The sequence below is a fragment of the Streptomyces sp. NPDC002619 genome, from assembly GCF_042889305.1.
Classification (GTDB): Bacteria; Actinomycetota; Actinomycetes; order Streptomycetales; family Streptomycetaceae; genus Streptomyces.
In genome coordinates this window covers 115,344-169,443 of sequence record NZ_JBIAQV010000017.1, presented here as the reverse complement: position 1 = coordinate 169,443, position 54,100 = coordinate 115,344, and the positions used below count along the sequence as shown (strand labels likewise).

General features: G+C 69.6%; 59 protein-coding genes, 3 tRNA genes and 1 riboswitch (2 of these 63 only partly in view). Of the genes, 22 read left to right on the top strand and 40 right to left on the bottom strand.

What is annotated here, in order from left to right:
- From ACFYXB_RS25675 to ACFYXB_RS25665, 3 genes are all read left to right on the top strand, one after another.
- A protein-coding gene (locus tag ACFYXB_RS25675) for a helix-turn-helix domain-containing protein (protein ID WP_389586352.1) crosses the window boundary here: on the top strand, positions 1-178 show its 3' end. Its footprint begins 668 nt before the window's first position; 178 of the gene's 846 nt are visible here — the last part of the coding sequence; its start codon lies off the left edge, out of view; the stop codon is at positions 176-178.
- On the top strand, positions 178-378 hold the full coding sequence (locus tag ACFYXB_RS25670) for a DUF397 domain-containing protein (RefSeq protein ID WP_389586350.1): 201 nt from the start codon (positions 178-180) through the stop codon (positions 376-378). Before ACFYXB_RS25675 ends, ACFYXB_RS25670 begins: the two co-directional genes overlap by 1 nt.
- Positions 379-736: 358 nt before the next feature.
- On the top strand, positions 737-1,279 hold the full coding sequence (locus tag ACFYXB_RS25665) for an MOSC domain-containing protein (protein ID WP_389586348.1): 543 nt from the start codon (positions 737-739) through the stop codon (positions 1,277-1,279).
- Positions 1,280-1,388: 109 nt separating this feature from the next.
- Here ACFYXB_RS25665 and ACFYXB_RS25660 read toward each other — a convergent pair whose 3' ends face one another.
- Both ACFYXB_RS25660 and ACFYXB_RS25655 read right to left on the bottom strand, forming a co-directional pair.
- Positions 1,389-1,745: an ATP-binding protein gene (locus tag ACFYXB_RS25660; protein ID WP_389586346.1), complete on the bottom strand. Its 357-nt coding sequence runs from the start codon at positions 1,743-1,745 to the stop codon at positions 1,389-1,391.
- Entirely contained in the window at positions 1,703-2,527 is an 825-nt protein-coding gene (locus ACFYXB_RS25655; protein ID WP_389586344.1) for an inositol monophosphatase family protein, read from the bottom strand. Before ACFYXB_RS25655 ends, ACFYXB_RS25660 begins: the two co-directional genes overlap by 43 nt.
- A 148-nt stretch (positions 2,528-2,675) precedes the next feature.
- On the opposite strand from ACFYXB_RS25655, the gene ACFYXB_RS25650 reads away from it, so the two are divergent.
- The gene (locus ACFYXB_RS25650) at positions 2,676-2,978 is read left to right on the top strand and encodes a hypothetical protein (protein ID WP_389586342.1); all 303 of its coding nucleotides are present in this window, start codon (positions 2,676-2,678) and stop codon (positions 2,976-2,978) included.
- Between the two features lie 35 nt (positions 2,979-3,013).
- Here the strand turns inward: ACFYXB_RS25650 and ACFYXB_RS25645 are convergent, their stop codons facing one another.
- A complete protein-coding gene (locus ACFYXB_RS25645; RefSeq protein WP_389586340.1) occupies positions 3,014-4,327 on the bottom strand; it encodes a DUF445 domain-containing protein in 1,314 nt (437 codons plus the stop codon).
- A 248-nt stretch (positions 4,328-4,575) separates the two neighbouring features.
- Here ACFYXB_RS25645 and ACFYXB_RS25640 point away from each other — a divergent pair, with 248 nt between their 5' ends.
- Positions 4,576-5,910, top strand: a complete 1,335-nt coding sequence (locus ACFYXB_RS25640) for an SGNH/GDSL hydrolase family protein (protein WP_389586339.1) — start codon at positions 4,576-4,578, stop codon at positions 5,908-5,910.
- 13 nt (positions 5,911-5,923) lie between these two features.
- On the opposite strand, the gene ACFYXB_RS25635 is transcribed toward ACFYXB_RS25640, so the two are convergent.
- From ACFYXB_RS25635 to ACFYXB_RS25620, 4 genes are read right to left on the bottom strand one after another with little or no spacing between them, the layout of a single operon-like run.
- Positions 5,924-6,679 carry a DUF1707 domain-containing protein gene (locus ACFYXB_RS25635; protein ID WP_389586337.1) on the bottom strand — a complete coding sequence of 252 codons (756 nt, stop codon included), beginning with the start codon at positions 6,677-6,679 and terminating at the stop codon, positions 5,924-5,926.
- 58 nt (positions 6,680-6,737) lie between these two features.
- Positions 6,738-7,718, bottom strand: coding sequence for an ATP-binding cassette domain-containing protein (locus tag ACFYXB_RS25630; protein WP_389586335.1), 981 nt, complete (start codon positions 7,716-7,718; stop codon positions 6,738-6,740).
- 2 nt (positions 7,719-7,720) lie between these two features.
- A complete protein-coding gene (locus tag ACFYXB_RS25625; protein WP_351355042.1) occupies positions 7,721-8,497 on the bottom strand; it encodes an ABC transporter permease in 777 nt (258 codons plus the stop codon).
- Between the two features lie 37 nt (positions 8,498-8,534).
- A complete protein-coding gene (locus tag ACFYXB_RS25620; protein WP_389586333.1) occupies positions 8,535-9,335 on the bottom strand; it encodes an ABC transporter permease in 801 nt (266 codons plus the stop codon).
- 203 nt (positions 9,336-9,538) lie between these two features.
- Here ACFYXB_RS25620 and ACFYXB_RS25615 point away from each other — a divergent pair, with 203 nt between their 5' ends.
- Positions 9,539-11,917, top strand: coding sequence for a transglycosylase domain-containing protein (locus tag ACFYXB_RS25615; protein WP_389586331.1), 2,379 nt, complete (start codon positions 9,539-9,541; stop codon positions 11,915-11,917).
- Positions 11,918-11,921: 4 nt separating this feature from the next.
- Here ACFYXB_RS25615 and ACFYXB_RS25610 read toward each other — a convergent pair whose 3' ends face one another.
- The 3 genes from ACFYXB_RS25610 to ACFYXB_RS25600 form a co-directional block, all read right to left on the bottom strand.
- Positions 11,922-12,242 carry a DMT family transporter gene (locus ACFYXB_RS25610; RefSeq protein ID WP_389586329.1) on the bottom strand — a complete coding sequence of 107 codons (321 nt, stop codon included), beginning with the start codon at positions 12,240-12,242 and terminating at the stop codon, positions 11,922-11,924.
- 33 nt (positions 12,243-12,275) lie between these two features.
- Positions 12,276-12,348: riboswitch (guanidine-III (ykkC-III) riboswitch) on the bottom strand.
- A gap of 57 nt (positions 12,349-12,405) precedes the next feature.
- Positions 12,406-12,708 (bottom strand): co-chaperone GroES, encoded by a 303-nt coding sequence (locus tag ACFYXB_RS25605; protein WP_125517739.1) that lies wholly within the window; start codon positions 12,706-12,708, stop codon positions 12,406-12,408.
- Between the two features lie 106 nt (positions 12,709-12,814).
- Positions 12,815-13,144, bottom strand: a complete 330-nt coding sequence (locus tag ACFYXB_RS25600) for a DUF3618 domain-containing protein (RefSeq protein WP_389586327.1) — start codon at positions 13,142-13,144, stop codon at positions 12,815-12,817.
- Positions 13,145-13,237: 93 nt separating this feature from the next.
- Between ACFYXB_RS25600 and bcp the strand changes: the two genes are divergently transcribed.
- The 4 genes from bcp (at position 13,238) to ACFYXB_RS25580 (ending at position 15,414) form a co-directional block, all read left to right on the top strand.
- Entirely contained in the window at positions 13,238-13,705 is a 468-nt protein-coding gene (bcp, locus tag ACFYXB_RS25595; RefSeq protein WP_389586325.1) for a thioredoxin-dependent thiol peroxidase, read from the top strand.
- A gap of 139 nt (positions 13,706-13,844) precedes the next feature.
- Entirely contained in the window at positions 13,845-14,465 is a 621-nt protein-coding gene (locus ACFYXB_RS25590) for an HNH endonuclease (RefSeq protein WP_389586323.1), read from the top strand.
- Positions 14,462-15,328, top strand: coding sequence for an HNH endonuclease (locus tag ACFYXB_RS25585; protein WP_389586321.1), 867 nt, complete (start codon positions 14,462-14,464; stop codon positions 15,326-15,328). The genes ACFYXB_RS25590 and ACFYXB_RS25585 overlap by 4 nt, the downstream gene beginning before the upstream one ends.
- 9 nt (positions 15,329-15,337) lie before the next feature.
- Positions 15,338-15,414 (top strand) — tRNA-Leu (locus tag ACFYXB_RS25580).
- A gap of 60 nt (positions 15,415-15,474) precedes the next feature.
- On the opposite strand, the gene rdgB is transcribed toward ACFYXB_RS25580, so the two are convergent.
- The 4 genes from rdgB to ACFYXB_RS25560 all read right to left on the bottom strand — a co-directional run bounded on the left by rdgB (position 15,475) and on the right by ACFYXB_RS25560 (position 17,726).
- A complete protein-coding gene (rdgB, locus tag ACFYXB_RS25575) occupies positions 15,475-16,077 on the bottom strand; it encodes an RdgB/HAM1 family non-canonical purine NTP pyrophosphatase (protein ID WP_389586319.1) in 603 nt (200 codons plus the stop codon).
- A gap of 33 nt (positions 16,078-16,110) precedes the next feature.
- Positions 16,111-16,518, bottom strand: coding sequence for a hypothetical protein (locus tag ACFYXB_RS25570; protein ID WP_389586317.1), 408 nt, complete (start codon positions 16,516-16,518; stop codon positions 16,111-16,113).
- Between the two features lie 159 nt (positions 16,519-16,677).
- On the bottom strand, positions 16,678-17,415 hold the full coding sequence (rph, locus tag ACFYXB_RS25565; RefSeq protein ID WP_351355006.1) for a ribonuclease PH: 738 nt from the start codon (positions 17,413-17,415) through the stop codon (positions 16,678-16,680).
- Between the two features lie 77 nt (positions 17,416-17,492).
- Positions 17,493-17,726: a glucose PTS transporter subunit EIIB gene (locus ACFYXB_RS25560; RefSeq protein WP_189311754.1), complete on the bottom strand. Its 234-nt coding sequence runs from the start codon at positions 17,724-17,726 to the stop codon at positions 17,493-17,495.
- A 185-nt stretch (positions 17,727-17,911) separates the two neighbouring features.
- Here ACFYXB_RS25560 and ACFYXB_RS25555 point away from each other — a divergent pair, with 185 nt between their 5' ends.
- Positions 17,912-19,201 carry a PTS transporter subunit EIIC gene (locus tag ACFYXB_RS25555; protein WP_389586314.1) on the top strand — a complete coding sequence of 430 codons (1,290 nt, stop codon included), beginning with the start codon at positions 17,912-17,914 and terminating at the stop codon, positions 19,199-19,201.
- A 140-nt stretch (positions 19,202-19,341) separates the two neighbouring features.
- Positions 19,342-20,595, top strand: coding sequence for a PTS transporter subunit EIIC (locus ACFYXB_RS25550; RefSeq protein ID WP_389586312.1), 1,254 nt, complete (start codon positions 19,342-19,344; stop codon positions 20,593-20,595).
- A 91-nt stretch (positions 20,596-20,686) separates the two neighbouring features.
- On the opposite strand, the gene ACFYXB_RS25545 is transcribed toward ACFYXB_RS25550, so the two are convergent.
- A complete protein-coding gene (locus tag ACFYXB_RS25545; protein ID WP_389586310.1) occupies positions 20,687-21,439 on the bottom strand; it encodes an MBL fold metallo-hydrolase in 753 nt (250 codons plus the stop codon).
- 213 nt (positions 21,440-21,652) lie between these two features.
- Between ACFYXB_RS25545 and ACFYXB_RS25540 the strand changes: the two genes are divergently transcribed.
- On the top strand, positions 21,653-22,111 hold the full coding sequence (locus tag ACFYXB_RS25540; RefSeq protein ID WP_351354995.1) for a type II toxin-antitoxin system PemK/MazF family toxin: 459 nt from the start codon (positions 21,653-21,655) through the stop codon (positions 22,109-22,111).
- 30 nt (positions 22,112-22,141) lie between these two features.
- On the opposite strand, the gene ACFYXB_RS25535 is transcribed toward ACFYXB_RS25540, so the two are convergent.
- The 9 genes from ACFYXB_RS25535 to clpS form a co-directional block, all read right to left on the bottom strand.
- A complete protein-coding gene (locus ACFYXB_RS25535; RefSeq protein WP_389586308.1) occupies positions 22,142-22,621 on the bottom strand; it encodes a hypothetical protein in 480 nt (159 codons plus the stop codon).
- Between the two features lie 121 nt (positions 22,622-22,742).
- Positions 22,743-24,812 carry a putative Ig domain-containing protein gene (locus tag ACFYXB_RS25530; protein WP_388497058.1) on the bottom strand — a complete coding sequence of 690 codons (2,070 nt, stop codon included), beginning with the start codon at positions 24,810-24,812 and terminating at the stop codon, positions 22,743-22,745.
- A 271-nt stretch (positions 24,813-25,083) separates the two neighbouring features.
- On the bottom strand, positions 25,084-26,034 hold the full coding sequence (locus ACFYXB_RS25525) for a PLP-dependent cysteine synthase family protein (protein WP_389586305.1): 951 nt from the start codon (positions 26,032-26,034) through the stop codon (positions 25,084-25,086).
- Positions 26,035-26,039: 5 nt separating this feature from the next.
- Complete coding sequence (locus ACFYXB_RS25520; RefSeq protein ID WP_351354983.1) at positions 26,040-26,318, bottom strand: MoaD/ThiS family protein; 279 nt, start codon at positions 26,316-26,318, stop codon at positions 26,040-26,042.
- A gap of 85 nt (positions 26,319-26,403) precedes the next feature.
- Positions 26,404-26,499 (bottom strand): putative leader peptide, encoded by a 96-nt coding sequence (locus tag ACFYXB_RS25515; RefSeq protein ID WP_351354981.1) that lies wholly within the window; start codon positions 26,497-26,499, stop codon positions 26,404-26,406.
- Positions 26,500-26,578: 79 nt separating this feature from the next.
- Positions 26,579-27,001 (bottom strand): Mov34/MPN/PAD-1 family protein, encoded by a 423-nt coding sequence (locus ACFYXB_RS25510; protein WP_389586303.1) that lies wholly within the window; start codon positions 26,999-27,001, stop codon positions 26,579-26,581.
- 209 nt (positions 27,002-27,210) lie between these two features.
- Positions 27,211-28,629, bottom strand: coding sequence for an amino acid permease (locus ACFYXB_RS25505; RefSeq protein WP_389586301.1), 1,419 nt, complete (start codon positions 28,627-28,629; stop codon positions 27,211-27,213).
- A gap of 320 nt (positions 28,630-28,949) precedes the next feature.
- On the bottom strand, positions 28,950-29,555 hold the full coding sequence (locus tag ACFYXB_RS25500; protein ID WP_389586299.1) for a DUF2017 domain-containing protein: 606 nt from the start codon (positions 29,553-29,555) through the stop codon (positions 28,950-28,952).
- An 11-nt stretch (positions 29,556-29,566) separates the two neighbouring features.
- On the bottom strand, positions 29,567-29,884 hold the full coding sequence (gene clpS, locus ACFYXB_RS25495; RefSeq protein WP_189311766.1) for an ATP-dependent Clp protease adapter ClpS: 318 nt from the start codon (positions 29,882-29,884) through the stop codon (positions 29,567-29,569).
- Positions 29,885-29,941: 57 nt separating this feature from the next.
- Between clpS and ACFYXB_RS25490 the strand changes: the two genes are divergently transcribed.
- Positions 29,942-31,288: a nicotinate phosphoribosyltransferase gene (locus ACFYXB_RS25490; RefSeq protein WP_389586296.1), complete on the top strand. Its 1,347-nt coding sequence runs from the start codon at positions 29,942-29,944 to the stop codon at positions 31,286-31,288.
- An 84-nt stretch (positions 31,289-31,372) separates the two neighbouring features.
- Entirely contained in the window at positions 31,373-31,960 is a 588-nt protein-coding gene (locus ACFYXB_RS25485) for an isochorismatase family protein (RefSeq protein WP_389586293.1), read from the top strand.
- A 19-nt stretch (positions 31,961-31,979) separates the two neighbouring features.
- On the opposite strand, the gene ACFYXB_RS25480 is transcribed toward ACFYXB_RS25485, so the two are convergent.
- On the bottom strand, positions 31,980-32,321 hold the full coding sequence (locus ACFYXB_RS25480) for a hypothetical protein (RefSeq protein ID WP_351354963.1): 342 nt from the start codon (positions 32,319-32,321) through the stop codon (positions 31,980-31,982).
- A 121-nt stretch (positions 32,322-32,442) separates the two neighbouring features.
- A complete protein-coding gene (locus tag ACFYXB_RS25475) occupies positions 32,443-34,779 on the bottom strand; it encodes an immune inhibitor A domain-containing protein (protein WP_389586291.1) in 2,337 nt (778 codons plus the stop codon).
- A 434-nt stretch (positions 34,780-35,213) separates the two neighbouring features.
- On the opposite strand from ACFYXB_RS25475, the gene ACFYXB_RS25470 reads away from it, so the two are divergent.
- On the top strand, positions 35,214-35,495 hold the full coding sequence (locus ACFYXB_RS25470) for a hypothetical protein (protein ID WP_351354957.1): 282 nt from the start codon (positions 35,214-35,216) through the stop codon (positions 35,493-35,495).
- A gap of 78 nt (positions 35,496-35,573) precedes the next feature.
- Here the strand turns inward: ACFYXB_RS25470 and ACFYXB_RS25465 are convergent, their stop codons facing one another.
- Positions 35,574-36,269 carry an RDD family protein gene (locus ACFYXB_RS25465; RefSeq protein ID WP_389586287.1) on the bottom strand — a complete coding sequence of 232 codons (696 nt, stop codon included), beginning with the start codon at positions 36,267-36,269 and terminating at the stop codon, positions 35,574-35,576.
- 122 nt (positions 36,270-36,391) lie between these two features.
- Entirely contained in the window at positions 36,392-37,981 is a 1,590-nt protein-coding gene (locus ACFYXB_RS25460) for an RDD family protein (RefSeq protein ID WP_389586284.1), read from the bottom strand.
- A 245-nt stretch (positions 37,982-38,226) separates the two neighbouring features.
- Between ACFYXB_RS25460 and ACFYXB_RS25455 the strand changes: the two genes are divergently transcribed.
- Positions 38,227-38,640, top strand: coding sequence for an SsgA family sporulation/cell division regulator (locus ACFYXB_RS25455; protein WP_388507295.1), 414 nt, complete (start codon positions 38,227-38,229; stop codon positions 38,638-38,640).
- A gap of 25 nt (positions 38,641-38,665) precedes the next feature.
- Here the strand turns inward: ACFYXB_RS25455 and ACFYXB_RS25450 are convergent, their stop codons facing one another.
- The gene (locus tag ACFYXB_RS25450; protein WP_389586280.1) at positions 38,666-40,081 is read right to left on the bottom strand and encodes an FAD-binding oxidoreductase; all 1,416 of its coding nucleotides are present in this window, start codon (positions 40,079-40,081) and stop codon (positions 38,666-38,668) included.
- A gap of 93 nt (positions 40,082-40,174) precedes the next feature.
- Here ACFYXB_RS25450 and ACFYXB_RS25445 point away from each other — a divergent pair, with 93 nt between their 5' ends.
- Positions 40,175-41,626, top strand: coding sequence for a tetratricopeptide repeat protein (locus ACFYXB_RS25445; RefSeq protein WP_389586277.1), 1,452 nt, complete (start codon positions 40,175-40,177; stop codon positions 41,624-41,626).
- A 10-nt stretch (positions 41,627-41,636) separates the two neighbouring features.
- Here the strand turns inward: ACFYXB_RS25445 and nthA are convergent, their stop codons facing one another.
- Genes nthA through hppD form a run of 4 tightly spaced genes read right to left on the bottom strand, consistent with a single transcriptional unit; the run spans position 41,637 to position 43,935 of the window.
- The gene (gene nthA, locus ACFYXB_RS25440; RefSeq protein ID WP_389586274.1) at positions 41,637-42,218 is read right to left on the bottom strand and encodes a nitrile hydratase subunit alpha; all 582 of its coding nucleotides are present in this window, start codon (positions 42,216-42,218) and stop codon (positions 41,637-41,639) included.
- A complete protein-coding gene (locus tag ACFYXB_RS25435; protein ID WP_189311778.1) occupies positions 42,208-42,495 on the bottom strand; it encodes an SH3-like domain-containing protein in 288 nt (95 codons plus the stop codon). Before ACFYXB_RS25435 ends, nthA begins: the two co-directional genes overlap by 11 nt.
- Positions 42,488-42,769 (bottom strand): hypothetical protein, encoded by a 282-nt coding sequence (locus ACFYXB_RS25430; RefSeq protein ID WP_351354935.1) that lies wholly within the window; start codon positions 42,767-42,769, stop codon positions 42,488-42,490. The genes ACFYXB_RS25435 and ACFYXB_RS25430 overlap by 8 nt, the downstream gene beginning before the upstream one ends.
- A 20-nt stretch (positions 42,770-42,789) precedes the next feature.
- A complete protein-coding gene (gene hppD, locus ACFYXB_RS25425; protein ID WP_388507288.1) occupies positions 42,790-43,935 on the bottom strand; it encodes a 4-hydroxyphenylpyruvate dioxygenase in 1,146 nt (381 codons plus the stop codon).
- Positions 43,936-44,057: 122 nt separating this feature from the next.
- On the opposite strand from hppD, the gene ACFYXB_RS25420 reads away from it, so the two are divergent.
- The gene (locus tag ACFYXB_RS25420) at positions 44,058-44,531 is read left to right on the top strand and encodes an Lrp/AsnC family transcriptional regulator (RefSeq protein WP_351354929.1); all 474 of its coding nucleotides are present in this window, start codon (positions 44,058-44,060) and stop codon (positions 44,529-44,531) included.
- 208 nt (positions 44,532-44,739) lie between these two features.
- On the opposite strand, the gene ACFYXB_RS25415 is transcribed toward ACFYXB_RS25420, so the two are convergent.
- From ACFYXB_RS25415 to ACFYXB_RS25390, 6 genes are all read right to left on the bottom strand, one after another.
- Complete coding sequence (locus tag ACFYXB_RS25415) at positions 44,740-45,531, bottom strand: S16 family serine protease (protein WP_389586269.1); 792 nt, start codon at positions 45,529-45,531, stop codon at positions 44,740-44,742.
- A 320-nt stretch (positions 45,532-45,851) separates the two neighbouring features.
- Positions 45,852-46,493 (bottom strand): helix-turn-helix domain-containing protein, encoded by a 642-nt coding sequence (locus ACFYXB_RS25410; protein WP_351354923.1) that lies wholly within the window; start codon positions 46,491-46,493, stop codon positions 45,852-45,854.
- A gap of 340 nt (positions 46,494-46,833) precedes the next feature.
- Positions 46,834-48,627, bottom strand: a complete 1,794-nt coding sequence (locus ACFYXB_RS25405; RefSeq protein WP_351354920.1) for a DEAD/DEAH box helicase — start codon at positions 48,625-48,627, stop codon at positions 46,834-46,836.
- Positions 48,628-48,794: 167 nt separating this feature from the next.
- The gene (locus tag ACFYXB_RS25400; protein ID WP_389586264.1) at positions 48,795-49,163 is read right to left on the bottom strand and encodes a type II toxin-antitoxin system death-on-curing family toxin; all 369 of its coding nucleotides are present in this window, start codon (positions 49,161-49,163) and stop codon (positions 48,795-48,797) included.
- Entirely contained in the window at positions 49,163-49,360 is a 198-nt protein-coding gene (locus tag ACFYXB_RS25395) for a hypothetical protein (RefSeq protein WP_389586262.1), read from the bottom strand. Before ACFYXB_RS25395 ends, ACFYXB_RS25400 begins: the two co-directional genes overlap by 1 nt.
- A 32-nt stretch (positions 49,361-49,392) precedes the next feature.
- Positions 49,393-50,829: an MFS transporter gene (locus tag ACFYXB_RS25390; RefSeq protein WP_389586259.1), complete on the bottom strand. Its 1,437-nt coding sequence runs from the start codon at positions 50,827-50,829 to the stop codon at positions 49,393-49,395.
- Between the two features lie 207 nt (positions 50,830-51,036).
- On the opposite strand from ACFYXB_RS25390, the gene ACFYXB_RS25385 reads away from it, so the two are divergent.
- The 3 genes from ACFYXB_RS25385 (at position 51,037) to ACFYXB_RS25375 (ending at position 52,825) form a co-directional block, all read left to right on the top strand.
- Positions 51,037-51,134, top strand: a tRNA-OTHER gene (locus ACFYXB_RS25385).
- A 21-nt stretch (positions 51,135-51,155) separates the two neighbouring features.
- Positions 51,156-51,227 (top strand) — tRNA-Cys (locus ACFYXB_RS25380).
- Between the two features lie 557 nt (positions 51,228-51,784).
- Positions 51,785-52,825 carry a hypothetical protein gene (locus ACFYXB_RS25375; RefSeq protein ID WP_389586258.1) on the top strand — a complete coding sequence of 347 codons (1,041 nt, stop codon included), beginning with the start codon at positions 51,785-51,787 and terminating at the stop codon, positions 52,823-52,825.
- A gap of 493 nt (positions 52,826-53,318) precedes the next feature.
- Here the strand turns inward: ACFYXB_RS25375 and ACFYXB_RS25370 are convergent, their stop codons facing one another.
- Positions 53,319-54,100, bottom strand: the final stretch of a protein-coding gene (locus ACFYXB_RS25370) for a S8 family serine peptidase (protein ID WP_389586256.1). The gene runs 3,142 nt beyond the window's last position; only the last 782 of its 3,924 coding nucleotides appear in the window; its start codon lies beyond the right edge, outside the window; its stop codon occupies positions 53,319-53,321.

The window sequence follows — 54,100 nt, the reverse complement described above, 5'->3', positions numbered from 1 at the left end:
CCGAGGTCCGGCCCCCGAGCTGGACGTTGTGTACATGGATCTCCTCGGCGGTGGCCTCTTCATGGAGAAGCAACCCGAGTTGGCGCGTTATAGGTTGGCGTTCGAATACCTCAGCGCCCAGGCCCTCGATCTCGAGTCCTCGGCAGAGCTTGTCGACCGCATAAGCAGGGAGTTGTGATGACCGCGCCCTCTACGCTCCAGTGGTTCAAGTCCTCCTACAGCGGCGGAAGTGGGACTGAGTGCGTGGAGTGTGCGCATGCCATCGGTGATGTCTTGCTGCGCGACTCGAAGACGCCTAGAGGCCCCGTGGTCGCCGTCTGCGGTTCTGCCTGGCATGCGTTCACGTGGGCCGTGCGGAGGGGCGAACTGGAGGACTGAGGAGCCCATGGCCGCACACTCGCGGGCTGCTGCTCGCCAAGAGCAGGGATTGGCGGATTTGGGCTAGCTCCGACGGCGGTGACTTCGCCATGGAGAGGTCGCTACTGGCCCAGAGCCGCCAGATCTGTGACGGCTCCACGCCAACTGGGCGGTCGTAGCAATGAATACCTCCGCAGGAGGTTCGCCCTGGATGCGGTCTTCGCCAACCACGAAGTTCTGCTCACCGGTCGAATCGCGCTGCGCGATGCCTGATGTACCGCTGTACAGCGCTGTCCAGCCGTCAGCCAGTTGTGGGGTGAGCCTGCGTCGAGCGGGTCGGACAGGCGTTAGGGTCTCGGTGACACGAGGGGGTTGCCGTATGCAGGGGACAGTCATGGCTGTCAGCAGTAATGGGGTGTACTCGTTCACCAAGCCCAACCGGGAGAGCATCACCCTGCTCGCGGGGCTCGGTGTCGAGGGGGACGTTCACGCCGGCGTGACGGTCAAGCATCGGGGGCGGGTTGCGCAGGATCCGACTCAGCCGAATCTTCGGCAGGTTCATCTCATCCACGAGGAGCTCTTCGAGGAGGTCGGCGGGGCGGGGTTCCAGGTGGCGCCCGGCGAGCTCGGGGAGAACATCACCACCCGGGGTATCGATCTGCTCGGGCTACCTGTGGGGGCGCTGTTGCGGGTCGGGGACGAGGCCGTGGTCGAGGTGACCGGGCTGCGGAATCCGTGTCTGCAGATCGACAACTTCCAGCAGGGGTTGCTGAAGCAGGTCGTCGGTCGCAACGACGCCGGGAACCTCGTACTCAAGGCCGGAATCATGGGCATCGTGAAGGGAGGCGGCGTGGTGCGCCCGGGCGACACCATCAAGGTGGAACTCCCGGATGGGCTGCATCGGCCGCTCGAGCGGGTCTGAATACCGGGTCCTGACGCCGGGTCTGAACGCCGGGTCTGCCGGGGCGCGATATGAAGACGTGCCCAAAGCGCTTCCCGCGCGAGCCGGTGTAGCTCAGACCAGGGCTCGGTCAGACCCGGGCTCGCTCAGCACCGCGCGCAGGGATAGATGCGCGCAGTCGTGCCCCCGCCCCCACGTCCCTCGGGATCACCCGAAGCGTGCCGTCGTGCGCGTGGGCGATGTCTCGGGCGATCGGAAGGCCCAGACCTGAACCGCCCGTGTCGCGGGTGCGGGCGTGGTCGAGGCGGGTGAAGCGGTCGAAGACGGTGTCGTGGTGTTCCGGGGGGATGCCGGGGCCGTCGTCCGTGATGTCGAGTACGGCGTGGCCGGCGTCGGCGGTGAGGGTGACCTGAAGACCGCCTGCCCGCCGAAGCCGGCCGTCCGCTAGCCGGGTTCGGGTGCGTCCGGCCGGCGGATCGCGTGCCACAGTTCCGCCACCTCGTCCGCCACGCCGGGCGCCGCCAGGAGCAACGGCTTGTCGTACGACGGGAGTTCGGGCAGGGCCACGGCGCCCGCCTCCGTCGCGATGAGGTATGCCGGGAGGCCATCCACCGCATGGAACTCGCCGATCGCGGCCGCTGCGGCCCGGCCTGCGGCGACCTGGGCCAGGGAGAGGGCCGTGGAGCCCATGACGCGGGCCGTGCAGTGGCGGGCGGCAAGGGCGGTGAGGAGGGCGTCCAGGCCGGGCCAGTGGGCGTGGGCGGCCCATTCCGTGAGGAAGACGTGGCCGGTGAGGGTGGTGTGGTCGGCCGCGTGGATCGGGGAGCCGTTCAGATGGGCGCCGCGGCCCCGGACGGCCGTGAACACCTCCGATCGCCAGGGGTCGGCCACCAGGCCCAGGAGCGGGGTGCCGTCCGGGGCCACCAGGCCCAGGGAGAAGGAGCACCAGCCGAGGCCGTGGGCGTAGTTCGTGGTGCCGTCCACGGGGTCCACCACCCAGCGTGGGGCGTTCGGGGTGGCCGGCTCGACGGTGCCGTATTCCTCGCCCTCGATGCCGTGGGCCGGGAAGGCCGCCCGCAGGACCGAGCGGACCTGGGTCTCGATCGCCTCGTCCGTCTCCGTGACGATGTCGGCGGGGCCCGCCTTCTCCCGTGCCTCCGCCTCGCCGCGTGGGCGGCGGATCGCCTCCGACGCCCACACGGCCAGGTCCGTCGCCACGGACAGGGCCTCGTCGAGGTCCACTTCGAGGTGTGGGGCGCGGTTGTTCACGGATCTTCTCCGGCGGTGGACTGAAAACGGTCTTCGGGCAGACTGCCACGGCCCTCCGCCTCACGGCATAGGAGCCGGCCACGCCTACCCGACCAGATCGTCCTTCGGCCCCCGCGTTAGCCTCGAAGTCCTGACAAAGGAGGCACACATGGCCAAGGTTCCCAGTTCGGTGATCGCCGCGGGTGGGCTCGTCGGTGGGTACGGCGTTGCCCGCTGGACCAAGAAGCGGCCGCTCGGCGGGGCCGTACTGGCCGTCGCCGGTGCGGTCGCCGCCCAGCAGTGGCGAAAGGATGCCGGCAACGCGGCCGCCGGTGCGCTGTCCGCCGCCTACCTCGTCGCCTTCGCCGGATCCCATCCGCTGGCCAAGAAGGTCGGCGCCTGGCCGTCCGTGTTCGGGGTCGCCGGAGCCGTCGCCCTGGCCTCCTGGGCCGTCGCCGACCGGCGGGCCTGACCCCGGTTACCGGGGGCCCGGCAACCGGGGGCCCTTCAGCCCCCCAACCCCCGCGAGACCGTAAAGATCAGCAACCCCGCCAGCGACCCCACCACCGTGCCGTTGATCCGGATGAACTGCAGGTCGCGGCCGATGTGGGCCTCGATCTTGCGGGTCGTGTGCTCGGCGTCCCAGCCCGCCACCGTGTCGGTGATCAGGGACGTGATCTCCTTGCGGTACGTCGTCACGACGTGGACCGCCGCGCCCTCGACCCAGCTGTCGACCTTCTCCTGGACCTTCGGCTCGGTGGCCATCCGGGCGCCCAGGGACAGCAGCGCGGCCCGCACGCGCAGGCGCAGCTCGCTGCGTTCGTCCTCGGCCGCCGCGACGATCATGGAGCGTACGGCCGTCCAGGCGGACGCGATCAGGTCCTGGACCTCGCCGCGGCCCAGCACGTCGCCCTTCAGCCGCTCCACCCGCGCCCGGGTGTCGGTGTCGGACTGGAGGTCCGAGGCGAAATCGGTGAGGAAGCGGTCCAGGGCGGCACGCGCCGGGTGCGACGGCATGTCCCGCATCTCCGTGACGAAGCGGAGCAGCTCCCGGTAGACGCGCTCGCCGACCTTCTTGTCGACGAAGCGCGGGGTCCAGCCGGGGGCGCCGCCCTGGACCGCGTCCATGACCTGTTCGTCGTGCAGGACGAGCCAGTCGTGGGCACGGGCCACCACGAGGTCGACGACCCGTTTGTGACCGCCGTCGGCGACGACCTTCTCCAGCATCTTCCCTATGCCGGGCGCTATCTCCTGGGCGTTGGCCCGGCGGGTGATCGCCTCGCCGACCACAGCCTGGACGTCCGAGTCGCGCAGGACGGCGAGAGCGCCCCTCAGGGCCGTCGCCAGCTCCGCCGTCACCCGGTCCGCGTGCTCCGGTTCCGCTAGCCAGGCGCCAAGTCTGCTGCCGATGCCGACGGCGCGCAGCCGCTGCCGTACGACGTCCTGGGAGAGGAAGTTCTCGCCTACGAACTCGCCCAGGGAGACGCCGAGCTGGTCCTTCTTGGTGGGGATGATCGCGGTGTGCGGGATGGGCAGGCCGAGGGGGTGGCGGAAGAGGGCGGTGACCGCGAACCAGTCGGCGAGCGCGCCGACCATGCCGGCCTCGGCGGCCGCCGCGACGTACGCCGTCCAGGCGCCCGCGCCCTCGCTCGAGGCCCATTTGGCGAGGATGTACACCACGGCCACGCACAGCAGCAGTCCTGTCGCCGTCAGCTTCATGCGCCGTACGCCGCGCTGCCGCTCCTCGTCGGCGGGCGTGAACGCGGTCATGGTGCGGTGCGTCTGGGCGCCGGCCCCTGGTGCCGTATCCGTACGTTCCATCAGCTCCACCCGTTCACCCGCTCGGTGATCCCTCACACATTGTCCCTTCCTGACCGACTCCTGGAACGGAACAAGAGTTCCCGACGTCTGTCCGGAGGGGAGTTCTGGGCATGCTCTTGACGGGGGCCCCGACCGATCTCCGCAGCTCATGGCGCATCATGGGCTGATCAAGATCAGGAAGTCCGGGACGGTCCGGGGTGGTCCGGGACGGTCCGGGACTTCCGTCGTCCAGGGGGAACAACACAAGCATGACCAGGCGTCACGGGTACAGCGTGCTCAGTGCGCTCGTCGCGCTGATCGTGGCGCTGTCCGCGGCCATCTACTTCGGCGTCGCGGCCGGCGACGGCAGCCCCCTCGGGACGGTCACCGACGGCCGCGGCCATCGCGACTCCACGGCTGCCCCCGTCTCCACAGGCACCTGGGTCGGCGCCTGGTCCGCCTCCCCGACGGGCGCCGAGCCCGGCACGGAGACGACGGGGCTGGCGGGCCGCTCCGTGCGCAACGTCGTGCACGCGAGCGTGGGCGGTACGAGCGCCCGGATCACGCTGTCCAACCTCTACGGCCAGTCGCCGCTGACCGTCACGCACGCCACCCTCGCGGTCGCCGCTGGTGACGACAGAGCCCGGGCCGCGGCCGGGACGATGCGCCGGCTCACGTTCGGCGGTGGCGTCGGCGTCGTCATACCCGCCGGTGGGCAGGTGCTCAGCGACGCCGTGCGCATCGCGATCCCGCACGACACGGACGTGCTGGTCACCACCTACTCCCCCACCGCGTCCGGTCCGGTCACGTATCACCCGCACGCGCGGCAGGTGTCGTACGTCGCGCAGGGCGACCGCACCGAGGACGCGACCGGCGTGCCGTACACCGAACAGTCGCCGAACTGGCGCTATCTGACCGCCCTCGACGTACTCAGCAACGAGTCCGACGGCACGGTGGTCGTCCTGGGCGACTCGCTCACCGACGGGATCACCTCCACCGTGGGCGCCAACCACCGCTGGACGGACGCCCTTTCGGAGCGGCTGCGCGCGGCGCTGGCCGGCGGCGCGGACCTGCCCCGCTACAGCGTCGTCAATCAGGGCATCAGCGGGAACCAGGTCCTGACGGACGGTCTCGGCCGGCCCGCCGACAATCCGAGCGGCCTCAGCCGCTTCGGGCGGGACGTCCTGTCCCGGACCAACGTCAAGGTCGTCGTCATCGACCTCGGCGTCAACGACATCCTGCGCAACCCCGCCCTCGCCGACCCGGACCGGATCACCGACGGGCTGCGCACCCTCGTCCGCCAGGCCCATGCCCGCGGCCTCAAGGTCGTCGGCGCCACCCTGATGCCCTTCGGGGGCCACCTCGGCTACACGCCGGCCCGGGAGAACGTGCGGCAGCAGGTCAACGCGCGGATCCGGGCCGGGCTCGTCTACGACGCCGTGGTCGACTTCGACAAGGCCCTGCGCGACCCGTACGACCCGCGCAGGCTTCGCTCCGACTACGACTCCGGCGACCATCTCCACCCCAGCGACAGGGGCTACGAGAGGATGGCGGACGCCTTCGACCTGCGGGAACTCGAAGGGGCGGGACAGGCCGAGCTGTAGCGCACGCCGACCGTCAGTGCTCCCAGTGGCCCCGCTGCTCCCGCTCGTCCCACCGGGGGGAGGAGTCCCGGTCCCGGTCCGTCAGCTGGCGGCGCTCGTTCCTGCGGTCCAGGCGTTGCTGCCGGCGCTCCTCCCTGAGGCGCTGCCGTTCCGCGCGCGTGACCTTGCGTTCCACGCCGACGCCGCCCCAGAAGGCGAACCCGGTCACGATCACCCGCGGGGCGCCGGGGTCGCCCAGCACGCCCGCCTCACGTTGGTCGAAGCCGCCCATGAGACCGAAGCCGCGCACGTCGACCTCGACCCCCGGCGGCACGATCACCTGCATGCCGCCCATGATCGCGATGCAGTTGATCTCGACCTCGCGGTCGGCGAAGTTCGCCTCGCGCAGGTCGAGCTCTCCGCCGCCCCAGAAGGCGAAGCAGGTGAAGCGGCGCGGGACCGTCCAGCGGCCCTTGCGCTGGAACCCCGACATGACGGCGACGGCCCAGGACGACGAACCCGCCCCGCCGACGATCCGGCTCGCCCAACTCCCGCTCTCCACCGGGTCCTTGTGCAGTGACACCGGTGGTGGGGCCACCGTGCCCGCGCCCGGCAGGTCCCGGGTGATCGGGGTCAGCTCGCCGTACGTCCGCGCCTTGTACGTCGCCTCCAGCCGTTCCTCGAACTCCTCCATGTCGAGCCGCCCTTCCGCGAGGGCGTCCCGCAGGACCTCGGCGACTCGTTCGCGATCGGCGTCGGACGCGCGCAGCTCCGGGGCATCGTCGGTCATACGAGCAGCCTACGAGTTCCCCCGGCCCAGGGCTACGAGACTTCGCCCCGGCCCGGGACTAAGGGACCGCTTTCTCCGTCTCCCCCGCGTACATCCTGGCGATCACCGCCTCGATGTCCGGCTCCCGCACCGAGAGGTCCACCAGTGGGTACTCCGCCGCGATCCGCGCCACCAGCGGCGCCGCCGACGCGGACGCCGGGAACGCCAGCCACTGCCGCGGGCCCTCCACCCGCACCACCCGCGCCTCGGGCACCTCGATCGGCGGCAGCTCCCGCTCCAGGTCCACCACCAGCGTCCGCTCGCTCTCCCCCGCCTCGTGCAGCCCGGTGAGCGGGCCGTCGTACATCATGCGACCGTGGTCGATGACCATCACCCGTGAGCACAGCTGCTCGATGTCCTGCAGGTCGTGCGTGGTCAGCAGGACCGTCGTGCCGCGCTCGGCGTTCAACTCCCGTAGGAATCCTCGGACCTTCGCCTTCGACACGACGTCCAGACCGATCGTCGGCTCGTCCAGGTACAGCACCTCGGGGTCGTGCAGCAGCGCCGCCGCGATGTCGCCACGCATCCGCTGACCGAGCGAGAGTTGACGGACCGGCACGTCCAACAGGTCGGCCAGTTCGAGGAGTTCGACGCAGCGGTCGAGGTTCTCGCGGTAACGGGCATCCGGGATGCGGTACATACGGTGCGCCAGGCGGTAGGAGTCGATCAGCGGCAGGTCCCACCACAGCGTCGTACGCTGCCCGAACACCACGCCGATGCGGTGCGCGAGGCGCATGCGCTCGCGGGACGGGTCGATACCGGCCACCCGCAGCCGGCCGCCGCTCGGGGTGAGAATGCCGGTCAGCATCTTGATCGTGGTCGACTTGCCGGCGCCGTTCGGACCGATGTAGCCGACCATCTCGCCGCGCGCCACGGTGAAGGAGATCGAGTCGACCGCCCGCACCTGCCGCCGCTCGCGCTTCAGGAATCCGGTCTTCTTGCGTACGTCGAAGACCTTCTCGACACGGTCGAGTTCGATGAAGGCACTGTCACTGTCCACGGCTAACTCCCCGTACTCCGATACGACCGAAGGCCCGCCCGCCACGCCACGCCGGCCAGCGCGCAGCACCCCACCGCCACCAGCGGCGACATGAACGCCGTCCACACGGGCAGACCCAGCGGATACGGCCGCCCCAACACATAGGTGGCGGGCAGCCAGTTGACGAAGGCGAGCGGCAGCACGAAGGTCACCCCGCGCACCAGCTCCTTCGCGAACACGGTGGGCGGGTACTGCAGCAGCGTCGTGCCGCCGTACGTGAACGCGTTCTGCACCTCGGACGCGTCCTGCGCCAGGAACTGGAACGCCGCCCCCGCCACGAACACCGCGCAGAAGATCGCCGCACCGCTGACCAGCATCACCGGCATCAGCAACAGCTTCACCGGCGTCCAGTCGACGGGCACCGTGGCCAGCGCCCAGCCGAGGACCAGCGCGCCCTGGGTGACCCGGCCGAGGCGGCGCAACGCGAAACGGTCGGCGGCGATCTGTGCCAGCACCGGCACCGGACGCACCAGCAGCGTGTCCAGCGTGCCGTCGCGCACCCGGCGACCCAGCCGGTCCATCGAGCCGATCGCGAGGTCGGCGAGGCCGAACGAGACGCCGGAGAGGCCGTACAGGAAGGCCACCTCGGACAGCGAGTAGCCGCCCAGCGCGTCGACCTGGGAAAACATCAGGGCGATGGTGACGAAGTCGAGGAACGTCATCGCGAAGTTGCCCAGCGTGGTCATGACGAAGGAGGCCCGGTAGGCCATCGTGGAGCGGATCCACATCCCGGCGATCATCCAGTAGGCCCGCAGCCCGTCGCGCACCTGGCCGACTTCAGCCACCCTGCACCACCACCCTCCGCACCGCCACCGACTGCACCAGCCGCCCGGCCGCGAGCAGCACCACCGCCCACGCACCCTGGAAGGCATACGTGGCCAGCGGATCCGCGTGGCCCAGCAGCACGTCGGCCGGTGCCTGGAGCAGCGACGCCCACGGCAGCGCCCGTACGACCTCGCCGAGCGCACCCGGGAACACATTCAGAGGCAGCAGCATCCCCGAGCAGAAGATCCCGACGAGCCACGCCATCTGCGCGGTACCCGCGCCGTCGAGGAGCCAGAACGCGCTCAGCGCCACCAGGTACCTGATGCCGAAGCCGACCAGCATCGCCAGCACGATGGCACCGAAGAACGCGGCCCAGGTCACGGCGGACGTGGGCAGCGCCACCGGGAAGATCAGCGCCCCGAACACGAACGGCAACACGCCCCGGCCCAGGAGCTGGAAGAACGCCCGCCCCAAGTCGGCCGCCAGCCACCACAGTTGGAGATCGGCCGGTCGGTAGAGGTCGATCGCGACGTCCCCTGTGCGGATGCGCTCCATCAGCTCTTCCTCGACCCCGCCGCCGCCGAGCGCGAGCGTGGACAGCAACGCCTGCCCCAGCCACACGAACGTCACCGCCTGCGCCTGGTCGTACCCGCCGAGGTGCGGCTTGACGTCCCACAGCGCCAGATACGTGTACACGAGGATCAGACCGAACACGGTGTTGGTGAAGACCCCGGCCGCCGTGGCCGCCCGATACGTCGCGTATCGTCTGAATCCGCCCACGGTGACGGCCGCGTACAACCGTCCCGAGCCCACACCGACCACCCTCCTCGCCCGCCAGACACCGAAGCGCAGGAGCTTAGCCCGCCGCCGAGCAGGCCTGCCACGCATTTTCCGGGCGCGACGCGTGCCGGAAGCCGGGAACGGAACGCTTGGTACGAGAGTCTTCATCGGGGGGCGCAAAACGCGTACGAGGACGTACGGGAACGTACGAGGCGAAACAGGAGTCCGTGCACGACATGAGCGACGAGCCGCAGCCACAGCCGCAGCAGCCGACGAAGCCGGTCAGGCCCCGGCGAACGGGCTGGCGGCGGCTGATCCCGACCTGGCGGATGGTGCTCGGCGGCCTGTTCACCCTCGGACTCCTGGTGATCGGAGGGTTCTTCCTCGGCTACTCCCTGGTGCAGATCCCCCCGGCCAACGCGCTCGCCGTCAAGCAGAACAACGTCTACCTCTACGCCGATGGCACCCAACTCGCCCGCGACGGCCAGGTCAACCGCGAGAACGTCGACCTCGCACACGTCGCCAAGGACGCCCAGCACGCCGTGCTGGCCGCCGAGGACCGGGACTTCTACACCGAGTCCGCCATCGACCCCAAGGGGATGGTCCGTGCCGCCTGGAACACGGCCACCGGCAAGGGCAAGCAGTCCGGCTCCACCATCACCCAGCAGTACGTGAAGAACTACTACCTGGGCCAGGAACAGACCGTCACCCGCAAGGTGAAGGAGTTCTTCATCGCGATCAAGCTGGACCGCAACGAGTCCAAGGAGCAGATCCTCGAGGGCTACCTCAACACCAGCTACTTCGGCCGCAACGCCTACGGCATCCAGGCCGCAGCCCAGGCCTACTACGGCAAGGACGCGCGCGACCTCGACCCGGCCCGCGCCGCCTACCTCGCCGCGCTGGTCAACGCGCCCAGCGAGTACGACGTCGTCGCACACCCCGAGAACAAGCCGGCGGCCGTGGCCCGCTGGAACTACGTCCTGGACGGCATGGTCAAACAGCACTGGCTCAGCCCGACCGAGCGGGCCGGCCTCAAGTTCCCGATGCCGAAGCAGCAGACGGTCTCCACCGGCCTGTCCGGGCAGCGCGGTTACGTCGTCGAGGCGGTCAAGCACTACCTCACCACGAACGACATCGTCGACGCGGACGAACTCGATGCCGGCGGCTACCGCATCACCACGACCCTGGAGAAGAACAAGCAGGACGCCTTCGTCAAGGCCGTCGACGACCAGCTGATGTCCCAACTCGACAAGAAGAACCGCAAGGTCGACACCTACGTCCGCGCGGGCGGCGCCTCCATCGACCCCCAGACCGGCAAGGTCGTCGCGATGTACGGCGGCATCGACTACGTGAAGCAGTACACGAACGGCGCGACCCGCGGCGACTTCCAGGTCGGCTCCACCTTCAAGCCGTTCGTGTTCGCCTCGGCGGTGGAGAACGGCTCGACGACCCAGGACGGCTGGCCCATCACGCCCAACACGTACTACGACGGCACCAGCAATCGGCCCGTGCAGGGCTGGAGCGGCGGTCAATACGCCCCCGAGAACGAGGACTCCAAGTCGTACGGCGACATCACCGTCCGCCAAGCCACCGACCTCTCGGTGAACGCGGTGTACGCGCAGATGGCCGTCGACGTCGGCTCGGCCAGGGTCAAGCAGACGGCGATCGACCTGGGCATCCCGGCCGACACCAAGGATCTCACCGCCTCCCCGTCCATCGCGCTCGGCACCGCCACCGCCAGCGTCCTGGACATGGCGGAGGCCTACGCCACGCTCGCCAACCACGGCAGGCACGGCGCGTACACGATGGTCCAGAAGGTCACCAAGGACGGCACCGAGGACGTCCAGCTGCCCGCACAGAACGCCCGGCAGGCCGTCAGCCGCGAGGCCGCCGACACCACGACGGCCATACTGCGCAGCGTCGTCGACAACGGCACCGCCACCGCGGCCCTGGCCGCGGGCCGTCCCGCGGCCGCCAAGACCGGTACCGCCGAGAAGGACACCGCGGCCTGGTTCGCGGGCTACACCCCCGACCTCGCCACGGTCGTCGCGGTGATGGGCCAGGACCCGGTGACGGCCAAGCACGAACCGCTGTACGGCGCGCTGGGCCTGGCCCGCATCAACGGCGGCGGCCCGCCGGGCCAGATCTGGGCCCAGTACACGAAGGATGCGCTGCAGGGCGAGCCGGTAGCGGAGTTCAGCCTCCAACTGCAGTCAGGCGCCGAGGAGTTCGAGCCCCCGACCTTCGAACCCCCGACCGAACCCGGCTACGGCGGCCAGGACAACGGCGGCACCTACGGCGGCGGCGACTACGAGGGCCAGTCCCAGGGCCAGACCGGGGGCCAGGACTACGGCGGCACGACGGACGGGGGCGGCACGACGGACGGAGGCTCGACGGACGCGGGCTCGACCGGCGTCGGGTTCATCGACGGCGGAACGACCGACGGAGGCACGTCGACCGACGGCGGGACCACGCACGGCGGGACGACGGGCGGCACGACCGACGGCGGAACCACGGACGGAGGCACGGCGGGCGGCACGGGCGGGACCACCGACGGCGGCACGACGGGCACGACGGTCGGACCGGGCGGCCCGCTCCCCACCCGCAGACCATGACGGGTCAGTGACCCGAGGTCGCCTTCAGCCCCACGACGGCGACCAGCAGCAGCACCACGAAGAAGATCCGCGCGACGGTGACCGGCTCCCCCAGCACCACCATCCCGAGCACCGCCGCGCCGGCCGCCCCGATGCCCACCCACACGCCGTAGGCGGTGCCGATGGGCAGGGATCGGGCGGCGTACGACAGCAGCAACATGCTGGCGACGATGCCGGACCCGGTGAGCACACTGGGGACGGGGCGGGTGAATCCATCGGTGTACTTCATCCCGATCGACCAGCCCACCTCGAGCAGACCGGCGACGACGAGCAGAACCCAGGCCATGACGGGCACCTCCGAGACGGACGACATTCGGTCGGTGCGTCGTCTTTGCGTCCATCCCGGTACGGCGCGTCTCGTCGGGTGCCCTCAAAGCTAGCAAAGGAACGGCAAAAGGGGCCGGTGACGATGGTCACCGGCCCCTTTCGGACCCTGGATCTCACGCTGCTTACAAGTACAGCCCGGTGGAGTCCTCCGACCCCTCGAAGCGGTCCGCGGCCACGGCGTGCAGGTCGCGTTCGCGCATGAGCACGTACGCCACGCCCCGCACCTCGACCTCGGCGCGGTCCTCCGGGTCGTACAGGACCCGGTCGCCCGGCTCCACGGTCCGTACGTTCTGCCCCACCGCGACGACCTCCGCCCACGCCAGCCGACGGCCCACGGCCGCCGTGGCGGGAATCAGGATGCCGCCGCCCGAACGCCGCTCACCCTCGGAGGTGTCCTGCCGCACGAGGACGCGGTCGTGCAGCATCCTGATGGGGAGCTTGTCGTGCTGAGGGGTGCTGTTTCTGTTGGCGCTCACGCCTTTGAACCTACCTGCCTTTGACGTGACCGTGCGCTGCCGGGTGGGCGCCTGCTCAGCGCCTGCGACGCCGGGCGCCCAGGACGAGCAGGCCCACGACACCGGCGGCGACGAGGGCGACGGGCACGACACGCTCGAGACGCGGCGCGCCCTCGTCGTCCACGAACTGTGCCTTGACGTCGCTCACGACCCGGTTGACCTGGACGTAGGCCTGGCCCAACGTGTGATCGATGTTGGCGACGACCTTGGCCTTGGCGTCCCCGACGATGGTCTTGGGATGGACCCGAACCCCTATTTCGTCGAGCGTCTCGGCCAGCACTTCACGGCGGTGCTTGATGTCCGCCTCGATCTGCGCCGGGGTTCTGGTGTCCGACGTGTCCGCCACCGTACGGCCTCCGAAGTCTGCTGATGCTGTTCCGGACAGTCTGTCAGTTCTCGGGGCGGCCGCACTGTCAGGACCCCCCGTTACGCTAGACCGATGAGCGAGCGACTCCAGCCCGGGGACGTAGCCCCCGCCTTCACCCTCCCCGACGCCGACGGCAACGACGTGTCCTTGTCGGACCACAAGGGCCGCAAGGTCATCGTCTACTTCTACCCGGCGGCCCTGACCCCCGGCTGCACGAAGCAGGCCTGCGACTTCACGGACAACCTGGACCTCCTGGCCGGCGCCGGGTACGACGTGATCGGCATCTCCCCCGACAAGCCGGAGAAGCTGGCCAAGTTCCGCGAGAAAGAGTCCCTGAAGGTCACGCTGCTGGCCGACCCGGACAAGACGGTGACCGAGGCGTACGGCGCGTTCGGCGAGAAGAAGAACTACGGCAAGACGTACATGGGCGTCATCCGCTCCACGGTGATCGTGGACGAACAGGGCAAGGTCGAACGGGCCCTGTACAACGTCCGTGCGACGGGCCACGTGGCCAAGATCATCAAGGACCTGGGGATCTGAGGTCGCGTTTCTGCTGGCCGATCGGCCCGCACCGGGGTGACCTGGTACGGGCCGCTTTGCATTTCGGGCGTGACTGTCCGATAAACGGTTCGTTACTCCGTACGAGGCCACGAACGCGTGTCCGGAACGGAGGGGAACCATGGGGGTCAGGTACACCCGTGAGCTACTCGAAGAGGCAGCGCGGGAGACAACGAACTGGGACGACGCCGTGCGGTGGTGCGGAGGGACGCCGACACCGGGCAGCAGGCGCTATCTGCGTCACAAGATGGCCGCGGCGGGCGTAGACGCCTCACATTTTCCGACGCAGTGGGCGCGCCACACCGAGGAGACACTCCGAGAGGTCGTGGCCGCGTCGGCCAGCATCAAGGAGGTGGTTCGCCGCCTGGGCATCAATCCGGTCGGCGGCAACCACACGCACATCAGCCGCCGTATCGCGGCACTGGGCATCGACGCGTCCCACTTCGCCGCGCAACCGCGCGGGTCGAAGGGCACGCACGGCGATCTGCTGGGCCTCCGGTCGCCACAGGCCGGCAGAGTCCCGGGTAGCCGGCTGCTACGACACTTGCTCCGGGCCGGGGTTCCGGAGCGCTGTGCAATGTGCGGCACTGGACCCAGGTGGAACGGCAAACCCCTCCGGTTGGAGGTCGACCACGTCAACGGCGAGTGGTGGGACAACCGCCCGGAGAACCTTCAGCTTCTGTGCCCCAACTGCCATGCCGTAACGGACACATACCGTGGCCGCAAGCGCAGGACCGCATGAGCGGGCCAAAGTACACGCGCGACCTGCTGGCTCGCACCGCCGCCAAGGCCACCAGTCTGGTCGACCTCATGCGCATGCTCGGAGCACCGATGGGGGGCGGCCCTCGCCGCTATCTCGGCGAGCGGCTACAGCACTACGGCATCGACACCTCGCACTTCCTCGAGGAGGCGCTGCCAGAACGCGAACGGCGCAGCTATCCGGAAGAACTCCTCAGGGAAGCCGCCGCTCACGCGAACAGCATCAAGGAGATGCTGGAGTACATGGGGTTCCCTCCACAGGACAGCCCCTACGGCCACATCAGGAAGAAGTTGGACAAGTTCGGGATCGACACCTCGCATTTCACCAGCGGACGCCGATACGGTCCTGGCCTTCTCCCTCGAGCCGAACTGGCGGCAGCGGTGGAGGGCGCCACGAGCGTGGCCGGAGTCCTCTCTGCCCTTGGCCGAAGCAACAGCGGTGCGGCTCGGGCAGTTGTGAAGCGCAGTATCGAAGCGCACGGCCTGTCAACCGTCCACTTCACGGGCCAGGGCCACTATCGCGGCACTCGCTCCCCGAACCGCAAGACGGCGGCCGAGATCTTGGTGCGGCTCGCTCCCGGGTGCCCCCGCACGAAGACGGTCCTGCTGCGGCGGGCCCTCGACGACATCGGCGTATCGCGTGTCTGCGATGCGTGCGGCATCGAGGGCACCTGGCAGGGCAGACGACTCGTACTGGAGATCGATCACATCAATGGAGACCGTCTGGACAACCGCCAGGAGAACCTGCGTTACCTGTGCCCGTCCTGCCACAGCCAGACGAGCACGTTCTCCCGTCGACCGCGCGGCTGTCCCATCCCGCCGCAACGGCTCACCGAGTACCAGTAAGCTGTACGTGGGGCCGTAGCCCAATTTCGGCAGGAGGCACCACTTTTAGGTAGTGGACAGTGCGAGTTCGAGTCTCGTCGGCCCCACCTTCAGGGCGCGGCTCCCAGCTGGGAGCCGCGCCCTTCCAGGTTCTGGTTTGCCCGACCTCAGCCCAGCAACTCCCGAACCACCGGTACCAGCGCCCGGAACGCCTTGCCGCGGTGGCTGATCGCATTCTTTTCGGTCGGGGTCAGTTCGGCGCAGGTCTGGGTGTAGCCGTTCGGCTGGAGGATCGGGTCGTAGCCGAAGCCGTTCGTGCCCACCGGGGTGTGGCGGAGTACGCCCCGCAGTTGGCCCTCCACCACTCGTTCCCGCCCGTCCGGGAGGGCGAGTGCTGCTGCGCAGGCGAAGTGGGCGCCTCGATGCGCGTCGTCGATGTCAGCGAGTTGCGCCAGGAGCAGTTCCAGGTTGGCCCTGTCGTCGCCGTGTTTGCCGGACCAGCGGGCCGAGAAGATGCCCGGCGCGCCGCCCAGGACATCGACGCAGAGGCCGGAGTCGTCGGCGACCGCCGGGAGGCCCGTCGCCCGGGCCAGGGCGTGGGCCTTCAGCAGTGCGTTCTCGGCGAACGTGACGCCGGTTTCCTTGACGTCGGGGACGTCGGGGTAGGCGTCGGCCCCGACGAGTTCGTGGGGCAGGCCCGCGTCGGCGAGGATCGAGTGGAGTTCGGTGATCTTTCCGGCGTTGCGGGTGGCGAGGATCAGGCGGGTCATGGGGGTCAGTATCTCCCGGCCGGCCGCGACGCCCTACGGGGTGCAGACCTTTGTCAGTTCGCCTGCCGCGTCCGTGACCGGGGTGATGTCCGGGGCGTTGTCGCCGTCCTTGATGGCCGTACGGACGTTGTCCACCGCCTTGCTCAGGTTGTCGACCGCCTTGTTGACGTCGGCGTTGTCCGTCCTGTCGCCGATCTTGTTCAGGTCCTTCTCGATGGAGGCGAGCGACTCGTCGGCCTGTGTCGGGTCGTTCGCCGCGTTCTCGACCGCCTGCTGGAGGTCGGTGACGCTGTCGGCGATGGAGTCGGCGGTCTGAACGCAGTCCAGGGCCTTGTTGACGGCGTCGCAGCCGGTGGTGAGTCCGGCGGTGAGTGCGACGGCCGCCGCGGCGGCGGCAACGGCGGTGATGCGGGCTCGGCGTCGGTGTCGGCTCGCGGCCATGGGTGGGTCCCTCCCCTGATACGGCCTGGGATTCGGCCTGGAACGGCTGGCCGGGCGCGCGGTGGTGGGGCCGCGCGCCCGTATCCGTAGGGACGCCGGGAGGACCGGTCGGGTTGCCCCGCCACGCTGCTGCTTTTGGGCCGCCCTTTACCTTCAGGGCTACTTCTCGAGCGTGGCTTCCAGAGCCGTGCGCTGGATCGCGGCGAGCTCGGTGCAGCCGGCCACGGCGAGGTCGAGGAGTGCGTTGAGCTCCTCGCGGGCGAAGGGCTCGGCCTCGGCGGTGCCCTGGACCTCGACGAAGCGGCCGTCGCCGGTGCAGACGACGTTCATGTCGGTCTCGGCGCGTACGTCCTCCTCGTAGCAGAGGTCGAGGAGGGGGACGCCGCCGACGATGCCGACGGAGACCGCGGAGACCGTGCCGGTGAGCGGCTGGCGGCCGGCGCGGATGAGCTTCTTGCCCTGGGCCCAGGTGACTGCGTCGGCGAGGGCGACGTACGCGCCGGTGATGGCGGCCGTGCGCGTGCCGCCGTCGGCCTGGAGGACGTCGCAGTCGAGGACGATGGTGTTCTCGCCGAGGGCCTTGTAGTCGATGACGGCGCGCAGGGAGCGGCCGATGAGGCGGGAGATCTCGTGCGTACGGCCGCCGATGCGGCCCTTGACGGACTCGCGGTCGCCGCGGGTGTTGGTGGCGCGGGGCAGCATGGCGTACTCGGCCGTGACCCAGCCCTCGCCGCTGCCCTTGCGCCAGCGGGGGACGCCTTCGGTGACGGAGGCCGTGCAGAAGACCTTGGTGTCGCCGAAGGAGACGAGGACGGAGCCCTCGGCGTGCTTGCTCCAGCCGCGTTCGATGGTGACCGGGCGGAGCTGTTCGGGCGTGCGGCCGTCGATTCGAGACATGGCGTCGAGCCTAGCCGTACACGCGGCAGGGGCTCCTCCCGCGTCGGGATGAGCCCCTTCAGGGTGAACCGCGGGGTTCACATCATGTCTTCGATCTCCCCGGCGATGGGGTCGGCGTCGGTGCCGATGACGACCTGGATCGCGGTGCCCATCTTGACGACTCCGTGGGCGCCGGCGGCCTTCAGGGCGGCTTCGTCGACCAGCGAGGGGTCGGCGACCTCGGTGCGCAGGCGCGTGATGCAGCCCTCGATCTCCTCGATGTTGTCGATGCCGCCGAGCCCGGCGACGATCTTCTCAGCCTTGCTGGCCATGTTCCTTCTCCCTGATCCGAACCGCTTTGTCGCAGTAACCCACAGTTGGCCCAGCTTCGCGAGCGGCCATGTCGCACATATCGAATGATGGCGATCACGACAGCGAAGCCGTCTGCCAACTGGTCTACACCAGCTGTGGTTCGGTCGCCAAACCCGCTTCTGAGCCGAGCGGTCCGAGGAGGCCCATGAGCGCCGACAGCATGGCCGGTCCCGCGCGCGTGCGTTGGCACAGGGTGTTCCAGGGGCTGCAGAAGATGGGGCGCAGTCTGCAGTTGCCGATCGCGGTGCTGCCGGCGGCGGGGCTGCTGATCGGGCTCGGTCAACCGGGGGTGGTGGGGGCCGAGGGGCTCGGCTGGACGACGGTCTCGAAGGTGATGCTGGGTGCGGGCGGTGCGCTGCTCGACGGGTCGCTCGGGCTGCCGCTGCTGTTCTGTGTGGGTGTCGCGATCGGGATGGCGAAGAAGTCGGACGGTTCGACGGCGCTAGCGGCGGTGGCGGGGTTTCTCGTCTACTACGGGGTGCTGCACCAGTTCCCGCAGGACTGTCCGGTCGGGTCGAAGGCGATCGCGAACATCGGCTGCCAGGTCCGGGAGGGGTCGGTGACGGCGTTCACCTTTCAGAACCCGGGTGTCTTCGGCGGGATCGTGATGGGGCTGCTGGCGGCGTTCTTCTGGGCGCGGTTCCATCGCACGAAGCTGGTGGACTGGCTGGGCTTCTTCAACGGGCGTCGGCTCGTCCCGATCATCATGGCGTTCGTCGCGATCCTGTTCGCGGCGCTGTGTCTGTGGATCTGGCCGCCGATCGGGGGCGGGCTGGAGAGTTTCAGCCGGTGGCTGCGGGACGCGGGGGCGTGGGGTGCGGGTGTCTTCGGGGTCGCGAACCGTGCGCTGCTGGTCGTCGGACTGCATCAGTTCCTGAACGTGCCCATCTGGTTCCAGTTCGGCAGCTACACCAAGCCGGACGGTCAGGTGGTGCACGGTGACATCAACATGTTCCTGGCGGGCGACCCGAACGCGGGGCAGTTCACGTCGGGCTTCTACCCGATCATGATGTTCGCGCTCCCGGCGGCGGCGCTGGCGATCACGCACTGCGCGAAGCCACATCGCCGCAAGGAGGTGGGCGGTCTGATGCTGTCGGTGGCGCTGACGTCGTTCGTGACGGGCATCACCGAGCCGATCGAGTACTCGTTCCTCTTCATCGCGCCGTTGCTGTACGCGGTCCATGCGCTGCTGACGGGTGTCTCGATGGCGGTGACGTGGGCGCTGGGGGTGCACGACGGGTTCAGCTTCTCGGCGGGCCTGATCGACTACGTCATCAACTGGAACCTGGCGACGAAACCCTGGGCGATCATCCCGATCGGCCTGTGCTTCGCCGCCGTCTATTACGTGGTGTTCCGCTTCGCGATCACGAGGTTCGATCTGAAGACTCCGGGGCGGGAGCCGGAGGAGGAGGTGGAGGACGTGACGAAGGTCTGAGGAGGGGTCCGCGGGGGCCTGAACGGAGTACGGCGCGTAGCGCTCCGGTTGCTGAATTAGCGGGTTCCATACACCGCCTTCATCTGCTAAAACAGGTCTACACCACTGAGTGGTGTAGACCACCACCCGATGGAGGAAGTATGAGCACCGCGACCGCCACGCCTGCGGCGGCTCCCGCGAAGAAGCGGGGATCCGGGCTGTTCCAGGGCCTGCAGAAGGTAGGCCGCAGTCTTCAGCTGCCCATCGCCGTGCTGCCGGCGGCTGGTCTGCTGCTCCGATTCGGGCAGCAGGACATTCATGACAAGCTGAACCTGCCGGACAAGGTTACAGCTGTGTTCGCCACGGCCGGCGGCGCGATCTTCGACAACCTGCCGCTGCTGTTCTGCATCGGTGTCGCGATCGGCTTCGCGAAGAAGTCGGACGGCTCCACCGCACTGGCCGCCCTGGTCGGCTTCCTGGTCTACAGCAACGTCCTCAAAGCGTTCCCGGTCACCGAGGCGAAGGTCCAGGCGGGTGCGGACGTGGCCGCGACCTACAACAATCCCGGTGTCCTCGGCGGCATCGTGATGGGTCTGCTGGGCGCCGTGGTGTGGCGGCGGTTCCACCGCACCAAGCTCGTGGACTGGCTCGGCTTCTTCAACGGCCGCCGCCTGGTGCCGATCATCATGGCCTTCGTCGGCACGGTCATGGGTGTCTTCTTCGGCCTGGTCTGGGAGCCCATCGGTGAGGTCATCTCCAACTTCGGCGAGTGGATGACCGGTCTGGGCGCCTTGGGCGCGGGTCTGTTCGGCCTCATCAACCGCGCGCTGATCCCGGTCGGCATGCACCAGTTCGTGAACACCGTCTCCTGGTTCCAGATCGGCGACTTCAAGAACGCGGCCGGCGAGATGGTCCACGGTGACCTCAACCGCTTCTTCGCCCATGACCCGACCGCGGGCCAGTTCATGTCCGGCTTCTTCCCGATCATGATGTTCGGTCTGCCGGCAGCCGCCCTGGCCATCGCGCACTCGGCCCGCCCCGAGCGCCGCAAGGCCGTGTTGGGCATGATGCTCTCGCTCGCCCTGACGTCCTTCGTCACCGGCGTCACCGAGCCCATCGAGTTCTCGTTCATGTTCGTCGCCCCGGTGCTGTACGCGATTCACGCGGTCCTGACGGCCCTGTCCATGGCGATCACCTGGGCGCTCGGCGTGCACGCGGGCTTCACATTCTCCGCGGGCTTCATCGACTACGCGCTCAACTGGAACCTGGCGACCAAGCCCTGGCTGATCATCCCGATCGGCCTGGTGTTCGCGGTGATCTACTACGTCGTCTTCCGCTTCGCCATCACCAAGTTCAACCTCCCCACCCCGGGCCGCGAGCCCGAGGAGGAGATCGAGGACCTCACCAAGGCGTGAGCCCCGCCACGGCGTGACGAAGGCCCCGGAACCAAGTCACATGGTTCCGGGGCCTTTTCGTGGGCGTACGGGCCTGAACCCCGTACGGACTTCAGATCTCGTACGACATTCTCGGCGCCGCCAGTTCCACCGGACCGTCGTACGCCTCGCGGGCGTGGGTCAGGTTGATCTGGGGGTCGGTCCACGGGGGGATGTGGGTGAGGAGCAGTCGGCGGGCGCCCGCGCGGGTCGCCGTCTCGCCGGCCTCGCGGCCGTTGAGGTGGAGATCCGGGATGTTCTCCTTGCCGTACGTGAACGCGGCCTCGCACAGGAACAGGTCGGTGTCCCGGGCCAGCTCGTCGAGCGCCTCGGTGACGCCCGTGTCGCCGGAGTACGTCAGCGACCTGCCGCCGTGCTCGACGCGGATGCCGTACGCCTCCACGGGATGGCGCACCTTCTCGGTGTGCACGGTGAACGGGCCGATCTCGAACGTGGACGGCTTCACCGTGTGGAAGTCGAAGACCTCGCTCATGGAGGAGGCGGAGGGGGTGTCGGCGTAGGCGGTGGTGAGGCGCTGTTCCGTGCCCTCGGGTCCGTAGACGGGGAGCGGTTCGGCGCGGCCGCCGTCGTGCCGGTAGTAGCGCGCCACGAAGTAGGCGAGCATGTCGATGCAGTGGTCGGCGTGCAGATGGCTGAGGAAGATCGCGTCGAGGTCGTAGAGACCGCAGTGGCGCTGCAGCTCGCCCAGGGCGCCGTTGCCCATGTCGAGGAGCAGCCGGAAGCCGTCGGCCTCTACGAGGTAGCTCGAGCAGGCCGATTCCGCGGACGGAAACGACCCCGAGCAGCCGACGACGGTGAGCTTCATGAAGCAGAAACCTCCGTTGGCGAATCCGGAAGGAGTGGGGCAGACAGGGGTCGTGCGGTCCGTTGAGCGTAAGGCGCAAAAGGGCCGGTCGCTCCTCCGCCAGGGGCCGTTGTGGGCGAACTCACCTGTGGTGTCACCGGTTCGGCTGGACCGGGGGCGCGGAGTCGCGCGAGAGGGCGCGCGCGGGGAATCGCACGCCGGTAACGTCGTCGTATGGACACGTCCTGGTGGCTTGCGCTCGCGGCGGTGGTGCTGCTCGCGCTGGTCGCCACGCTCGTCGACGGCTGGGGACGCAGCCGCCGGCCGCAGCGGGCGCGGACCCGGCCGCCGGGCCGCCGTGAACGTCCGGCGGGACGTGCGGCGCAGCCGCGGCCCGGTGACATCTGGTGGGCGAACGTGCCGCACGAAGTGGGGCCGGGAGCCAAGGACCGCCCCTGTCTGGTGCTCGCGGTGCACGGCAAGCGGGCCACGGTCGCGAAGATCACCAGTAAGTATCACGACGAGCGCGCCGGGGTGATCCCGCTCCCGCCGGGTTCGGTCGGCGACGCGCACGGCCGGCCCAGCTTTCTGGAGACGGACGAGCTGCGGCAGGTCCCGGTGTGGGACTTCCGACGGCGGGTGGGTGTGGTCGACCCGGTCCTGTGGGACCAGGTGCGGCATCTGGCGAGCTGAGCGCGGCTGCTCAGCGGGTCTCCGTGCGTTTCAGCGGACCCGGACCGTCACCGTCCAGTCCTGGATGCCCAGGCAGGACACCTGGCCGGGGCTGCTGGGGCTGGCGCACAGCGGGCGGGACGAGGTGAGGGTCGTGGTGCCGGAGGCGATCGCCTCGTAGGCGACGTTCACGTCGCCCGGCATGATGACGATGCCCGCGTTGATGGGCCTGAGCACCCCGCTGCCGCTGATGGCGACCGGCTTCCATGGGCGCTCCTTGGTGCCGTCCAGGGAGATGCGGACCTGTCCGCCGCGTGTGAGGCAGAGGACGCGGCCGTTGTCGTCGACGTTGAGCATGACCGCGGACGTGCAGGCGCCGTTCGAAGGGTGCGACGCGGACGGCGTGGGAGAGGATGAGACGGCGGTGCTGCCGCTGCTCGCGTGCCCCCCGCCGCCGTCGGTGGTGCAGCCCATGAGGAGGAGCACTGCCGCGGCCGTGACCGTCGTGCCGTGGAGGGTGGTACGGCGCATGGAGTGACCGCCTTTTCGCCGGGAGGGGACCTGGTGCAGTTGTGACGTTCCCCGTCTGCGTTCGGATCCCGGCAGGACCCCGGCCGGATACTCCGACCGGGGTCCTCCGTTCAGCGGTATGTCAGCTGGTCGTGACGGCGGTGTCGTCGACGACGAAGCTGGTCTGGAGGGAGGAGTCCTCCACTCCGGAGAACTTCAGGGTGACCGTCGAGCCCGCGAACGAGGACAGGTCGAAGGTCTTCTGGGTGTAGCCCGAGGCCTTGTTGAGGTTCGAGTACGTGGCCAGGGTCGTCGAACCGGCGGTCACCGTCAGCTTGTCGTACTGGGTACTGGTGGTGGTCTCCGCGCTGTCGATGTGCAGCCAGAAGGTGAAGGTGGCCTTGCAGCCGGAGGGGATGGTCACCGACTGGGACACGGTGTCGGTGTGGGAGGAGCCGTAGCCGTCGAGCCAGGCCTTGTAGGAGCCGCCGTGCGCAGCCTCACCGGTGTCGTTCGTGATGACACCGCTGGTCGCCGTCCAGCTCGAGCTGCCGGACTCGAAGCCCGGGTTGCCGAGCAGCTGCGCCGAGGTGCAGGTGCCGCCGCCGGAGGTGCTGACTGTCCAGGTGAAGGAGGCCGAGCCGGAGGCGCCGGTGGAGTCGGACGCGGAGACGGTCACGTTGTACGTGCCCGCGGTGGACGCCGTACCGGATATCAGGCCGGTGGAGCTGCTGATGGACAGGCCGGTCGGCAGCCCGGAGGCGCTGTAGGTGAGGCTCGCGCCCGCGCTGTCGCTGGCGTGGATCTGCAGGCTGACCGAGCTGCCGGTCGCGGTGGACTGGCTGCCCGGGTTGGTGACGGTCACCGTGTTGCCGCTGCCGGTTCCGGCGGTGAAGGCGGCGGTGCCGTTCGGGGTGCCCCAGCCGGTCGGGCCGTCGTAGCCGGTGCCGGCGGTGCAGAAGTACGAGGGCGAGCAGCTGCCGTTGTTGCCGCTGGTCACGTCGTACAGGTTGCTGGTGTGGGAGTAGGGGTACTTCGCCGGGTAGTCGGCGGAGCCCGGGGTGCCCGCGAGGGCGTAGACGCCGGCGATGATCGGGGCGGAGGCGCTGGTGCCGCCGTAGACCGCCCAGCCGGAGCCGCCGTAGGTGTCGTAGACCGCGACGCCGGTGGCCGGGTCGGCGACCGCGGAGACGTCGGCCTCCATGCGCTTGGAGCAGCCGGTGTCGGTCTGCCAGGTCGGCTTGGGGTCGTACGCCGAGCAGCCGGAGCCGGTGCCCTCGGTGCTGTTGGTCTTCCACACCGACTCGGTCCAACCACGGGAGTTGGCGGACGTCGACAACGCGGTGCCGCCGACGGCGGTCACATACTGGGAGGTCGCCGGGTACTCCGCGCCGTAGGCGGAGTCACCCGAGGAGACGGTGATGGCGACGCCCGGGTGCCTGAAGTACTGGGTGTCCTCGCTGGTCTGGGAGGAGGACTCGGACCCGCCCCAGCTGTTGGAGACGAACTTGGCGCCGAGCGAGACGGCCTCGTTCTCGGCGATGCCGAGGTTGGCGTCGGTGGGCGAAGTGGCCTCGACCAGGATGATGTTGCAGTTCGGGCAGACCGCGCTGACCATGTCGATGTCCAGCGCCTCCTCACCCGCCCAGCCCGTGTCGTTGGGGGGCAGCGAGGTGGTGGAGCCGGTCTGGCTGACCTGCTTGAAGCAGCCGTTGGCCTTGGTGCACGCGGACAGGCCGTACTGCGAGCGGTAAGTGGCCAGGTCCGACTCGGCGTTGGGGTCGTTGTAGGCGTCGACGACGGCGACGGTCAGTCCGGAGCCGCCCGTCGAGGGCAGGTTGTAGGCGCTGTGCAGGTTGGCCGGGCTGAGGCCGGAGGGGGCGGCGGCGAGCGCGGCGGACAGGCGCTGCCTGATGTCGGTGCGGCGCTGGGCGAAGCAGGACGCCCGGCCCGGCCCGGCGGTGGCACAGAGGTGCTCGGTGGGCACCTTCTGGCCGGCCTTGCCGGTGGAGTGGAAGCTCTGCCGCTGCGGGTCGGTCAGGGCCTTGGCGTTCTGGGTGGCCTTGGTGGTGTGCGAGGTGACGGGAGCGGTCTGGGCGCCGGCCGTCGGGGCGGCGAACAGTCCGGCGACGGTGAGGGCGAGGGCGGGCACTGCAACGGCGAGGAGCTTGCGCAGGCTCCGTCTCCGCTTGCTCTGGCGTGACTCACGCATGGGGTGCTGCCTCCATCGGGAGTGGGGATCTCGAGTCGGGTGGCAGGCCCGTGACGCGCGTAGCGGCGGCAGAGAGCGCGATCATGAGCATGACACTCAGGGCGCCCTGCCGGTGAGCGTGACATGACAGGACGGGGCGAACCTAACCGCGGGGCACCCCTCGCCAATCCCCCCGAAAGAGATCTTTGCCGCTCCATAGGCAGCGCTTGGCCCCCTCGTAGGAGGGGGTTGGCGCGTAGATGGCGGTAGTTGGAAAGCGGGAGAGGAAAGCCTAGGCCCAGAGCTGGCCGTGCAGCGTCGCGATGGCCTCTTCCGTGGTGGCCGCCGTGTAGACGCCCGTGGAGAGGTACTTCCAGCCGCCGTCGGCCACGACGAACACGATGTCGGCGCTCTCGCCGGCATTCAGCGCCTTCTTGCCGACACCGATCGCGGCGTGCAGCGCGGCGCCGGTGGAGACGCCCGCGAAGATGCCCTCCTGCTGGAGGAGTTCACGGGTACGGGTGACCGCGTCGGCCGAGCCGACCGAGAAGCGGGTGGTGAGGACGGAGGCGTCGTACAGCTCGGGTACGAAGCCCTCGTCGAGGTTGCGCAGGCCGTACACCAGGTCGTCGTAGCGCGGTTCGGCGGCGACGATCTTCACGTCCGGCTTGTGCTCGCGCAGGAAGCGGCCGACGCCCATGAGGGTGCCGGTGGTGCCGAGGCCCGCGACGAAGTGGGTGACGGAGGGGAGGTCGGCGAGGATCTCCGGGCCGGTCGTGGCGTAGTGGGCGCCCGCGTTGTCCGGGTTTCCGTACTGGTAGAGCATCACCCAGTCCGGGTGCTCGGCGGAGAGCTCCTTGGCCACGCGCACCGCGGTGTTGGAGCCGCCCGCGGCCGGGCTGGAGATGATCTCGGCGCCCCACATGCCGAGCAGGTCGCGCCGTTCCTGCGAGGTGTTCTCGGGCATCACGCACACCATGCGGTAGCCCTTGAGCTTGGCCGCCATGGCCAGGGAGATGCCGGTGTTGCCGGAGGTGGGCTCGAGGATCGTGCAGCCCGGGGTCAGCCGGCCGTCCTTCTCCGCCTGCTCGATCATGTGCAGGGCGGGACGGTCCTTGACCGAGCCGGTCGGGTTGCGGTCCTCCAGCTTCGCCCAGATCCGGACGTCGGCGGACGGCGACAACCGCGGCAGGCGCACCAGGGGGGTGTTGCCCACCGCGGCGAGCGGGGAGTCGTAGCGCATCGGGATCAGGCCATACCGCCGGCCACCGCCGGCAGGATCGTGACGGTGTCGCCGTCGGACAGCTTGGTGTTGATGCTGTCGAGGAAGCGGACGTCCTCGTCGTTCAGGTACACGTTGACGAAGCGGCGCAGCTTGCCGTCGTCGACGATGCGGGCCTGGATGCCCGCGTGCCGGGACTCGAGGTCGGCGAACAGCTCGGCGAGGGTCTCCCCGGCGCCCTCGACGGCCTTCTCGCCGCCGGTGTACTGGCGGAGGATGGTGGGGATGCGGACCTCGATGGCCATGGTTGCGGGCTCCTGTCGGAAAGGGTCGGGTCTGTAGGCACACGGCACCGCGCCGCGGCTCACGGCCGTACGGCGGCAGGGAACGTCAACAGATGGCGCTGTTCAGCCTGCACAGATCGACGTGCAGCCGCGCCACGAGCAGCACGCTCGGCGCCTTGTCGCTCACGTCGGGAAGAACCATGGATTCATCGTATCGATTCCCCCTCCGCCCCCTGGAATGTGATCTCGCATCGTGGATGAATTCTGACCGAACTGCGAGATCAGTAGGCATTCACGACCTTGACCTCCTCCTCGGTCACCTCTCCCTCCACGATGCGGAACGAGCGGAACTGGAAGGGACCCGCCTCGTCGGTGTCGGCGGTGGAGACCAGGACGTAGTGGGCGCCGGGCTCGTTGGCGTAGGAGATGTCGGTACGGGAGGGGTAGGCCTCGGTCGCCGTGTGGGAGTGGTAGATGATCACCGGCTCCTCGTCGCGGTCGTCCATCTCGCGGTAGAGCTTGAGGAGGTCCTGCGAGTCGAACTCGTAGAACGTGGGCGAGCGTGCCGCGTTCAGCATCGGGACGAAACGCTCGGGGCGGCCGGCGCCCACCGGACCGGCGACCACACCGCACGCCTCGTCGGGGTGGTCCTCGCGCGCGTGGGCGACGATCTTGTCGAACAGGGCCTGGGTGATGGTCAGCATGGTCGCCAGGATAAACAGAGGAAACGGGGCCGCGCGAAGCGCGTCAGGTAGGGCGGTGGTGGGCGACGGGCGGGCCCTCCCGTACCGAGGGGTGGTACGGGAGGGCCCATATGCCGGACGCCCTGAGCGGCTGCCCCGGCGAGTGCCACGAGTACTCGCCGGGGCAGGACGTCCTTTCTGATGGTTCAGAGGTGGTTGATGCGCGGTGGTCAGCCCACCCGCTCCAGCTCCGGCCCCCGGCGGTCGGCGATCTCGGGAGTGCGGTTCTTGAGGAACAGCCAGCCGATCCCGAGGGCGACGGCCCAGCCCGCCATCACGTACAGGCAGACGCGGGAGTCGGCGTCGTACGCGATCAGGCCGGTGACGAAGAGCAGGAACACGATCGCGATGTACGAGCACACCGCGCCGCCCGGCGCCGGGAAGGAGGAGGCCGGCAGCCGGCCCGAGGTCACCGCGCGGCGGTACAGGACGTGGCTGATCAGGATCATCAGCCAGGTCCAGATGCCGGCCGCGGTCGCCACCGAGGTGACGTAGCCGAACGCCTTCTCCGGGACGATGTAGTTGAGGACCACACCGATGGCCATGAAGGCGACGGAGACCGTGATGCCGAGCGCGGGGGTCTTCGAGGCCGACAGGCGGCAGAACGCCCGGGGCGCCTCGCCGTTGTCCGCGAGGGTGCGCAGCATACGGCCCGTGGAGTACATGCCGGAGTTGCAGGACGACAGGGCCGCGGTGAGCACCACGAGGTTGACGATTCCGGCGCCGGTCGGGATGCCGATCATCGCGAACGCCTTCACGAAGGGGCTGACGCCCGGCGCGAACTCGGTCCACTTGACCACGCACAGGATGACGGTGAGGGCACCGACGTAGAAGAGCGCGATGCGCCAGGGCAGGCTGTTGATCGCCTTCGGGAGGGTCTTCTCCGGGTTCTCGGACTCGCCCGCCGTCACACCGACCAACTCGACGGCCAGGTAGGCGAACATGACGCCCTGCAGGGTCATCAGGGAGGAGCCGATGCCCTTGGGGAAGAAGCCGTCGAACTGCCAGAGGTTGGACACGGTGGCGGTGTCACCGGCGGCGCTGAAGCCGAAGGTGAGGACGCCGAGGCCGATCACGATCATGCCGACGAGCGCGGTGACCTTGACCATGGAGAACCAGAACTCGATCTCGCCGAACAGCTTCACCGAGATCAGGTTGGCCACGAACAGGACCACCAGGAAGACCAGTGCCGTCACCCACTGCGGGACGGACGGGAACCAGTCGTTGACGTAGATCGCGGCGGCCGTCAGCTCGGCCATGCCGGTCACGACCCACATCAGCCAGTAGGTCCAGCCGGTGAAGTAGCCGAAGAACGGGCCGAGGAACTCCCGCGAGTACTCCGCGAAGGAGCCCGAGACCGGGCGGTAGAGCAGCAGCTCGCCGAGGGCCCGCATGATGAAGAAGATGATGATGCCGGCGAGGGCGTACATGAGAATGAGGCTGGGTCCGGCCTTGGCGATGTTCGCCCCAGCGCCCAGGAACAGGCCGACGCCGATGGCGCCGCCGATCGCGATCATCTGGACCTGACGGCTGCCGAGCCCGCGCTCGTACCCCTCTTCAGGGGTGTCGGTGACCTTGGCAGAGGTCATGTGTGGTGCGCCTTTCTCCATGCCGGCCCGGGCCTTTCGTCGGCCTCGGACCGGGTTTCGATCCCCCCCGGATTGATGGAGCTGTGCCTGGCCGGCGGTCGCCGGCTCGGTAGCGCACCCGGCCGAACATGGGTGGTGTTGGCCGGGCGGTCGTGAAGATTTATCCACGGCCGCAATATTGATCAACGGCGCCGCCTGTGGCACATCACACAGGAAGAAACGGACAAAGAGCTTTCAACAGCGGCAAATTAGGCCGCAATGGTGACGTGATCGTTATTCGGATTTGAGCGTCTGCTGAGAGGACGCCATATCGGACGAAATCAGGGCATCAGGGTGGTGACGAGGGTCTCCTGGAGACCGCCGAGCCAGAGGTACGCCATCACCATCGGCTTGCGCGGGTCCTCGTCCGGCAGCCGGTAGAGCAGATCCGTGTCGTCCTCGTCGATGATCTCGAGCCGCGATCCGATCGCCAGGCGCAGGTCGTTGAGGGCGGAGAGCCACTGCCGGGACTGGTCCGGGGACAGCTTGAGGACCGCCCCGCCGTCGTCCACCGGCGCCAGCGCGTCCAGGGAGCGGATCACCGCGATGCAGTTCTCCCGCTTCCCGGCCCTGAGGTCGTTCTCGGTGTAGCGGCGGAACTCGGCCGAATGGGCCAGCTGTTCCTCGGCGTCCTGGGGCGAGTCCGGCGCCTTCTCCGGGTCGCTGTAGGCGTCCGGGAACAGACGGCGCAGCACCGGATCCTCGGGGGGCTCGCTCGGACCCTCGGCGAACAGCTCGGCGAGCGGGTCCTCGGGGGCGTCCGCGCCGGGACCGGGGCCGATGAGCTCCAGGAGCTGGACGGCGAGCGACCGGATGATGGAGATCTCGACATCGTCGAGTGCGACGGCCGCGCCGCCGCCGGGGAGCGGTTCGAAGTGTCCTGGCATCAGTGGGGTCGTTACTTCCGGTCCTGCTGGAGGGTGGCCCACAGACCGTAGCCGTGCATCGCCTGCACGTCGCGTTCCATCTCCTCGCGGCTGCCGCTGGAGACGACTGCCCGGCCCTTGTGGTGGACGTCGAGCATGAGCTTGGTGGCCTTGTCCTTGGTGTAGCCGAAGTACGTCTGGAAGACGTAGGTCACATAGCTCATGAGGTTGACCGGGTCGTTGTGGACGATCGTGACCCAGGGGACGTCGGGCTCGGGTACGGCGAAGACCTCCTCCGCCGACTCGGTGCGTTCGATCTCTAGGGGAGCGGGTGACGTCACAGGCCCCATGCTGCCACGCCCAGCCAAAATCGTCACACTGACGAAATGGGGGTAGCATCTATCGCCATGAACACAGCGGACCTTGGGCTGCCGGTGGATGTTCCCTCGACGGCGCTCTTCACGGACCAGTACGAGCTGACGATGCTGCAGGCCGCCCTGAAGGCGGGTACGGCCGAACGGCGGAGCGTGTTCGAGGTCTTCACCAGGCGGCTGCCGCACGGGCGCCGCTACGGCGTCGTGGCGGGCACCGGGCGTGTCCTGGACGCCGTCGAGAACTTCCGCTTCGACGCGGCCGTCCTCGGCTTCCTGCGCGAGCGGCAGATCGTCGACGAGGAGACCCTCCAGTGGCTGGCCGGCTACCGCTTCAGCGGTGACATCTGGGGCTACCCCGAGGGCGAGGTGTACTTCCCCGGCTCGCCCATCATCCGGGTCGAGGGCTCCTTCGCCGAGTGCGTGCTCCTGGAGACCGTGATCCTGTCGATCCTCAACCACGACTCGGCGATCGCGGCGGCCGCCTCCCGCATGGCCTCCGCCGCGGGCGAGCGGCCGCTGATCGAGATGGGCGCGCGCCGCACCCACGAGCTGTCCGCCGTGGCCGCCGCGCGGGCCGCCTACGTCGGCGGCTTCGCGACCACCTCCGACCTGGCCGCGGGCTTCCGCTACGGCATCCCGACCGTCGGCACCTCCGCGCACGCCTTCACCCTCCTGCACGACCACGAGCGGGACGCCTTCCGCGCCCAGGTGGACTCGCTGGGCCGGGGCACGACGCTGCTCGTGGACACGTACGACGTCGCCGAGGCAGTCCGTACGGCCGTCGAGGTGGCCGGCCCCGAGCTGGGCGCCGTGCGCATCGACTCCGGCGACCTGCTCCTGGTCGCGCACCGGGTGCGGCAGCAGCTGGACGAGCTGGGCGCGACCGGCACACGGATCGTCGTCACCTCCGACCTGGACGAATACGCCATCGCCTCGCTGGCCGCGGCGCCCGTGGACGCGTACGGCGTCGGCACCCAGCTGGTGACCGGCTCCGGGCACCCGACCTGCTCCATGGTCTACAAGCTGGTCGCGCGCGCCGAGTCCGCCGACCCGGCCGCGCCGCTGCTGCCGGTGGCGAAGAGGTCCACCGGCGGCAAGACGTCCATCGGCGGCCGCAAGTGGGCGGCGCGGCGGCTGGACGAGGACGGGGTGGCCGAGGCCGAGGTCATCGGCACCGGTCCGGTGCCGGCGGAGCTGGTGGACCGGCAGCTGCTCGTCGAGCTGGTCAAGGGCGGCGAGGTCGTGGCCCGCGAGCCGCTGGACGCCGTACGCGACCGGCACACGGCCGCCCGCGCCAACCTGCCGCTGTCGGCGACGCAGCTCTCGCGCGGGGAACCCGTCATTCCGACGGAGTACGTCCACGGGCGCTCGGGTAACTAGAGCGCATGTCCCCAGCCACGCCCCCTCCCGCAGGGCCGCCGGAGTCTCTAGGCTCGTAACTTCACTCATAGAAGGACACCGACCATGCGCCGCGCCTTGATCGTCGTAGACGTGCAGAACGACTTCTGCGAAGGGGGCTCTCTCGCGGTGGCCGGGGGTGCCGATGTGGCCGCCGCCATCACCGAGCTGATCGGCCAGGCCCCGGCCGGGTACCGGCATGTGGTGGCGACCCGCGACCACCACATCGCGCCCGGTGGCCACTTCGCCGACAACCCCGACTTCGTCCGCTCCTGGCCCGCGCACTGTGTCGCGGGCACGGAGGGGGTGGGCTTCCACCCGAACTTCGCCCCCGCCGTCGCCTCCGGCGCGATCGACGCCGTCTTCGACAAGGGGGCGTACGCCGCCGCGTACAGCGGGTTCGAGGGGGCCGACGAGAACGGGGTGAAGCTCGGCGACTGGCTGCGGGCCCGGGAGATCGACGAGGTCGACGTGGTCGGCATCGCGACGGACCACTGCGTGCGGGCGACCGCGCTGGACGCCGCGAAGGAGGGCTTCCGCACGCGCGTCCTGCTGGACCTGACGGCGGGGGTGGCCCAGGACAGCACCGACCGCGCCCTGGAGGAGCTGCGCGAGGCGGGCGTCGAGCTGTCCGGGAAGCCCGTCGTCCAGTAGGCGACCCAGGGCCTGAGGCCTAGACCCGGGCCGCCGGGGGTCTCAGCAGCGCCCTGATCGGGTGCCACAGCTCCGTCATGAGCTCCGGGGTCGCGACACCGTTGTCAGGGGCCGTTCGCCATATCAGGCCGTCGGGGTGGTGCAGGACCGCCGTGATCTCGTCCGGGGTCGGTGGGGCCGCGTTGCCGCGGAGGTAGACCGCCCGCAGGCCCAGGTTGCGCAGCCGCGTCAGGGCGCGCGCCCGGTTGTGGGCGTGGACCAGGACGCGCACGCCCTGGCAGCCGACGGCGGTGGGGCTGGGCAGGTTCAGTGCCACCACCACGGTGCCGTTCGGCAGCTTGCAGAAACCTCCTGCGGCCATGCAGTCACATCCCCATTCCGGTCGGTGTCAATAAGCGAGCCACAGGACGCACCTAAACACGATCGGCGGCGACCCGCCAGGGGGTCACCGCCGATACGCTTCTGACCTGCGGAGATACGGTCTACTTCACCGCGGGGCCGACCTGGAGCGAGATCGTCGAGCCGGCGGTGGCCTCATTGACGATCTTGATCTTGGTGTTGGTGTCAGTGACATTGACACCACCTGTCGGGTTCGACGAGTCGTAGTAGGTGTTCGTGTGGTCGTTGAAGACCGAGACACCCTTCGTCGACCTGATCTTCAGCGGCACGTCCGCCTTGTGCAGCGTGATGCCGTCCGTGCCGTACAGGCTGAACGGCGAGTCGTACGCCTGGATGCGGTTGCGCAGCAGCGTGCCGTCGGTCCACTTCAGGGCCGTCGGGTGCGAGTCGACCGGCAGGATCAGACCGGTGCCGGGGTGGACGGTGGTGTTGTTGTCCGCCTGCGAGGTGTCCCACTTCCAGATCAACAGACCGTTCTGGTACGGGTAGTGCTCCACCCAGTTGGGACGGCTCGCGAAGCCGAAGTTGTACGGGCCGACCTTCAGGGTCTTGTCGTACGACACGTACTGACGGTTCTCGGCGAGGTAGTACTGCGCGTAGTCCTTGGTGAAGGACGCACCGGCCCGCGAGAAGCCGGTCGCGGTCCAAGCGGCGTCCGCCGACTCGGCGTTGTCGGAGAACACCGGCGAGCCGTCCGCGGTCACCGCGATCTCGTCGGCCGCGAAGCCCTTCAGCGCCACGCCGCCGTCCGTCTGGTAGCGGAAACGGACGTCGACCTTCTGGCCCGCGTAGGCGTCCAGCGAGTACGACAGCTTCTTGTAGGCGTCGACCGTGCCGGTCAGGGCGGGCTTGCCGCTGCCGTCACGGGGGATCGGCTGACCGTCGACCGTGCCGTCGAGCACGGACCAGTTGGTGCCGCCGTCCGTCGACACCTCGGTGTAGAGGTAGTCGTAGTCGGCCTCGATGTCGTACCAGCCGTCCAGGGTCAGCGTGGCCGAGGACTTGCCGGTCAGGTCGACCGAACGCGACAGCGTGTTGCGCAGGTCGTTGCCGCTGCCGCTCCACCACTGGGTCGAGCCCTGGGCCGGGGTGACGATCTCGGTGGTGACCGCCTTGTCGGGCAGCGCGACCACCAGGGCCTGCTTGTCGGTGGTGTTGTACTCCGACAGGCCCAGCTTGTGCTTCGAGTACGCGCCAGCCTTCGCCACGTCGTAGTCGAGCCAGCCCAGCTGCAGCTTGTCCCACGTGTTGAAGTCGCCCGGCAGGTCACCGATGGCGTCCTTGCCGCGGCCGAGCCAGGAGCCCGACGACATCAGCGTCCAGAAGCCGGTGGAGTTGTCGCCGCCGTTGGTGTCGTACTCGTCCGGCAGACCGAGGTCGTGGCCGTACTCGTGGGCGTAGACGCCGAGTCCGCCGTTCTCCGGCTGGATGGTGTAGTCGCCGACCCAGATGCCGGAGTCGCCGATCTGTGTGCCGCCCAGCCTGTTGCCGTCGGGGCCGGTGGCGCCGGCGTCGGTGCCGAAGGCGTACCAGCGGTGGGCCCAGATGGCGTCCTCGCCCTGGGCGCCGCCGCCCGCGGACTCGTCCTCACCGGCGTGCACGATCTGGAAGTGGTCGATGTAGCCGTCGGGCTCGTTGAAGTCGCCGTCGCCGTCGTGGTCGTAGCGGTCCCACTGGTCGAACTCGGCGAGTTCCGCCTTGATCTGGGCCGCGGTCTCGCCGGCCGCCTCGCGCTCGGCGACCCAGGCGTTGACGCCGTCCTGGACCGCGTACCAGGCCCCCGTGGAGGCCTTGTTGGAACCGTAACGGGCCTCGTTGTAGGGGACCTTGACCCAGTCGGTCACTTCACCGTCGACCGAGTAGCGGCCCGAGGACTGCTTCTCGTAGTACTTCTTGAGCGACTCGGTGGTGCTTCCCGTACCGAAGTAGAGGTCCTGGAAGTGCTTCTGGTCGTAGTCCGCCTGCCAGGCCGTGCTGTTGTCGGTGGCACGGTCCGGCTCGGCTATCTGGTTGTGCAGCGGACCGGCCGTGCCGCCGTAGCGGCTGTCGACCTGGTCGCCGAACTCGACCAGGATCGTGAAGATCTTGTCGGTCTTCTCGCGGCCGAGCTCGACGTACTTGCTGTCGCCGTTGCTGCTCTCGAGCTGGACGACCTTCGAACCGTCGCGGTCCTTGACCTTGGCCTGGCCGGATATGACCTGGTTGAGGGCCTCCTGCCGCTGGGCCTCCTGGGTCTTGCTCAGGGGGCCGTCGAGGTCGTGCTCCTTCTGCTTCACCGGCTGCGGGTCGTGCCGGGTCACACCGGCGGACTGCGCCGTCGTGCTCGCCTCCGCCATGGCGAAGGTCGAGAACGTGGCCGAGGTCGCCGCTAGGGCCACACCGATGGCGGCCGCTCTGAACGTCCAGGTTCTGCTGGTCACTTGAGTTCCTCCCCCGCGTCGCGCACACGGAAGGAAGGGTCCTGGCCATAGCGGGTCCGTGCACGCCTGATGAACGCGTGTAGTCAAGTGACGTCATTTGACTAGAGGTTTACGAGAAAAGACAGATCTTGACTTGAGCAGGTCAACTGCACTATGCGGAGAAGGGGGTTCGTTTGCCGAACACATGCGGTCACTTGACGGACACCTCGCGTGTCGCTCAACGGGCGCGTGAGTCCGCCCACTTGGTGGACCCCATGACTCCGTGCGCCCCCCGTGCACCGGTACCGTGGGTTAGGTCACGCTTACCGGCCGTCCGGCTCGGGCATGCACGCGAAGAGAGTCGAATGGCGGAACGCCCGGAAGTCGGCGGAAAGCCAGGCCGGTTACCCGTCTCACCCCCAATATGCCCCGAATCCTCCGAGGACACGATTGCCATGCCTCGTCCGACTGCCGCACAGCTCGCCTACGGTTCGTGCACCGTGATCTTCTCCACGCTCGCCATGCTGCTGCTGTCACAGACGAGTTCGGGTCTGGGAATCGCGGTCATCGCCCTCGCGGCGCTCGCCCTGGGGCTGCTGGTCGCGATGACGGTTCCCCTGCCCAAGCCACATACGGTCGCTGCGGCGGCCCCGGCGCCGGTCGCCGGGCATGTGCCGGCCCCGCGCCGGCCGGTCGCCGCCACGGTCGAGCCGGTGCGGGAGCCCACGGCACCCTGACATGAAGACACATGAAGTCGGCGGGTCCGTGAGACTGACGGACCCGCCGACTGCTGTTGCCCCCGCGTTCGGGCGGTCTCAACTGGTGCTGACCACCACCGTCTTGGCCGCCTTGTCGTGCAGGCCCTGTTTGTACGGCTTGTCGAAGAAGCTCCAACCGCCGCAGATCGCCGTCCAGATGCAGGCGCAGCAGAAGGCGAACGGGATCCACAGCACGAGGGCGCGGATCAGCGAGGTCTGCACGGAGGGCGTGGCGCCGTTGTCGAGGTTGGCCACGCGCATGCCGAGCCACTTCTTGCCGAGGGTCTGGCCCGTCCTGGAGATCAGGAAGGTGTCGTAGGCGATGTAGAGCACGGCCGCGATGAACGACTGCGCCAGGGACTTGCCGACCTGCATCTTTTCGCCGTTCACCTGGTACTCGCTGACGCCGAAGCCCCAGGTGACCAGCCAGACGACGATGCCGACGAGGATGAGGTCGATGATGCGCGCGAGGGTGCGCTTGCCGCTGTCCGCGAGCGGGGGCATGCCGGCGAGCGGATCGGCGGGGTAGCCGCCACTGTCGTAGGGGCCGCCGCCTCCGTAGGGGGGAGGTTGCTGGCCGCCGCCGTACGGGGGCGGTTGTTCGCCGCCTCCGGAGGGTGGGCGCTGGTCGCCCTGGCCGCCGTACGGTGCGTCGTACGGCGAGCCCGACCCCTGGCCTGACGGGGGCTGCTTCCTGAACGGGTCGTCTTCCGGCGGCTGCTCTCCTGAGCCGGGGGGCGGTTCGGTGCTCATGGCCCGAGTGCACCGCGAACGCCCCGGCTCCGCATCCAGCATGCGGCCGTACGGAGTACGCAATCAGATGGACCGTACGCCGTACCGGGGAGTCCGGCGCACGGCGTACGGCCACTGGTCCGCTACTGCTCCGCGACGAAGGTGTGCGCCGCCTTGTCGTGCCAGCACTGGTGCCAGGGGCGGTCGAACAGGCACCAGGCGACGCCGACGACGCCGATGCCGAGCAGGCCCGGGACCGTGTACACCAGCCAGCGGCGCAGGGACAGGCCGAAGGCCGGAGGCTCGTGGCCTTCGATGTCCCGCACCTGGAGACCGCACAGTTTCTTGCCCAGGGTGCGGCCCCACTTGGCGGTGGGCAGCACCTCGTAGAGCAGGCCGGTGAGGAGCAGGACGGCGAGGACGATGCCGAGGTAGGCGCCGGTGGTGCCGTCGAGCAACCAGACGGTGACGGTACGGCCGGACAGCTTGGCCGCGTCGATCTTCTCCTGGACGTGGTCGGCGGCCTTCGTGACGAGCGGCACGGCGACGGCGCCCGTGACGGCGCCGACGAGCACGGAGTCGATCAGCCGGGCGGCCAGCCGCTTGCCGAGGCCCGCGGGACGAGCCTCCGCCTGGCGCCGGGCGGCCGCCTGGAACACGTCCTCCACCGGGGGTTTCCAGGGCGCCACGGGCTGCTCACCGCCACCCGCTCCGGCCAACTGGTGCACCTGCTGAGCCCAGGACGACTGTCCGCCACCCGGCCCGCTGGTCACGGGGGTGGCCTGCTGCGGCACGGAGGGCGCCTGCGGCGCGGCGGCACCCTGGGCCGGGGAGGCCGCCTGGGACGCGGGGGCTGCCTGGTGCGGGAAGGAGGCGTGAGCGGCGGGCACCTGAGCCGCAGAGGACGGCTGCGGTGCGCCGGCCTGGGCCGCAGGGGGCGCCTGTGCACCGGCCGCGCCCGGCCCCTCGGCCTGTGCGGCGGCCCGCTCAGCGGCCGCCTTCCCGGCCCCGAACCCGGGCCGCGCGCCGGCCTGTCCCCCGGCCCCCACGGGCCCCTGAACCCCGAATCCCGCCCCGGAAATACCACTCGGCGCACCGGAGCCCGACACGTCCGATCCGCCGGCCGCCATACCTGCGCCCGCAGCGCCCTGTCCGCCGAACCTGGCCGCAGGGCCGCCCTGCTCGGCCGCAGGCGTGCTCCCCGACGCCCCCGGCGGCACCGCGCGGAACGTCATCGTCCCCTCGTCCGTCGGGGCCGTAGAACCCGCTGCGGGGCGGCGGAAGACGAACGTGCCGCCGGAAGCCACGTCCGCCGGGTCCGCCGGCGGGATCGTCGCTGAGCCGTCGGTGTGCGGGGAGCGGCCGTCCGGCTGGGACGGGAGGTCGGCCGGGATGCGCGGATCGGCGCCCCAGGACACGCGCCGGTCCTGCTCGCCGCCGAAACCGGACTGCTGCGCCCGGTCCGCGCCCCATGCCGACGCCGGTTCCGACCCGGAGGGTGCCGGTTGCGGGTCCTCGTCGAAGAAGTGCGGGCCGGTCTCCTCGACGGCGGGGGCCGCAGGGGGCGCGCCGGGTGGCTGGGTGAGCGGTTCGGCGTCGTGCGGCGCCGGCCGGCTGGTGCCCGGCACCCAGGCGGCACCGTTCCAGTACCGGACGTAGCCGGGGATGGACGGGTCCGGGTAGTAGCCCTCGCGGGGCATGTCGTCACCGGGGGCCGGGGTTGGGGCGCTCATGTCCGTCGTCCCGTATCTGCTCGGGGGTCGTATGGGGGCCACCCACATCTACCAGACGCGGGCGCCCGCCACCGCCAGTCCCGCACTACGTACCCCTTTCCGGGCAACGCCGCGCACGCGTTCCACGGTTCCGGGAAAGAATTCTCGGAACCCGCGTAATGGTCGCAGCCCCGCCCCCTCTCACCGTGTACGGGCCCACCCACCCGCAGGACCCGCACACCTGCCCGAGAGAGGAACCGCACGACATGCACTACACCGTGGTGGAGCGAGAGCTGGAGCTGAGGCTCATCCTGTCGCCGGAACGCAGCGTCCCCGTTCCGGCCCGGCTCAGCTACCGTGCCGACGACCCGTACGCCCTCCATATCACCTTCCACATCAACTCCGAGCACCCCGTGCACTGGACGTTCGCCCGCGAGCTCCTGGTGGAGGGGGTGTTCCGGCCGTGCGGGCACGGTGACGTGCGGGTGTGGCCGACGAAGTCGATGGGCCGCAGCGTCGTGCTGATGGCCCTGAGTTCACCCGGCGGTGACGCCCTCCTCGAGGCGCCGTCCGCCCAGGTGTCCGCCTGGCTGGAGCGGACGCTGAGGGTGGTACCCCCGGGGTCTGAGGGCGCGCAGTTGGGCATCGACGACGCGCTCGACCAGCTGCTCGCCCAGTGACCCGGACCGGGTTACGGACGCGAGGTCAGAACAGCTTGCCCGGGTTGAGGATGCCGAGCGGGTCGAAGGCCTGCTTGACCGCCCGCTGCATCTCCAGCCCGACCGGGCCGATCTCCCGGGCAAGCCACTCCTTCTTCAGCACGCCCACCCCGTGCTCGCCGGTGATGGTGCCGCCGAGTTCCAGACCGAGCGCCATGATCTCGTCGAAGGACTCGCGGGCTCGCCGGGACTCGTCGTGGTCCTGGGCGTCGAAGCAGACGGTGGGGTGCGTGTTGCCGTCCCCGGCGTGGGCGCACACGCCGATGGTCAGGCCGTACTTCTCGGCGATCCGCTCGACGCCCTCGATCATCTCGCCGAGCTTGGAGCGGGGCACGCACACGTCGTCGATCATCGTGGTGCCCTTGACCGCCTCCAGCGCGGTCAACGACAGCCTCCGTGCCTGCAGCAGGAGTTCCGACTCGGCGGCGGTGTCGGCGGGGACTATCTCAGTCGCGCCCGCGGCCTCGCACAGGGCGCCGACGGCGGCCAGGTCGGGGACCGGGTTGGGCGTGTCGAAGGCGGCCAGGAGGAGAGCCTCCGTGGTCTCCGGGAGGTCCATGTGGGCGAGGTCGTTGACCGCCTTGACCGTCGTACGGTCCATGAGTTCGAGGAGGGACGGCACGTGCCCGCCCTCCATGATCCGGCACACGGCGTCACACGCGGCCGCCGCGGAGGCGAACTCGGCGGCCAGCACCAGCTGCTGGGGCGGCTTGGGCCTGAGCCCGAGGACAGCCCGTACGACGATGCCGAGCGAGCCCTCGGAGCCGACGAACAGACGGGTGAGGTCGTACCCCGCCACGCCCTTGGCCGTACGGCGTCCCGTGGACATGAGGCGGCCGTCGGCGAGCACGACCTCCAGGCCGAGCACGTACTCGGCCGTCACGCCGTACTTCACGCAGCACAGACCGCCGGAGGCGGTGCCGATGTTGCCGCCGATGGTGCACATCTCCCAGCTGGAGGGGTCGGGAGGGTAGTAGAGACCGTGTTCCTCGACCGCGCGGGACAGGGCGGCGTTGATGACGCCGGGCTCGACGACCGCGATCCGGTCGACCGGGTTGATCTCCAGGATGCGGTCCATCTTGGTGAGGGACAGCACGATGCAGCCCTCGGAGGCGTTGGCGCCCCCGGACAGGCCGGTACGCGCGCCCTGCGGGACGACCGGGACGTGCAGTTCGGTGGCGGTGCGCATGACGTGCTGGACCTGTTCGACCGTGCGCGGGAGGACGACCACGGCCGGGGTGCCGGCCGGGCAGAAGCTCGCCATGTCGTTGGCGTACGAGGTCGTGACGTCGGGGTCGGTGAGGATCGCCTCGGCCGGCAGGCCCATGAGGAGCCGGTCGGACAAAGTGCCCTGGGCTGAGGTGCTCGGATCGGGTCCGGCTTCGGTACGGCTCATGATCACAGCGTCGCACCAGGGGCCATCGGTGTGAACCCCATCGGAGGCACGCCTTCCGGTGCCGGAATATGGTTGTCGTATCGACGCACAGTGAGCGCCATGGAGAAGCAACAGTCCGGGCCGGGTACGTCCCTGGTGGCCGCACGGCCGCGCCGCCTGCTGCGGCGCGTCCTGATCGCGGGGGTCGCGGGCGGGCTCGCTGGCGCCGCCGCGTTCGTCGGGGTGCTGGTGCTGCTGCCGCCGGAGTGGCGGCAGCCTGCCGCCACTCCGGCGCCGGGTCCGCAGGCGCAGGCCCTGACGACGGTCACCGCCGGGATGCCGGCCGCGCTGCCGGGCCTGACGGCGCTGATCGGGGACCGGGAGCGGTATCTGCGGGCGCATCCCCAGGACGCGCCGGCCTGGGCGGTGCTCGGGACCGCCTATGTGGAGCGGGGGCGGCGGACGGCGGACGCCGCGAACTATCCGAAGGCTCAGCGCGCGCTGGAGTCCTCGTTGCGGGTGCGGGGCGCGCAGAACGCCAAGGCGCTGGAGGGGCTGGCCGCGCTGGCGAACGCGCGCCGGAACTACGGCGAGGCCAAGCGCCGGGGCGAGCAGGTGCTGAAGCTGGCGCCGAAGCAGTGGTCGGCGTACCCACTCCTGATCGACGCGTACACCGGGCTCGGCGACTACAAGGCGGCCGGCAGCACGCTGGAGAAGCTGATGGGGCTGCACACCGGCTCGGCGGCACACCCTGCCGTGATGGCGCGGGCCGCCGCCGTCTACCGCGACCGAGGCTGGCGCGAGGACGCGTCGGCGCAGCTGGCGGACGCCGCGGCGGCTGCCTCGACGCCCGCGGAGCAGGCCGCCTATCTGGAGCGGACGGGGCAGCTGTCCTGGGAGCGCGGGGACCGTGAGGACGCGCTGCGGCACTTCAAGGCGGCCGCCCGCCTCGACCCCGACCAGCGGGCCGCGCTGGCCGGACAGGGCCGGGCGCTGGCGGCGCTGGGCCGTACGACGAAGGCGCTGAACGCCTACCAGCAGGCGCTGTCGGGGCAGCCGAGCGCCCAGTACGCGCTGGAGCTGGGCGAGTTGTACGAGTCGCTCGGGATGACCCAGCAGGCACGTGCCCAGTACGACCTGCTGCGGCAGCAGGTCGGCCGGGACGCGGCGGGTGGGGTCGACGACGATCTGGTCGTCGGGCAGTTCGAGGCGGACCACGGGAACCCGCAGGACGCGCTGGACCGGCTGCGGGCGGAGTGGGGCCGGCAGCCCGGGATCGAGGTGGCCGACGCCCTGGGCTGGGCCCTGTTCAAGACCGGGGAGCCGGACGAGGCGCTGCGCTATGCCGAGAAGGCGACGGACAAGACGAAGGGCGGCGGGGTGCGCAGCGCGCTGTACGTGTTCCACCGAGGCATGATCGAGCGGGTGTTGGGGAAGGACGCGCTGGCCCGGCGCCATCTGAAGGAGGCGCTGCAGATCAACCCGTACTTCTCGCCGTTGCGCGTGAAGGAGGCGCGGGCGGCACTGGCCGGCCTGGGCGAGGTACCGGACGAGGCGGCGCCGGCGTCGTGAGCACGGGGGTCTACACGGCCGCGGTGCCGATCAGGGCGTACCGGGTGACCAGGTCCGCCAGTTCGTCCACGGTCAGGTGCTCGGTACCGTCCGGGCGGCGCGGCAGCACCATGTAGCGGGTCTCCGCGCTGGAGTCCCAGACGGTGATGTCCGTGTCGTCGGGCAGGTCGAGGCCGAACTTGGCGAGGACGACGCGGGGTTCGCGGACCACGCGGGAGCGGTAGGCCTCGGACTTGTACCAGCTGGGGGACGGTCCGAGGAGGCGGAGCGGGTAGCAGGAGCAGAGGGTGCACACGATCACGTTGTGGGTGGTCTCGGTGTTCTCGACCACGCGCAGCCGCTGGTACGTCCCCTCCATGAAGCCCAACTCCCCGACGGCGGCGGTGCCGTCGGCCAGCAGCCGCGCCTTGTAGGCGGGGTCGGTCCAGGCGCGGGCGACGACCCGGGCGCCGCTGGCCGGGGAGGCGCCGGAGAGGAACGCGTCGATCGTCTCGTCCAGTTCACCGCCCGTGAGCAGCCCCTTCTCCTCCAGCAGGGTCTCCAGACGCCGTACCCGACGGGCGACGGTCGCGTCGGAGTGATCACCGCTCATCGTCGGGCACCTCCGCCAAATAGCTTTCCCACAGGTCCAGTACGACGTGATGGTCGCCCTCGCCCCACAGATCCCGAGCCTCGAAACGGACGGCGTAGATCTGCTCGACGGGCGCATCCCCGCGGCCCTGGGCGCTGACGTCGGCCAGTTCGGCCGGGCCCTCGGGCTCGACGACGACGCCCCGCTTGCCGCGCGCGTACCGGGGCAAGCGGGTGTGATGGGGCGGGTCGTGGGGGAAGGTGCGCACCGCCGTACCGGGCCGGAACCGGTCAGTCATCCAGCTCACCCGGCTCGAGCACGCCCTTGCGCTCCAGCAGCGCGCAGATCGCCGTGAACCAGCGCTCGTAGTACGACGTCGACAGGTACTCGACCGGCGGCATCGACTCGATGGCGTCGCGGAACTCGTTGGTGTTGAAGATCCCTTGTGCGCGCAGCGCGTTGTAGAGCCCGACGACCCGGGCCTCCCAGTCGGCGTGGAAGGGTTCGGCGTCGTCGGTGGTGTCGATGGCGCCGAACCCCTCGGTGCCGCCCACGTCGTTGATCCTCGCCATGGACGGCACCCTACGTCGGATCAGAGATTGCCGCGACGCTCCTGCTCGCGCTCGATCGCCTCGAAGAGGGCCTTGAAGTTGCCCTTGCCGAAGCCCATGGAGCCGTGCCGCTCGATGATCTCGAAGAACACGGTCGGACGGTCCTGGACCGGCTTGGTGAAGATCTGTAGCAGATAGCCGTCCTCGTCGCGGTCGGCGAGGATCTTCAGCTCGCGCAGGGTGTCGACGGGCACGCGGGTGTCGCCGACCCACTCACCGAGGGTGTCGTAGTACGAGCCGGGGGTGTTCAGGAACTCGACACCGGCCGCGCGCATGGTCCGTACCGTCTGCACGATGTCGTTGGTGTTGAGCGCAATGTGCTGGACGCCGGCGCCGCCGTAGAACTCCAGGTACTCGTCGATCTGGGACTTCTTCTTGGCGACGGCGGGCTCGTTGATCGGGAACTTGACCTTGAGCGTGCCGTCGGCGACGACCTTCGACATCAGGGCGCTGTACTCGGTCGCGATGTCGTCGCCCACGAACTCCTTCATGTTCGTGAAGCCCATGACCTTGTTGTAGAAGCCGACCCATTCGTTCATCCGGCCGAGTTCCACGTTGCCGACACAGTGGTCGACGGCCTGGAAGGTGCGCTGGGCGGGGGGCTCGACGATCGGCTTCGCGGCGGCGTAACCGGGCAGATAGGGGCCGTCGTAGCCGGAGCGGTCGACGAGGGTGTGACGGGTCTCGCCGTAGGTGGCGATGGCGGCGAGGACGACGGTGCCGTGCTCGTCCTTCAGCTCGTACGGCTCGGCGACCGAGCGGGCGCCGTGCTCGACGGCATAGGCGTACGCGGCGCGCGCGTCCGGGACCTCGATGGCCAGGTCGATGACGCCATCGCCGTGCTCGGCCACGTGCTGGGCGAGGAACCGGCCCCAGTCGGTGGCGGGCTTGATGACCGAGGTGAACACGAAGCGGGCGGAGCCGTTCTCCAGGACGTAGCTCGCGGTCTCGCGGCTGCCGTTCTCCGGTCCGGAGTACGCGACCAGCTGCATGCCGAAGGCGGTGGAGTAGTAGTGCGCGGCCTGCTTGGCGTTGCCCACGGCGAAGACGACCGCGTCCATTCCCTTGACCGGGAAGGGGTCGGCCTGCCGTGCGGTGTCGGGGGTGTGGTGTGTGGTCTGCGTCATGCCGGAAGCGTGGCTCTGCTCTGCAAGGTGCGCAATAGTTTTCGTCATCGCTGGGCAATGTGTTCAGCAGTACGGCCGTATCGGCGGCCTTTCTGTACAGGATGACCAACCCGGGAGCGAGCGTGGCGATCGATCAGCTGGACGGCCGCATCATCGTGCTGCTGGCGCGCGAGCCGCGGCTCGGGGTGCTGGAGATGTCGCGGCGGCTGGGGGTGGCCCGGGGCACGGTGCAGGCGCGGCTCGACCGGCTTCAGTCGAACGGGGTGATCCGCGGATTCGGGCCGCAGGTGGATCCGGCGGCCCTCGGCTACCCCGTCACGGCGTTCGCCACGCTGCAGATCCGGCAGGGCCAAGGGCCGGACGTCCGGGCCCACTTGGCGACGGTGCCGGAGATGCTGGAGCTGCACACCACCACCGGTACCGGGGACATGCTGTGCCGCCTGGTGGCCCGCTCGAACGCCGATCTCCAGCGGGTGATCGACCGGGTCGTCGGTTTCGAGGGCATCGTCCGGGCCTCCACGGCGATCGTCATGGAGAACCCCGTTCCGCTGCGGATCATCCCGTTGGTGGAGCAGGCGGCACTGCAGGAGGAGTGAGCCGAGGGGGCGCGGCGCGCGCTGTCGCGGAGGGTCCTGGGCGCACGGTTCGGCGAGTCCAGCGGCGCGACCAGCCGTCACGTGCGCCGGCTCGGCACCCGGGAGAACTTGTGGGACGGAAGCCCGCGGTCGAACTGCGCGCCCGCCTCGGCTGGACCCTCGTGGACCTGGGCCTGCGCCTGGCCACGTCCCCCAGGCCGGCCGTCGCCTAGCAGCTCGGTACCGAGCCCTTCCCCTTCTCCAGCGCCACCAGGGAGTCCACCGCACCCTTCAGTGTGGTGACCGGGACCAGCCGCAGCCCCTTCGGCAGTTCAGACTTCGCGTCACCGCACTCGGCCCTGGGCACCAGGAAGACGGTCGCCCCGTCCCGCCGCGCGGCCTGTGTCTTCAGGGCCACGCCGCCGACCGCGCCTACCGTCCCGTCGGTGTCGATCGTCCCCGTACCGGCGATGTTGCGACCGCCGGTGAGATCGCCGCCGCTGCCGTCGCCGTCCAGTTTGTCGATGATCCCGAGGGAGAACAGCAGCCCCGCGCTGGGACCGCCGACGTCGGCGAGCTTCAGCCTGACGTTCACGTCCTTGTCGCTGAGGCCCAGGTACTTCAGCGCGGCCCGGGTGGCGGCGTCCTGGGACTGCTGCATCTGCTCGGTGTTGTGCTGCTCGATCTCCTTGACGTTGCCGCCGGTCGGGTAGACCGCGTCGCGCGGCATCACCGCACGGTCCGTACGGAACCAGTTGTCGATCACGTCGCCGAGCGAGACCTGGGCGTCCGGCCCGGTCGCCTCGATGGTCGTCATCCGCAACTGCCCGTTCGTCACGCGGGTCGGCGCGCCGGACACCGTGATCACGGGCGTACCCCGGTTCTCGCCGAGCACGTTGGCCGTCATCCCGGGCTGCGCCACCGAAAACGGCAGCGGCGCGAACACCGCGGTAGCGATCAGCGCGACAACGGGCAGAGCACAGACGGCAAGGGCCTGGAGACGCGTGAGACGAGAGAGCACGGAATCAATCTAACGTGACCGCATTTCCCAGCCGCCGTCCCCACCGCCGCTACGGGCAGTCGCGGTAGCTGCGGGCGGTCGTGCCGCTGGGGTGGCTGCCCACCCAGCAGCGGCAGCCGCCGTAGCGGGCAGTCGTGCCTCCCCCAGGCGGCACGGGTGGGCGATGGGGGTCCCTCCGCTCGAGCGAAGCCGAGAGTGGGGGAGGCACCCCGCAAGCGCGGGCAAGCGAAACCCACCCCCGCCCAGCACCAGCACCGGGCACCCAGCAACGAAGGCGCACCGATCCCCCGCAACAAACCCGCACCGCACACCCCGCCCAGCTACCGCAACGCCTCCGCCACCTCCCGCGCCGCCTCAACCACCCGCGCCCCCACCCGCTCCGGAACCGCATCCACCAACATCACAACCCCCACACTGCCCTCCACCCCCGTCACCCCCACCAACGGCGCCGCGGCCCCACTCGCCCCCGCCTCCAACTCCCCATGCGTCAGCGTGTACCCGGGATCGGCCAGCGGCGACTGCCGCGCGGAGAGGATCGCCCGCCCCGCAGCCCCACGATCGAGCGGATGCCGAAACCCCGCCCGGTAAGCCACGTGATAGTCCGTCCACGACGGCTCCACCACCGCCACAGCAAGCGCCTCCGTACCGTCCACCAGCGTGAGATGAGCCGTCGCCCCGATGTCCTCGGCCAGCGACCGCAGCGCGGGCAGCGCCGCTTCCCGTACCAGCGGATGCACCTGCCGGCCGAGCCGCAGCACCCCCAGCCCGACCCGGGCACGCCCGCCCAGATCACGCCGTACGAGCGCGTGCTGTTCCAGGGTCGCCAGCAACCGGTACACAACCGTCCGGTTCACGCCCAGCTTGTTGGAAAGCTCGGTGACGGTCAGCCCGTGGTCCGTGTCGGCCAGCAGCTTGAGGACGCGCAGTCCCCGGTCGAGCGTCTGAGAGGTCTCCGCGGTCACGACGCCCACTCCTCCAAGTGGTGAGGTCGGCGGGCCCCCGTACGGCGAATGCGTCACCGAGTCCCGTCAGCGACGCGCGACAGAGGCCGCCGATCGGTGACGGCCCGAGTTCTCCCGGACCCAGTCGCTTCACGGCTGCGCTCCGCGGCTGCGCTGCCACGGGGCGTGTGCGTAGCGGGACAGTAGCGAAGCGGGTTCGCTGAGCGGAAGTCTCCGTCCAGAATCCGGTCAATGGCCGAGCTGGACTGGCATCATTCGTCCGGATACGTGAGGGGGTCAGTTTCCAGCAGACCGAGACGGGTGGGCATGTGGGAAAACAATCCCCGAACCCAGCGGAGCGTCACCGCATCCGGGTGGCCCACTCCTGAACCTTGGCGATGCGCTGCCGCAACTGCCCCGCCGTCGCCTCCGCGCTCGGCGGTCCGCCGCACACGCGGCGCAGCTCGGTGTGGATCACGCCGTGCGGCTTGCCGCTCTGGTGGACATAGGCGCTGACCATCGTGTTGAGCTGCTTGCGCAGCTCCATCATCTCCTTGTGGCTGACCACCGGCCGCCGCTCGGCGGGCAGTTCGAGCAGATCGGCCTCGGTGTCCGGCTTCTTGCGGCTGTGCGCGATCTGCCGGGCCTGCCGCTTCTGGAGGAGCAGTTGCACCTGGTCGGGTTCGAGGAGCCCCGGGATGCCGAGGTAGTCCTGCTCCTCCTCACTCCCCGGGTGCGCCTGCATGCCGAACTCGGCGCCGTCGTACAGGACCCGGTCGAAGACGGCGTCGGACTCCAGCGCCTCGAAGGGAAGCATGTCCTGCTCGCCGGTGTCCTCGTCCTGCTCCTTGTTCGCCTCCTCCATCTCCTTCTCGGACTCGGCGTACGGGTCCTCCTCGCCCTCCTTCTTCGGCTTGTCGAGGGCGTGGTCGCGCTCCACCTCCATCTCGTTCGCGAAGGTGAGCAGGTCCGGGATGGTCGGCAGGAAGACGGAGGCTGTCTCGCCACGCCGCCGGGACCGTACGAAACGGCCGACGGCCTGCGCGAAGAAGAGGGGCGTGGAGATGGTCGTGGCGTACACCCCGACCGCGAGCCGGGGCACGTCGACGCCCTCGGACACCATGCGGACGGCCACCATCCAGCGGTCGTTGCTCTCGCTGAAGTCGTCGATGCGCTTCGAGGCACCGGTGTCGTCGGACAGGACGAGGGTGGCCTTGCTGCCGGTGATCTCCCGGATCAGCTTGGCGTAGGCGCGGGCCGAGTCCTGGTCGGAGGCGATGACGAGCGCGCCGGCGTCCGGGATGCCCTTCCTGACCTCGGTCAGCCGCTGGTCGGCGGCGCGCAGCACGCTCGGCATCCAGTCGCCGCGCGGGTCCAGGGCCGTACGCCAGGCCTGGCTGACGGCGTCCTTGGTCATCGGCTCGCCGAGCCGGGCGGCGATCTCGTCACCGGCCTTGGTGCGCCAGCGCATGTTGCCGCTGTAGGAGAGGAAGATGACGGGGCGCACGACGCCGTCGGACAGCGCGGACCCGTACCCGTACGTGTAGTCGGCGGCGGACCGCCGGATGCCGGCGTTGTCCTCCTCGTACGCCACGAAGGGGATGGGGTTGGTGTCGGAGCGGAAGGGTGTACCGGTGAGCGCGAGCCGTCGCGTCGCCGGCTCGAAGGCCTCGAGGCAGGCCTCGCCCCAGGACTTGGAGTCACCGGCGTGGTGGATCTCGTCGAGGATGACGAGGGTCTTGCGCTGCTCGACGCGGTTGCGGTGCAGCATGGGACGGACGCCGACACCGGCGTAGGTAACGGCAACGCCGTCGTACTCCCTGCCGAGCGGCCCGGCGCTGTACTCGGGATCCAGCTTGATCCCTATCCGCGCGGCCGCCTCGGCCCACTGCTTCTTCAGATGCTCGGTCGGCGCGACCACGGTCACCTGCTGCACGACGTGGTGGTGCAGCAGCCAGGAGGCGAGCGTCAACGCGAAGGTCGTCTTGCCGGCGCCGGGCGTGGCGACGGCGAGGAAGTCACGCGGCTGCTCCTGGATGTACTTCTCCATGGCCCCCTGCTGCCAGGCACGCAGCTTGCCGGCGGTGCCCCAGGGCGCACGGCCGGGGAAGGCGGGGGAAAGGTGGTGGGAGGAGGAAGCGGCGGTGGTAGTCACGGTCTCCGTTGATGGGGGGTAGGGCGGCTCGGCTGTCGTCGGCTATCGGCTACGGCTATCGGCTACGTATGACAACCGGGCCACCCTACCGGCGGCCGACCGCTGTCCACGCGCGAACTAGGCCGGGCCGCCCTTGGGTGGGACTCACGTCACAGGGAACAGCCGGATCAACGAGCGAAGCGCGGCAACTGTGCCGCGATCTTGGGTACGTCCAGGGCACCCTGGCAGACGTCCAGCACGAACTGTTCGACTTCGTCGACGTCGAAGTCGGAGTCCAGCGGATGTCCGTTCATGTGCAGAAAAACCCAGGTCCCGTACCAGGCGAGGCGCTTGTTCCCGTCGACGAGGGCGTTATTGCGAGCCAGGGACTCCATCAGTGCTGCGGCCTTCTGCCAGACATCCGGGTAGGCGTCCTGGCCGAACACGCTCGACTGAGGGCGGGCCAGCGCCGAGTCCAGCAGCCCGTAGTCGCGCACCTCGTCCGCCCCGAGCCGCTGGGCGAGATTCAGCAACTCGGGAAGCGTGAGGTAGTGCATCAGGCCAGCCTCCGGTTGAGCTCGGCGCTGGCCTTCAGCACGTGTTCAGCCGCCTCGTTGAACAGACGTGAGTGTTCGTTTATCGCGGCGATCACGGCATCGTGGGCGAAGGCCTGCATGCTGCGCCCCTCCGCCGCCGCACGGTCACGCAGCGCATCGATCTCTTCGTCGGTAAACCGCAGGTTCAGTCCAGCCACGCCTTGACGGTACTACGTGGTACCGCATGGTGTCACCGTGAGCTCATCCGTACCCGCGTCGTCACCCAAGCCCCCACCAACGCCACCCCCGCCATCGGCAGGAACACCGCGGCGAACGCGACGGGATGGGCGCCGGAGCCGACGGTGGCCGCCGTACTGCCACCCCCCAGCGTCGCGAACGCCGCGCCCGTCGCCGCGAGGAGGACGACGTTGGAGAGCGCGTCGGAGATCTGGAGGGCGGCGGAGTTGGCGCCGGCCTCGTGCGGGGCCGAGAGCTGGAGCAGCAGGACACTGCTGGACGAGATCACCAGCCCCATCCCGAAGCAGCCGAAGCCCCAGGCGACCGCGACGATCCACACCGGCACGGCGTGCACCAGCACACTGGGCGCGGTGGCGATGGCGGCCGAGACCAGCACCATCCCCACGGTCATCAGCCGCTCCCGGTACGGCTCGACGCGCGCCCGCGCTTGCACCCACGAGCCCAGCGCCCACGTGACGCCGCCCGCCGCCAGCGAGAACCCGGCGAGCGTCGGCGACAGCCCCCGCTGCGTGACCAGCATCAGCGGCACGAACGACTCCGCCGCGATGAAGGACCCCGCGGCCACCCCGCGCAGCAGCACGACCGAGGGCAGCCCGCGCGCGGCCCGGTACGTCCCGCGCGGCAGCAGTCCGAGGACGGCGGGCACGAGCAGCGCGGCGCCGGCCACGCCGGGGACAAGGGAGACCCAGCGCAGATCCTGCGCGGCGTACTGGAGCAGTCCGGCGCCCACGGAGACCGCGAGGGCGAGCCGAATACGGCGCCGGTCGAAGGAGGCGGCCGGTGTGCCTTCCCCCACGGCACCGGCCGCCCGCCGCCGAATCTGCGGCAGAGCGAGGGCGAGCGGGAACACGACGAGCACCGGGATCCCGATGAACACCCACCGCCAGCCGAGGTGCTCGGTCACCGCACCGGCGGCGAGCGGCCCGACGATGGACGGTACGACCCACCCGGCCGCGAACGCCGCCATGATCGCGGGCCGCAGCCGCTCCGGATAGGCCCGCCCCACGACGACGTACAGCGCGACGATCACCAGCCCGCCGCCGAACCCCTGCACGGCGCGCCCCAGGATGAACACCCACATCGCACCCGCGGCCCCGGCCACCACAAGCCCCGCCGCGAACGCCGCGATCCCCGTGGTCAACGGCCCGAGTGGGCCGCGCCGGTCCGACCACTGCCCCGAGAGCACCATCCCGAACAGGCTGGTGGTGAAGTACCCGGAGAAGGCGAAGGCGTACAAGGACACCCCGTCCAGCTCCCGGGCGGCGACAGGCATCGCCGTCCCCACGGCGGTCGCCTCGAAGGCGATCAACAGCACGACGGAAACGATCCCGACACTGAGCGCCCGATAGGCCCTCCCGAGTACACCGTCATCAACGCTGCCGACGGTTTCCTCGGCGACTCCGGTGTCGCGCGGCTCAAGGGCGGTCATGTCCGCCAGAGTAAGCCCCACAAACCACTTTGACCCCTGTCGCAAGTCCCGTCCCCCCTGCGACCTTGGTCGTACACCCCCCTTTCATGAACGCGATATGGCAGTCCCATTGCACACCACCCGCCGGCCTTGAGCCCGTCCCCCACGGCGCCATACGGTCATTGCACCAAGTCCGGCAGCGGAGCCCGCAGGGCCCCAAAGCCCGACGGCCGTGTGCCCGAGTGGCTCAGGGACTCGTCTGCGCTGCATCCATCAGCGAGCTCCGCTCGCGGGGAGTTACGCGGGTTCGATTCCCGCCACGGCCGTGGAGGTACGGAGTTGGTCACGGCCGTGTGCCCGAGTGGCTCAGGGACTCGTCTGCAAAGCGAGTTACGCGGGTTCGATTCCCGCCACGGCCTCTACTACCTGACCAGGCAAAAGAAGAGGACGACACCACTAGTGGGTGCCGCCCTCTCGCCCGTCCGTCTCAGTTTGCGTCTCGTTCATCACCGTACGCTGCCGTCCGGAGCCGTTCGCCCCGCCCCTGCAGGCCCAGCGTCCGTACGGGTCTGAACGCTAGCGAACTCGTCCGGATCATGCCCTGACCAGCACAAACAAACCTGCAAAGCGACGGCTTGCGCATCCTGACCTCGTGGGCTGCCAGCCGTCAGCTCTCGCCCGTCACCGCCAGCTGAACGGCACACGCCCGCGACGTGCGGCCAGGGCCCCACGCGGGCCGGCTCCGAGCCTGCTGCTTTCGCGGACAAGCCGCCGCGTCTGGGCTCCGGAACGGCCTGACTGTTCGTCAAATATTGGGAGTGCAGGGAGATTTTGTGTCGATTGCGGCACCTCCGGGCTCCAGGGCTGCGCCTTGACGCCAGGCCATGGCCAACACCCTTTATGCTCTGGTGCGTTCGCCTGGTCGTTGCGTTATCAACTACCGGTACCGGCGTACCGCCTGAGGAGTCAGCGCACCATGAACCGCCCCAAGATGTCGATCACGCACATGCGGACAGCCGTGGCCGTGCTGAGCCTCGCGCTCTTTGCGCAGACGGCGGTCTGGCTCGTGTACGACATAGCGGACCGCGGCATACCCGGCGCCTGGGCCATGTGGACCGGCGGATTCGCCCCCGGGCTGTCGGCGACCAGCCGACTGGATCTCGGCATCGCGGCGCTGCAGCTCGCGGCAGGGTGGGCCACACTGCGGCAGGCGAGGGGGGCGGGCGGCCTGCTGGTGACCGCGTGTGCAACGACCCTGGCGTTCCGCGCCCCCGTGCTCTGGTACGTGCTGCTCGACTCCCCCTCCGACCCGTGGTTCGGCACCCTGAAGGGGCCGTCGCTCACCGTGGTCGGCCTCACCTGCGTCCTCGCGATCGTGCTCGCGCTCGCCCTGGGCGCCCTGCTGCTCCTCGTACGGCACATGGAGGACGAGGCCGTCGAGGCCGCCGTGTCGGAGGAACTGCGCGGCGGCGCGATCCGACCGGTCAAGGTGACGGCCACGGCCTCGGGCGCGCTGCTCGCAGTGCTCAACGTCTTCTACATCGGCCGGAACGCGGTAACCGCCTACCAGGTCGGCCCCCGCGTCCTCACCGACCTGATCGTCGGCAAGGGCACCGGGCGGGCGGTGCTCGGGGTGTCGTCGCCCTTCCAGTGGGTGTGCCTGACCGTTCTGTGCGGCCTCGGCATGTTCCTCGCCGTCAAGCGCCGCCCCGTCGCGACGGGCGTTTCCGTGGGCCTGGCGCTCTTCATGATGCCGTCCTCCTTCGCCCAGCTGTGGGGCTCCATCGTGGACGACACCGTGCAGCAGTCCGCCCTAGGCAGCGCGCAGAACCTGCTGGAGGTGGTCGGTTCGGCGGCCGTCGTCGCCCTAATCTACGGCGATGTCCGGCGCGACCACCGTGCGGCGGACGACGGCGAAGTCGGCGCGGCTCGCGTGCCCGCGGCCGCGTCCGCGACGCCGGTCGAGCGCGCCGTTCCCGCTGGGCACGGCGCCGACGCGGAGCCCGTCGAGGCGTAGCCACCCGGCCGACCCGACGCTTGGGGGAACTGTAAAAGACCAGCCGGTGGAGCTTCGAGAGCCCTCGAACGTCTCCACGCTGTTCCTGAGGGCTGAGAGCCGCCCTCGCCCCAGCCGCTCCGTCTCAATTTCCGTCTCATTCATCTCCGTACGTGGCCGTCGAGCCTCGTTCACCCAGCCCCAGTGATTACAGCATCCGCACTGGATTGAATGCCCTCGAACGCGGACGGATCAGCCTCTGACCAGCACTGACAAACCTGCAAAGCGGCTTACGCGGGTTCGATTCCCGCCACCGCCTCAACTGCTCTGACCAGGCAAAACGAAAGGGCGGCACCCCCGAGGTCGCAGGGCAGAGCCGTACGGCACTCGCCGTCACGCGGGACACCGGCCCGGGCGGGTAGGCCGGGGCGGGCGCCGCCGGTCCTCCGAAAACGCCGCGGGTCCGCGGGCGCCGTGGCGCCCGCGGACCCGGGTGGTCGAGCAGCGGATCGGGTCAGTAGGAGAACTGCTGGATCTGGCTGCCGTCGCCCGCGTACGTCCAGCCGGTGCGGGTTGCCGGGTCGAGCTGCATGACGCGCTCGCGATGGGTTTCGAGCCGGCCGTTGTAGGAGCCGAACAGCGGGTACTCGACGCCGGTCACGGTGCTCACCGTTTGGCCCGTCTTCAGGTCGACGACGGCGATGCGGCCGGTGGCGTTGTTGTCGCCGAAACCGTACTGCTGAAAGCCGCCCGTCGGCTTCAGGTCCGGGTACCGGAAGGCGAACAGCGCCAGGTGGTGCTCGCCGTCGACGGCGAGCGCGAGAGGCGCTTGCGCTGTTCCGAGATTCACCTGGTCCCCGCTGGGCAACTGCGCGAAGTACCCGGTGCCGGCGAAGTTGACGCTAAGTGAGTGGTACCACGTTTCGTAGAGGTTGCCCTTCTGGTCGGAGGCGAGGTCCGTGGCGCAAGGGGTTCCCCCCTGGCTGTGGGTGACCGTTCCGCTGTCCAGGTTGATCGCGGCCATGGTGCCGGACCCGGTCGAGGCCAGGCAGTTGATGTGGGTCCCGGTCTTCTGTGCGGAGAAGACGCCGGTCGACTCGTCCACGTCCAGCAGGCCGTACGTGGAAAAGCTGTCCGGGGTGGGCTCGAGCTGGAGCGGTGTCCCCTGAGTGCCGGTCGCCGTGTCCACGGGGAGCACGAAGCTCGCACGGTCGCTCGAGCGGTAGGCGAGCACCGCTGCACGGTGGCGTTTGGCGTCCACCCGCCCGCCGATCACGACATACTGGTCGTCGACCC

Coding starts and splice junctions, on each gene's coding strand:
- ACFYXB_RS25515 (WP_351354981.1), bottom strand. CDS start 26,499: ATGGTTCTTCCCGACGTGAGCGACAAGGCGCCGAGCGTGCTGCTCGTG.
- ACFYXB_RS25635 (WP_389586337.1), bottom strand. CDS start 6,679: ATGACCGACGATGCCCCGGAGCTGCGCGCGTCCGACGCCGATCGCGAA.
- ACFYXB_RS25430 (WP_351354935.1), bottom strand. CDS start 42,769: ATGGCGAGGATCAACGACGTGGGCGGCACCGAGGGGTTCGGCGCCATC.
- ACFYXB_RS25400 (WP_389586264.1), bottom strand. CDS start 49,163: ATGCACTACCTCACGCTTCCCGAGTTGCTGAATCTCGCCCAGCGGCTC.
- ACFYXB_RS25390 (WP_389586259.1), bottom strand. CDS start 50,829: ATGACCGCCCTTGAGCCGCGCGACACCGGAGTCGCCGAGGAAACCGTC.
- ACFYXB_RS25640 (WP_389586339.1), top strand. CDS start 4,576: ATGACCAGGCGTCACGGGTACAGCGTGCTCAGTGCGCTCGTCGCGCTG.
- ACFYXB_RS25490 (WP_389586296.1), top strand. CDS start 29,942: ATGAACACAGCGGACCTTGGGCTGCCGGTGGATGTTCCCTCGACGGCG.
- ACFYXB_RS25455 (WP_388507295.1), top strand. CDS start 38,227: ATGCACTACACCGTGGTGGAGCGAGAGCTGGAGCTGAGGCTCATCCTG.
- ACFYXB_RS25650 (WP_389586342.1), top strand. CDS start 2,676: ATGGCCAAGGTTCCCAGTTCGGTGATCGCCGCGGGTGGGCTCGTCGGT.
- ACFYXB_RS25535 (WP_389586308.1), bottom strand. CDS start 22,621: ATGCGCCGTACCACCCTCCACGGCACGACGGTCACGGCCGCGGCAGTG.
- ACFYXB_RS25670 (WP_389586350.1), top strand. CDS start 178: ATGACCGCGCCCTCTACGCTCCAGTGGTTCAAGTCCTCCTACAGCGGC.
- ACFYXB_RS25560 (WP_189311754.1), bottom strand. CDS start 17,726: ATGGCCAGCAAGGCTGAGAAGATCGTCGCCGGGCTCGGCGGCATCGAC.
- ACFYXB_RS25505 (WP_389586301.1), bottom strand. CDS start 28,629: ATGACCTCTGCCAAGGTCACCGACACCCCTGAAGAGGGGTACGAGCGC.
- ACFYXB_RS25435 (WP_189311778.1), bottom strand. CDS start 42,495: ATGACTGACCGGTTCCGGCCCGGTACGGCGGTGCGCACCTTCCCCCAC.
- ACFYXB_RS25470 (WP_351354957.1), top strand. CDS start 35,214: ATGCCTCGTCCGACTGCCGCACAGCTCGCCTACGGTTCGTGCACCGTG.
- ACFYXB_RS25665 (WP_389586348.1), top strand. CDS start 737: ATGCAGGGGACAGTCATGGCTGTCAGCAGTAATGGGGTGTACTCGTTC.
- ACFYXB_RS25480 (WP_351354963.1), bottom strand. CDS start 32,321: ATGGCCGCAGGAGGTTTCTGCAAGCTGCCGAACGGCACCGTGGTGGTG.
- ACFYXB_RS25465 (WP_389586287.1), bottom strand. CDS start 36,269: ATGAGCACCGAACCGCCCCCCGGCTCAGGAGAGCAGCCGCCGGAAGAC.
- ACFYXB_RS25525 (WP_389586305.1), bottom strand. CDS start 26,034: ATGCGCTACGACTCCCCGCTCGCCGCGGTGGGCAACACCCCCCTGGTG.
- ACFYXB_RS25645 (WP_389586340.1), bottom strand. CDS start 4,327: ATGGAACGTACGGATACGGCACCAGGGGCCGGCGCCCAGACGCACCGC.
- ACFYXB_RS25555 (WP_389586314.1), top strand. CDS start 17,912: ATGAGCGCCGACAGCATGGCCGGTCCCGCGCGCGTGCGTTGGCACAGG.
- ACFYXB_RS25540 (WP_351354995.1), top strand. CDS start 21,653: ATGGACACGTCCTGGTGGCTTGCGCTCGCGGCGGTGGTGCTGCTCGCG.
- ACFYXB_RS25485 (WP_389586293.1), top strand. CDS start 31,373: ATGCGCCGCGCCTTGATCGTCGTAGACGTGCAGAACGACTTCTGCGAA.
- ACFYXB_RS25545 (WP_389586310.1), bottom strand. CDS start 21,439: ATGAAGCTCACCGTCGTCGGCTGCTCGGGGTCGTTTCCGTCCGCGGAA.
- rdgB (WP_389586319.1), bottom strand. CDS start 16,077: ATGACCCGCCTGATCCTCGCCACCCGCAACGCCGGAAAGATCACCGAA.
- rph (WP_351355006.1), bottom strand. CDS start 17,415: ATGTCTCGAATCGACGGCCGCACGCCCGAACAGCTCCGCCCGGTCACC.
- nthA (WP_389586274.1), bottom strand. CDS start 42,218: ATGAGCGGTGATCACTCCGACGCGACCGTCGCCCGTCGGGTACGGCGT.
- ACFYXB_RS25520 (WP_351354983.1), bottom strand. CDS start 26,318: ATGGCCATCGAGGTCCGCATCCCCACCATCCTCCGCCAGTACACCGGC.
- ACFYXB_RS25510 (WP_389586303.1), bottom strand. CDS start 27,001: ATGCTGACCATCACCCAGGCCCTGTTCGACAAGATCGTCGCCCACGCG.
- ACFYXB_RS25570 (WP_389586317.1), bottom strand. CDS start 16,518: ATGGCCGCGAGCCGACACCGACGCCGAGCCCGCATCACCGCCGTTGCC.
- ACFYXB_RS25375 (WP_389586258.1), top strand. CDS start 51,785: ATGAACCGCCCCAAGATGTCGATCACGCACATGCGGACAGCCGTGGCC.
- ACFYXB_RS25585 (WP_389586321.1), top strand. CDS start 14,462: ATGAGCGGGCCAAAGTACACGCGCGACCTGCTGGCTCGCACCGCCGCC.
- bcp (WP_389586325.1), top strand. CDS start 13,238: ATGAGCGAGCGACTCCAGCCCGGGGACGTAGCCCCCGCCTTCACCCTC.
- clpS (WP_189311766.1), bottom strand. CDS start 29,884: ATGGGGCCTGTGACGTCACCCGCTCCCCTAGAGATCGAACGCACCGAG.
- ACFYXB_RS25550 (WP_389586312.1), top strand. CDS start 19,342: ATGAGCACCGCGACCGCCACGCCTGCGGCGGCTCCCGCGAAGAAGCGG.
- ACFYXB_RS25590 (WP_389586323.1), top strand. CDS start 13,845: ATGGGGGTCAGGTACACCCGTGAGCTACTCGAAGAGGCAGCGCGGGAG.
- hppD (WP_388507288.1), bottom strand. CDS start 43,935: ATGACGCAGACCACACACCACACCCCCGACACCGCACGGCAGGCCGAC.
- ACFYXB_RS25605 (WP_125517739.1), bottom strand. CDS start 12,708: ATGCTGCACGACCGCGTCCTCGTGCGGCAGGACACCTCCGAGGGTGAG.
- ACFYXB_RS25530 (WP_388497058.1), bottom strand. CDS start 24,812: ATGCGTGAGTCACGCCAGAGCAAGCGGAGACGGAGCCTGCGCAAGCTC.
- ACFYXB_RS25445 (WP_389586277.1), top strand. CDS start 40,175: ATGGAGAAGCAACAGTCCGGGCCGGGTACGTCCCTGGTGGCCGCACGG.
- ACFYXB_RS25625 (WP_351355042.1), bottom strand. CDS start 8,497: ATGATCGCCGGGATGTGGATCCGCTCCACGATGGCCTACCGGGCCTCC.
- ACFYXB_RS25615 (WP_389586331.1), top strand. CDS start 9,539: ATGAGCGACGAGCCGCAGCCACAGCCGCAGCAGCCGACGAAGCCGGTC.
- ACFYXB_RS25500 (WP_389586299.1), bottom strand. CDS start 29,555: ATGCCAGGACACTTCGAACCGCTCCCCGGCGGCGGCGCGGCCGTCGCA.
- ACFYXB_RS25460 (WP_389586284.1), bottom strand. CDS start 37,981: ATGAGCGCCCCAACCCCGGCCCCCGGTGACGACATGCCCCGCGAGGGC.
- ACFYXB_RS25610 (WP_389586329.1), bottom strand. CDS start 12,242: ATGGCCTGGGTTCTGCTCGTCGTCGCCGGTCTGCTCGAGGTGGGCTGG.